The 57,671-nt window shown below is 39.5% G+C and carries 59 protein-coding genes and 1 pseudogene (1 of these 60 running past the window's edge); 19 read left to right on the top strand and 41 right to left on the bottom strand.

The features are described from left to right. Positions 1–26: 26 nt before the first annotated feature. The 3 genes from AC1Q6O_RS07080 to AC1Q6O_RS07070 form a co-directional block, all read right to left on the bottom strand. Positions 27–149: a YvrJ family protein gene (locus AC1Q6O_RS07080; protein ID WP_083796479.1), complete on the bottom strand. Its 123-nt coding sequence runs from the start codon at positions 147–149 to the stop codon at positions 27–29. Positions 150–216: 67 nt separating this feature from the next. Then, entirely contained in the window at positions 217–441 is a 225-nt protein-coding gene (locus AC1Q6O_RS07075; RefSeq protein WP_008175631.1) for a DUF2922 domain-containing protein, read from the bottom strand. Between the two features lie 14 nt (positions 442–455). Further along, complete coding sequence (locus tag AC1Q6O_RS07070; RefSeq protein ID WP_008175630.1) at positions 456–671, bottom strand: DUF1659 domain-containing protein; 216 nt, start codon at positions 669–671, stop codon at positions 456–458. Positions 672–792: 121 nt separating this feature from the next. On the opposite strand from AC1Q6O_RS07070, the gene AC1Q6O_RS07065 reads away from it, so the two are divergent. Beyond that, entirely contained in the window at positions 793–1,221 is a 429-nt protein-coding gene (locus AC1Q6O_RS07065; RefSeq protein ID WP_008175629.1) for a DUF2621 domain-containing protein, read from the top strand. Positions 1,222–1,297: 76 nt separating this feature from the next. Here the strand turns inward: AC1Q6O_RS07065 and AC1Q6O_RS07060 are convergent, their stop codons facing one another. From AC1Q6O_RS07060 to AC1Q6O_RS07045, 4 genes are all read right to left on the bottom strand, one after another. Then, on the bottom strand, positions 1,298–1,468 hold the full coding sequence (locus AC1Q6O_RS07060; RefSeq protein ID WP_427071645.1) for a hypothetical protein: 171 nt from the start codon (positions 1,466–1,468) through the stop codon (positions 1,298–1,300). A gap of 196 nt (positions 1,469–1,664) precedes the next feature. Further along, entirely contained in the window at positions 1,665–2,159 is a 495-nt protein-coding gene (locus AC1Q6O_RS07055; RefSeq protein WP_008175627.1) for a CcdC family protein, read from the bottom strand. A gap of 24 nt (positions 2,160–2,183) precedes the next feature. Beyond that, positions 2,184–2,552, bottom strand: a complete 369-nt coding sequence (locus AC1Q6O_RS07050; RefSeq protein WP_025114988.1) for a response regulator — start codon at positions 2,550–2,552, stop codon at positions 2,184–2,186. A 52-nt stretch (positions 2,553–2,604) separates the two neighbouring features. Next, positions 2,605–3,315, bottom strand: coding sequence for a cytochrome c biogenesis CcdA family protein (locus tag AC1Q6O_RS07045; protein ID WP_008175625.1), 711 nt, complete (start codon positions 3,313–3,315; stop codon positions 2,605–2,607). Between the two features lie 352 nt (positions 3,316–3,667). Between AC1Q6O_RS07045 and AC1Q6O_RS07040 the strand changes: the two genes are divergently transcribed. From AC1Q6O_RS07040 to AC1Q6O_RS07025, 4 genes are all read left to right on the top strand, one after another. Continuing rightward, complete coding sequence (locus tag AC1Q6O_RS07040) at positions 3,668–4,399, top strand: FadR/GntR family transcriptional regulator (protein ID WP_089984975.1); 732 nt, start codon at positions 3,668–3,670, stop codon at positions 4,397–4,399. A 142-nt stretch (positions 4,400–4,541) separates the two neighbouring features. Continuing rightward, positions 4,542–5,258: a (Fe-S)-binding protein gene (locus AC1Q6O_RS07035; RefSeq protein ID WP_089984977.1), complete on the top strand. Its 717-nt coding sequence runs from the start codon at positions 4,542–4,544 to the stop codon at positions 5,256–5,258. 15 nt (positions 5,259–5,273) lie between these two features. Then, on the top strand, positions 5,274–6,704 hold the full coding sequence (locus AC1Q6O_RS07030; RefSeq protein WP_089984979.1) for a LutB/LldF family L-lactate oxidation iron-sulfur protein: 1,431 nt from the start codon (positions 5,274–5,276) through the stop codon (positions 6,702–6,704). Continuing rightward, positions 6,701–7,417, top strand: coding sequence for a LutC/YkgG family protein (locus AC1Q6O_RS07025; protein ID WP_089984982.1), 717 nt, complete (start codon positions 6,701–6,703; stop codon positions 7,415–7,417). The genes AC1Q6O_RS07030 and AC1Q6O_RS07025 overlap by 4 nt, the downstream gene beginning before the upstream one ends. Before the next feature lie 126 nt (positions 7,418–7,543). Here the strand turns inward: AC1Q6O_RS07025 and AC1Q6O_RS07020 are convergent, their stop codons facing one another. Next, on the bottom strand, positions 7,544–8,839 hold the full coding sequence (locus AC1Q6O_RS07020; protein WP_008175620.1) for an MFS transporter: 1,296 nt from the start codon (positions 8,837–8,839) through the stop codon (positions 7,544–7,546). 123 nt (positions 8,840–8,962) lie between these two features. On the opposite strand from AC1Q6O_RS07020, the gene AC1Q6O_RS07015 reads away from it, so the two are divergent. After that, the gene (locus AC1Q6O_RS07015) at positions 8,963–10,213 is read left to right on the top strand and encodes a helix-turn-helix domain-containing protein (protein ID WP_089984984.1); all 1,251 of its coding nucleotides are present in this window, start codon (positions 8,963–8,965) and stop codon (positions 10,211–10,213) included. A 39-nt stretch (positions 10,214–10,252) separates the two neighbouring features. Here the strand turns inward: AC1Q6O_RS07015 and AC1Q6O_RS07010 are convergent, their stop codons facing one another. The 10 genes and pseudogenes from AC1Q6O_RS07010 to AC1Q6O_RS06965 all read right to left on the bottom strand — a co-directional run bounded on the left by AC1Q6O_RS07010 (position 10,253) and on the right by AC1Q6O_RS06965 (position 19,374). After that, complete coding sequence (locus tag AC1Q6O_RS07010; protein ID WP_089984986.1) at positions 10,253–12,157, bottom strand: endonuclease MutS2; 1,905 nt, start codon at positions 12,155–12,157, stop codon at positions 10,253–10,255. Positions 12,158–12,290: 133 nt separating this feature from the next. Then, entirely contained in the window at positions 12,291–12,416 is a 126-nt protein-coding gene (locus AC1Q6O_RS07005) for a hypothetical protein (RefSeq protein ID WP_258954905.1), read from the bottom strand. A gap of 198 nt (positions 12,417–12,614) precedes the next feature. Then, positions 12,615–13,526: an EamA family transporter RarD gene (gene rarD, locus AC1Q6O_RS07000; RefSeq protein ID WP_036125050.1), complete on the bottom strand. Its 912-nt coding sequence runs from the start codon at positions 13,524–13,526 to the stop codon at positions 12,615–12,617. 129 nt (positions 13,527–13,655) lie between these two features. Continuing rightward, complete coding sequence (locus AC1Q6O_RS06995) at positions 13,656–14,201, bottom strand: hypothetical protein (protein WP_008175615.1); 546 nt, start codon at positions 14,199–14,201, stop codon at positions 13,656–13,658. 190 nt (positions 14,202–14,391) lie between these two features. Continuing rightward, complete coding sequence (locus AC1Q6O_RS06990) at positions 14,392–15,561, bottom strand: toxic anion resistance protein (RefSeq protein WP_036125048.1); 1,170 nt, start codon at positions 15,559–15,561, stop codon at positions 14,392–14,394. Positions 15,562–15,783: 222 nt separating this feature from the next. Continuing rightward, positions 15,784–17,004 carry an ABC transporter permease gene (locus AC1Q6O_RS06985; protein WP_241652851.1) on the bottom strand — a complete coding sequence of 407 codons (1,221 nt, stop codon included), beginning with the start codon at positions 17,002–17,004 and terminating at the stop codon, positions 15,784–15,786. A 7-nt stretch (positions 17,005–17,011) separates the two neighbouring features. Next, the gene (locus AC1Q6O_RS06980) at positions 17,012–17,917 is read right to left on the bottom strand and encodes an ABC transporter ATP-binding protein (RefSeq protein ID WP_008175611.1); all 906 of its coding nucleotides are present in this window, start codon (positions 17,915–17,917) and stop codon (positions 17,012–17,014) included. A gap of 13 nt (positions 17,918–17,930) precedes the next feature. Further along, positions 17,931–18,397: pseudogene (locus AC1Q6O_RS06975) on the bottom strand (DUF2812 domain-containing protein). Between the two features lie 124 nt (positions 18,398–18,521). Then, complete coding sequence (locus tag AC1Q6O_RS06970) at positions 18,522–19,058, bottom strand: DUF2812 domain-containing protein (RefSeq protein ID WP_089984990.1); 537 nt, start codon at positions 19,056–19,058, stop codon at positions 18,522–18,524. A gap of 1 nt (position 19,059) precedes the next feature. After that, a complete protein-coding gene (locus AC1Q6O_RS06965) occupies positions 19,060–19,374 on the bottom strand; it encodes a PadR family transcriptional regulator (protein ID WP_008175604.1) in 315 nt (104 codons plus the stop codon). Between the two features lie 184 nt (positions 19,375–19,558). On the opposite strand from AC1Q6O_RS06965, the gene AC1Q6O_RS06960 reads away from it, so the two are divergent. Both AC1Q6O_RS06960 and AC1Q6O_RS06955 read left to right on the top strand, forming a co-directional pair. Then, positions 19,559–20,140, top strand: a complete 582-nt coding sequence (locus AC1Q6O_RS06960; RefSeq protein WP_089984992.1) for a TetR/AcrR family transcriptional regulator — start codon at positions 19,559–19,561, stop codon at positions 20,138–20,140. A gap of 56 nt (positions 20,141–20,196) precedes the next feature. Next, the gene (locus tag AC1Q6O_RS06955; protein WP_089984994.1) at positions 20,197–21,378 is read left to right on the top strand and encodes a YhgE/Pip domain-containing protein; all 1,182 of its coding nucleotides are present in this window, start codon (positions 20,197–20,199) and stop codon (positions 21,376–21,378) included. Positions 21,379–21,404: 26 nt separating this feature from the next. On the opposite strand, the gene AC1Q6O_RS06950 is transcribed toward AC1Q6O_RS06955, so the two are convergent. Beyond that, the gene (locus tag AC1Q6O_RS06950; protein WP_492401012.1) at positions 21,405–21,617 is read right to left on the bottom strand and encodes a hypothetical protein; all 213 of its coding nucleotides are present in this window, start codon (positions 21,615–21,617) and stop codon (positions 21,405–21,407) included. 40 nt (positions 21,618–21,657) lie between these two features. After that, positions 21,658–22,239 carry a TetR/AcrR family transcriptional regulator gene (locus tag AC1Q6O_RS06945; RefSeq protein ID WP_043989981.1) on the bottom strand — a complete coding sequence of 194 codons (582 nt, stop codon included), beginning with the start codon at positions 22,237–22,239 and terminating at the stop codon, positions 21,658–21,660. A gap of 156 nt (positions 22,240–22,395) precedes the next feature. Here AC1Q6O_RS06945 and AC1Q6O_RS06940 point away from each other — a divergent pair, with 156 nt between their 5' ends. Then, positions 22,396–23,154 (top strand): SDR family oxidoreductase, encoded by a 759-nt coding sequence (locus AC1Q6O_RS06940; protein ID WP_008175594.1) that lies wholly within the window; start codon positions 22,396–22,398, stop codon positions 23,152–23,154. Positions 23,155–23,205: 51 nt separating this feature from the next. On the opposite strand, the gene brnQ is transcribed toward AC1Q6O_RS06940, so the two are convergent. Further along, a complete protein-coding gene (brnQ, locus tag AC1Q6O_RS06935) occupies positions 23,206–24,549 on the bottom strand; it encodes a branched-chain amino acid transport system II carrier protein (RefSeq protein WP_089984998.1) in 1,344 nt (447 codons plus the stop codon). Between the two features lie 178 nt (positions 24,550–24,727). Beyond that, positions 24,728–25,480, bottom strand: coding sequence for an alpha/beta hydrolase (locus tag AC1Q6O_RS06930; RefSeq protein WP_031419567.1), 753 nt, complete (start codon positions 25,478–25,480; stop codon positions 24,728–24,730). Between the two features lie 284 nt (positions 25,481–25,764). Here AC1Q6O_RS06930 and AC1Q6O_RS06925 point away from each other — a divergent pair, with 284 nt between their 5' ends. Continuing rightward, positions 25,765–26,670 carry a LysR family transcriptional regulator gene (locus AC1Q6O_RS06925; protein ID WP_089985000.1) on the top strand — a complete coding sequence of 302 codons (906 nt, stop codon included), beginning with the start codon at positions 25,765–25,767 and terminating at the stop codon, positions 26,668–26,670. 36 nt (positions 26,671–26,706) lie between these two features. Here the strand turns inward: AC1Q6O_RS06925 and AC1Q6O_RS06920 are convergent, their stop codons facing one another. Both AC1Q6O_RS06920 and AC1Q6O_RS06915 read right to left on the bottom strand, forming a co-directional pair. Then, positions 26,707–27,504, bottom strand: a complete 798-nt coding sequence (locus tag AC1Q6O_RS06920) for a DUF1835 domain-containing protein (RefSeq protein WP_008175587.1) — start codon at positions 27,502–27,504, stop codon at positions 26,707–26,709. Positions 27,505–27,515: 11 nt separating this feature from the next. After that, positions 27,516–27,662 (bottom strand): hypothetical protein, encoded by a 147-nt coding sequence (locus AC1Q6O_RS06915; RefSeq protein ID WP_008175585.1) that lies wholly within the window; start codon positions 27,660–27,662, stop codon positions 27,516–27,518. A gap of 393 nt (positions 27,663–28,055) precedes the next feature. Here AC1Q6O_RS06915 and AC1Q6O_RS06910 point away from each other — a divergent pair, with 393 nt between their 5' ends. From AC1Q6O_RS06910 to AC1Q6O_RS06885, 6 genes are all read left to right on the top strand, one after another. Further along, complete coding sequence (locus tag AC1Q6O_RS06910) at positions 28,056–28,439, top strand: sodium:proton antiporter (RefSeq protein ID WP_089985002.1); 384 nt, start codon at positions 28,056–28,058, stop codon at positions 28,437–28,439. Between the two features lie 384 nt (positions 28,440–28,823). Then, positions 28,824–29,918: a glutamate 5-kinase gene (gene proB / locus AC1Q6O_RS06905; RefSeq protein ID WP_089985004.1), complete on the top strand. Its 1,095-nt coding sequence runs from the start codon at positions 28,824–28,826 to the stop codon at positions 29,916–29,918. A 12-nt stretch (positions 29,919–29,930) separates the two neighbouring features. After that, positions 29,931–31,181, top strand: coding sequence for a glutamate-5-semialdehyde dehydrogenase (locus AC1Q6O_RS06900; RefSeq protein ID WP_089985007.1), 1,251 nt, complete (start codon positions 29,931–29,933; stop codon positions 31,179–31,181). An 88-nt stretch (positions 31,182–31,269) separates the two neighbouring features. Beyond that, positions 31,270–32,154 (top strand): DMT family transporter, encoded by an 885-nt coding sequence (locus AC1Q6O_RS06895; protein ID WP_025115015.1) that lies wholly within the window; start codon positions 31,270–31,272, stop codon positions 32,152–32,154. Next, positions 32,154–33,104, top strand: coding sequence for a carbohydrate kinase family protein (locus tag AC1Q6O_RS06890; protein WP_089985009.1), 951 nt, complete (start codon positions 32,154–32,156; stop codon positions 33,102–33,104). Before AC1Q6O_RS06895 ends, AC1Q6O_RS06890 begins: the two co-directional genes overlap by 1 nt. A gap of 75 nt (positions 33,105–33,179) precedes the next feature. Further along, entirely contained in the window at positions 33,180–33,569 is a 390-nt protein-coding gene (locus AC1Q6O_RS06885; RefSeq protein WP_008180252.1) for an RDD family protein, read from the top strand. Positions 33,570–33,780: 211 nt separating this feature from the next. Here AC1Q6O_RS06885 and AC1Q6O_RS06880 read toward each other — a convergent pair whose 3' ends face one another. Continuing rightward, complete coding sequence (locus AC1Q6O_RS06880; RefSeq protein WP_043990712.1) at positions 33,781–34,212, bottom strand: GNAT family N-acetyltransferase; 432 nt, start codon at positions 34,210–34,212, stop codon at positions 33,781–33,783. 125 nt (positions 34,213–34,337) lie between these two features. On the opposite strand from AC1Q6O_RS06880, the gene AC1Q6O_RS06875 reads away from it, so the two are divergent. Continuing rightward, complete coding sequence (locus AC1Q6O_RS06875) at positions 34,338–34,790, top strand: MarR family winged helix-turn-helix transcriptional regulator (RefSeq protein ID WP_008180249.1); 453 nt, start codon at positions 34,338–34,340, stop codon at positions 34,788–34,790. Between the two features lie 40 nt (positions 34,791–34,830). Here AC1Q6O_RS06875 and AC1Q6O_RS06870 read toward each other — a convergent pair whose 3' ends face one another. Then, complete coding sequence (locus AC1Q6O_RS06870) at positions 34,831–36,186, bottom strand: aspartate aminotransferase family protein (protein WP_043990711.1); 1,356 nt, start codon at positions 36,184–36,186, stop codon at positions 34,831–34,833. 144 nt (positions 36,187–36,330) lie between these two features. Here AC1Q6O_RS06870 and AC1Q6O_RS06865 point away from each other — a divergent pair, with 144 nt between their 5' ends. After that, positions 36,331–37,968 carry a PucR family transcriptional regulator gene (locus tag AC1Q6O_RS06865; RefSeq protein ID WP_008180245.1) on the top strand — a complete coding sequence of 546 codons (1,638 nt, stop codon included), beginning with the start codon at positions 36,331–36,333 and terminating at the stop codon, positions 37,966–37,968. Here the strand turns inward: AC1Q6O_RS06865 and AC1Q6O_RS06860 are convergent. The 13 genes from AC1Q6O_RS06860 to pdxR all read right to left on the bottom strand — a co-directional run bounded on the left by AC1Q6O_RS06860 (position 37,957) and on the right by pdxR (position 53,779). Next, positions 37,957–38,784, bottom strand: a complete 828-nt coding sequence (locus tag AC1Q6O_RS06860; protein WP_008180243.1) for an ABC transporter permease — start codon at positions 38,782–38,784, stop codon at positions 37,957–37,959. The two genes, AC1Q6O_RS06865 and AC1Q6O_RS06860, sit on opposite strands and share 12 nt — an antisense overlap. A 12-nt stretch (positions 38,785–38,796) precedes the next feature. Then, positions 38,797–39,738, bottom strand: coding sequence for an ABC transporter permease (locus AC1Q6O_RS06855; protein ID WP_036125000.1), 942 nt, complete (start codon positions 39,736–39,738; stop codon positions 38,797–38,799). A gap of 16 nt (positions 39,739–39,754) precedes the next feature. Further along, positions 39,755–41,311 carry an ABC transporter substrate-binding protein gene (locus AC1Q6O_RS06850; RefSeq protein ID WP_096364098.1) on the bottom strand — a complete coding sequence of 519 codons (1,557 nt, stop codon included), beginning with the start codon at positions 41,309–41,311 and terminating at the stop codon, positions 39,755–39,757. A 17-nt stretch (positions 41,312–41,328) separates the two neighbouring features. Further along, positions 41,329–42,300, bottom strand: a complete 972-nt coding sequence (locus tag AC1Q6O_RS06845) for a P1 family peptidase (protein WP_089985015.1) — start codon at positions 42,298–42,300, stop codon at positions 41,329–41,331. A gap of 38 nt (positions 42,301–42,338) precedes the next feature. Then, a complete protein-coding gene (locus tag AC1Q6O_RS06840) occupies positions 42,339–43,316 on the bottom strand; it encodes an ABC transporter ATP-binding protein (protein WP_089985017.1) in 978 nt (325 codons plus the stop codon). Then, complete coding sequence (locus AC1Q6O_RS06835; protein WP_089985019.1) at positions 43,285–44,319, bottom strand: ABC transporter ATP-binding protein; 1,035 nt, start codon at positions 44,317–44,319, stop codon at positions 43,285–43,287. The genes AC1Q6O_RS06840 and AC1Q6O_RS06835 overlap by 32 nt, the downstream gene beginning before the upstream one ends. A gap of 15 nt (positions 44,320–44,334) precedes the next feature. Then, complete coding sequence (locus AC1Q6O_RS06830; protein ID WP_089985021.1) at positions 44,335–45,789, bottom strand: aldehyde dehydrogenase family protein; 1,455 nt, start codon at positions 45,787–45,789, stop codon at positions 44,335–44,337. A gap of 10 nt (positions 45,790–45,799) precedes the next feature. Next, positions 45,800–46,546: an SDR family NAD(P)-dependent oxidoreductase gene (locus tag AC1Q6O_RS06825; protein WP_008180228.1), complete on the bottom strand. Its 747-nt coding sequence runs from the start codon at positions 46,544–46,546 to the stop codon at positions 45,800–45,802. Between the two features lies 1 nt (position 46,547). Then, entirely contained in the window at positions 46,548–47,636 is a 1,089-nt protein-coding gene (locus AC1Q6O_RS06820; RefSeq protein ID WP_090001795.1) for a tartrate dehydrogenase, read from the bottom strand. Next, complete coding sequence (locus AC1Q6O_RS06815) at positions 47,633–48,865, bottom strand: M20 family metallopeptidase (protein WP_089985024.1); 1,233 nt, start codon at positions 48,863–48,865, stop codon at positions 47,633–47,635. Before AC1Q6O_RS06815 ends, AC1Q6O_RS06820 begins: the two co-directional genes overlap by 4 nt. Positions 48,866–49,152: 287 nt before the next feature. Further along, positions 49,153–50,280, bottom strand: coding sequence for a conserved virulence factor C family protein (locus AC1Q6O_RS06810; protein ID WP_008180221.1), 1,128 nt, complete (start codon positions 50,278–50,280; stop codon positions 49,153–49,155). Between the two features lie 12 nt (positions 50,281–50,292). Continuing rightward, entirely contained in the window at positions 50,293–52,179 is a 1,887-nt protein-coding gene (locus AC1Q6O_RS06805; RefSeq protein WP_089985026.1) for an ABC-F family ATP-binding cassette domain-containing protein, read from the bottom strand. Positions 52,180–52,303: 124 nt separating this feature from the next. Continuing rightward, positions 52,304–53,779, bottom strand: coding sequence for a MocR-like pyridoxine biosynthesis transcription factor PdxR (gene pdxR, locus AC1Q6O_RS06800; protein ID WP_043990709.1), 1,476 nt, complete (start codon positions 53,777–53,779; stop codon positions 52,304–52,306). Positions 53,780–53,890: 111 nt separating this feature from the next. On the opposite strand from pdxR, the gene AC1Q6O_RS06795 reads away from it, so the two are divergent. Further along, a complete protein-coding gene (locus tag AC1Q6O_RS06795) occupies positions 53,891–55,288 on the top strand; it encodes a pyridoxal phosphate-dependent decarboxylase family protein (RefSeq protein WP_492401011.1) in 1,398 nt (465 codons plus the stop codon). 209 nt (positions 55,289–55,497) lie between these two features. On the opposite strand, the gene AC1Q6O_RS06790 is transcribed toward AC1Q6O_RS06795, so the two are convergent. Both AC1Q6O_RS06790 and AC1Q6O_RS06785 read right to left on the bottom strand, forming a co-directional pair. Continuing rightward, positions 55,498–56,112 carry an HD domain-containing protein gene (locus tag AC1Q6O_RS06790; RefSeq protein ID WP_089985030.1) on the bottom strand — a complete coding sequence of 205 codons (615 nt, stop codon included), beginning with the start codon at positions 56,110–56,112 and terminating at the stop codon, positions 55,498–55,500. A gap of 689 nt (positions 56,113–56,801) precedes the next feature. Next, positions 56,802–57,671: the 3' portion of an S-methyl thiohydantoin desulfurase domain-containing protein gene (locus AC1Q6O_RS06785; RefSeq protein ID WP_089985031.1), read on the bottom strand. The gene runs 174 nt beyond the window's last position; only the last 870 of its 1,044 coding nucleotides appear in the window; the start codon falls outside the window, past its right edge; the stop codon is at positions 56,802–56,804.

Here is a 57,671-nt window from a genome sequence, read left to right as displayed (position 1 = left end):
TTTCGTACATATTTGTGAAATTAATTTCATTTTAAGGAAACAAGTGCCTCATGTATCGCATCTAGCTTTACCTCGACACGGTGTAATAAATAAAAGGACACTATTATCGGGAAACCGATATCTGAAATCATGCTTAACCACTGTTCCATCGTTATGCCCCCTTTCACTTAGGTAAAAATGGCCTTTGCATTTTTCTTAGCAAAGACCATTTTTGCATTATTCTGTTGCTACATCAAATTCTATTACTTTTCGTTCTACAATACGAGCGCCTTTAATAGCTGCTAAGGCGCCAGCTTGTCCTGAAAATACATTTTTAGTCACTATAGTTTGCATGACCTTTTGAATGTCTGTTGCGGTAATAGCAGGCTTCGGTGCATCAATCGTCAGCGTAGATGTTTTACCATCCGCTGTCACAAATTGTAACTCTAAAACTTGTGCCATCCTCTGATCCCCCCTTAAGATAATTCGCTGGTTTCTTGCTTTTCAATACTAACCACGGCTAGTGATGAAAGACTGGCCATCGCATGCGCGACAGCTACTAAATCGTCCTCATTATGTGTCTTAGCGAGATTTCGATACGATTTAGTAATGTATGTTGGCTCGTTTTGATCATTGTAGCCTTCCACATATTTAAGTCTTAGGGTAGCATGTAAAAAATTCACATTCGCCATCCATCCTCACCTCCCTTCAAACACTATATAAAGACGAATTGCTAAAAAAGGGACATTATAGGATGAATTTTCTTTCGGAAGCTTTTATAATAGAATCAGAGAAGGCAAAGAGGTGAACGATTTGTTACAAGGTTGGTTTTTATGGTTTATTTTATTTTGGGTAGTTGTCCTCATTTCATTGATGGCGATTGGCGGCTTTTTCATGTTCCGCAAGTTTTTAAAAGCACTCCCAAAGCAGGATGGAAAGTCTGATTTAGATTGGCAGGAATTTTATTTAGATAAAACAATCCATTTATGGGGACAAGCTGAAAAAGAGTTACTCTATGAGCTTGTAAGCCCTGTCCCAGAGCTCTTTAGACAAGTAGCAAAGGAGAAAATTGCAGGGAAAATTGGCGAGCTCGCTTTAGAGGAAAAAGCACCTGCTATTAATAATGACCTCATAATTCGCGGCTACATCCAAGCAACACCGAAACGCGATCACAAATTTTTACGCAAAAAATTAGAGCAAATGCAAATTGACATCGCCCCCTACGAACATTTATTTGAATAAAGAAAGCTACGCTGCACATACGCTTGTGCAGCGTTTTTTTTGGGGTTTAACGGGGTTGTTTACTTCGTTTTCTATGTTACTTTTTTAGCGGGGCATCCTTATTTGCGGTTTTATTCGGTATTTTTACGATTGTATCCGTCACTTTCGGCGCTCTATCCGTCACTTTTGCGATTCTATCCGTCACTTTTGCGATTCTATCCGTCACTTTCGCGGTTTTGTCCGTCACTTCGCTGGTTCTATCCGTCACTTTCGCGGTTCTATCCGGCACTTCTCTTGTTTTATCCGCCACTTTTGCCTATGCAGCCACCTTTGGAGCTCTATCCATCACTTTTCTTCGTTTTATCCACCACTTCTGCCGAAACAGCCTCCTTTCTCGTGCACCAACCACAAATCCACCCCACCTCCCAACTCTAGAGCATAAAAAAACTACACTAGTTTGAGTACTAGTGTAGTTGGGGAATCGTTTTTTTGATTTTTTTAAACTGGATTAGCATGGCGATTCGCCAAGGTACTAACATGGCGAAGGCTAGGATCCAGAACATGCCAGCTAATTCGCCGACATCGATGGAGTTGCTTAAAATCATTTTGGCCACTACTCGGAATATTAATAAACCAAATAATATAAAAACGAATGCTTTTGAACGTTTTAAATAAATATCTCGACCCTTCACTTCGAATTTGGAAGTGGCAATTAAAATGGTCGAGAACACCATTCCTACAGCGGCTGCTTCTAATATTTGCATGGGTGGCACTCGGAATTGTTCAAATAAAAACATGAGTGCACCAGAAGACATCGCGATTGGCGGAATAATAATTTTCTTCTCATTTGTTGGCATTTTGGAAGCTCTCATACGTATGACCATGACAAAGCTACCCATAAGAATGGCCATAATGGTTGACCCAATAACATAATAGTGAGAAGGGATATTGCTTAACATAAAAGATCCTCCTCTAATGTCAAATTAGCAATTTTGTCCAAGTAATTGGTCAGCGACGGCTCTTAATCTTTCTGGCTCAAAGGGCTTGGTAATAAAATCTTTTGCCCCACTTTCAATCGCTTCTACAATTAACTTTTGTTGGCCTAATGCTGTTACCATAATTATTTTTGCATTTGGAAACTCTGGGATAATTTTTTTTACTGCCGCAATACCAGTCATAACGGGCATCGTTACATCCATTGTTACTAAATCTGGTTGTAACTCTCGATACATAGCCACAGCTTCTTTACCATTTGCTGCCTTACCTACTACCTCGTAACCCCATTCTGAAAACATATTACTGATTGCAACACGCATAAATAGCGTATCATCCACTACTAAAACTGTAGGCACATGTTCATCTCCCTCCACGTTAAAGTACGGTATGCCTCTTTAGTGTATCAAATTAAAAGCCTGTAAATCCACCGAAAATTGGCTGTAATATACGAGTAATATACGTTAATCCATCAAAGAATAACAAAATACCCACGGCAATCATTATATAACCACCGATTTTCACGATTTTTTGGCTGTGTGTGCGAATCCATGTCATACGTGAAATAAAGAATGATAACACAAAGAACGGAATCGCGAACCCTAAATAATAGGCGAACATATAGCTAAAGCCCGCTCCTGGGTTTGTACTAGCCAACATTATAATAGAAGCTAAAATTGGTCCTGTACATGGTGTCCATCCTGCCGCAAAGGCAATACCAATTAAAACGGATCCCAAATAGCCAGATGGTCGATTTTTAAATTGAAACTTTCGATCCTTCATGAGGAAATCAATTTGTAGTAATCCTACAATCATTAAACCAAATACTACGATTAAAATGGCACCAACCTGACGTAGTAAAGTTTGATAGTTCAGGAAAAACTCTGCCGCATATGAGGCACTTAGTCCAATTATGATAAAAATAATTGAAAATCCTAGTAAAAAGAATAGTGTGTGGAAAATGGCACGCTTTTGTAGCATCCCTTTTTCTGATTTTAGCTCATCTAATGTCATACCAGTTATGTACGATAAAAATGCTGGATACAATGGGAGGGTACATGGTGAAATAAAACTTAAAAACCCTGCACCAAAAGCTAAAAATACGTTAATATCTGATCCCATATTTTCGATCGCTCCTTACAGTTACTGCATCCATCGTACCAAAAAACATGATAAATTGCGCCCTTCCTGATTGTGAACGTTTCATGGCAAAATGATGAGATTTCTGAAAAGTCCTTCCCATACATGTAGAACACCTAATAAGCTACTTCTGCATTATGCGCCCCTGTTGATTTTCTGTCAACAAAATTCGCCATTATTCTACAACATCAAATAGGTTGGCAAATCTCATTTAAATCAGCTCTACACCCATTTTTTATAGACCATATATGGTTAATTAGTGAGTGATTCACTAATCTTCATGTATACTATTCATAACAAACGTGCATTTGATTGAAAAAAGAGGTGTAGCTCCTTGGAATTAAGAAAAATTAAACCTAAAAAAATCTATGAAGAAGTGTCCGAAATTTTGCATGAGAAAATAAGAGCGGGTGTTTTAAAGCCTGGTGATCGACTAGACTCGGTGGAACAGCTTGCTGAACAATTACAAGTTAGCCGATCTGCTGTGCGAGAGGCGCTGTCTGCTTTAAAGGCAATGGGATTGATTGAAATCAAACAAGGCTCTGGGACTTTTGTCAAAAGTGTGCCTCCAAATAGACTGGATTTTCCATTATCTACAGCCATGTTATCGAATAAACTTGATATTGCCCGTTTATTAGAGGTCCGCAAGATCATTGAAGTAGGAGCAGCCGCAAGTGCAGCCATCAACCGTACGGAACAGGATATTCAAGCAATGGTTCAAATTTTAGAGGACATGGAGCAAGCCCATGGAGATGGTGAACTTGGTGAAAAGGTGGATTATCAATTTCATGTGGCGATTGCGACTGCCTCCCAAAATCCCCTACTTGCTACCATTCTAGATCAAATTTCTGGCCTGATGATTGATACGATGAAAGAAACACGCCGCATTTGGTTGTACTCTAAAAAAACAACAAGCGAGCAACTATATGAGGAACATATGAATATCTTCCTTGCTATTCAGCAGCAAAATGAAGAATCGGCTAAGCAGGCGATGACCTTTCATTTAAGCAATGTTGAAAAGGTTCTATTGCAGTATTTTGAAACAACCGACTCTCATCCACTTTAAAACAGCCTAGCTCTCGACTAGGTCGTTTTATTTTTTCTGAAAATTCTATCAAAATATCTTCTTTCTTAGAAAAATTTGTAGTATGATACATATAGCTATAAGTCATCTGATGACCTGTTGTTTATAAAAAGGAGCGATGCATATGAAAGTAACTCTCTTTGCTACTTGCCTAGTGGATTTGTTTCAGGGAGATGTAGGGAAAGCCGTAGTGGAAGTATTAGAAAGACTTGGCTGTGAAATTGATTTTCCTGAGGAACAAATATGCTGTGGACAGCCCGCTTATAACAGTGGCTATGTGAAAGAATCAAAAAATGCGATGAAAAGAATGATCGGTGCCTTCGAGCATGCCGAATACGTCGTCTCCCCCTCTGGTTCTTGTGCTTATATGTTTAAGGAATATCCAGAGGTTTTTAAGGGGGATCCTCTATGGGAATCAAAAGCAAAGGCATTGGCAGCCAAAACATATGAGTTTACTGAATTTATTGTCAACGTATTAAAGATAGAGGATGTTGGAGCACATTTAGAGGGCAAAGCTACTTACCATACTTCCTGCCATATGACTCGCCTCCTCGGTGTGACTGAGGCTCCATTGAAGTTATTACAAAACGTCGATGGTTTACAGTATGTGGAGCTTCACGGAAAAGATAGCTGCTGCGGGTTTGGTGGCACATTCTCTGTCAAAATGGGCAATATTTCTAGCGAAATGGTTCATGAAAAGGTCCACCATGTAGAGGAGACAGGGGCGGACTATTTAATTGGAGCAGATGCTGGCTGTTTAATCAATATTGGTGGTCGTATTCATCGCCAAGGTAAACCGATTAAAGTGATGCATATTGCAGAGGTTTTAAATTGTCGATAAGAGGAGGAAACATTAATGGCCATGAAAACTAGTAATGATCGCTTTTCGGACCGTGTCACAAAAGAGCTTGACAATCCATTTATGCGTAGTGCTGTTTCTAATGCTCAGGACCGCTTTCAAACTCGTCGTCTACAGCAAACGCTAGAACTTGGAGATTGGGAAGAATGGCGTTCACATGGAGAGGAAATACGTAAACATGTTTTAGAAAACCTAGATTATTATCTATACCAATTAAGTGAAAATATTGCCAAAAGAGGTGGCCATGTTTTCTTTGCTCAAACTGCTCAAGAAGCGACAGCCTATATTCAAGGTATTGCGAAAAAGAAAAATGCCGCTAAAATTGTTAAGTCAAAATCGATGGTAACCGAGGAAATTAACCTTAATGCTGCTTTAGAGGAACTAGGCTGTGAAGTGATAGAAACGGACTTAGGTGAATACATTTTGCAGGTTGCAGATCACGAGCCTCCATCCCATATTGTGGCTCCTGCTCTGCATAAAAACAAAGAGCAAATTCGAGATGTGTTTAAAGAAAAACAAGGTTACGCTCAATCGGAAAAGCCGGAGGAGCTTGCTCTTTATGTGCGTGATAAACTACGCGATGAATATTTAACTGCTGATATCGGTATAACAGGCTGTAATTTTGCCATTGCTGAAAGTGGATCGATTACTCTAGTCACCAATGAAGGTAATGCTGATTTAGTTACGGCTCTACCAAAAACTCAAGTCACTGTTATGGGAATGGAAAGAATTGTTCCTACCTTTGAAGAAATGGAAGTTCTTGTTAGCTTATTAACACGTAGTGCTGTAGGTCAAAAGCTAACAAGCTATATTACTACGCTTACAGGAATTAAAGAAGAGGGTGATTCAGATGGACCTGAGGAATTCCATTTAGTCATAGTGGATAATGGTCGCTCTGCCATACTTGGTGGCGAATTTCAGCCTATCTTACAATGCATTCGCTGTGCCGCCTGTGTCAACGCTTGCCCTGTTTATCGTCATGTCGGTGGGCATACGTATGGCTCTATCTATTCGGGCCCTGTTGGTGTGGTGCTCTCTCCGTTATTAGGAGGCTATGATGATTTTAAAGAGCTCCCCTATGCTTCAACGCTATGTGGTGCCTGTACGGATGCTTGCCCTGTAAAAATTCCTTTACATCAGCTTATTCATAGACATCGTCAGGTCATTGTTGAAAATGAAGGCAAAGCACCCGTTTCCGAAAAGCTATTAATGAAGGCATTTGGCTTAGGGGCTTCTTCCCCTACTTTGTATAAAATGGCTACAAAAATGGCCGCTCCTGCAATGTCTCCATTTACGAAAGACCATACGATTACTAAAGGGCCAGGTCCTTTAAAAGCATGGACTGAAGCACGGGATTTCCCTGCACCGAATAAAAACAGTTTCCGAGATTGGATGAAGCACCGAACAAAAGGAGATGAGGAATCATGACTGGTACCATTCAGCATCGAGAGAATTTTTTAGCAAACATTGCACAGCAGTTAGGGCGTTCACCTATTACAACGCTCCCCCGCCCCACTTGGCAGCATCAACCTCAAAACCGTACATTAAAAGATGCCACAAGAGACGAATTACTAGAGATTTTCACGAAACAATGCGCCAATATTCATACGAATATCGTGATTTCTAATTGTGCGAAGCTTTCTCAAGATCTACAATCTGTGGTGGACCATTATGGCGGACAATCCGTCATTACTTCTAAGGATGAACGATTTCAAGATTACGGACTATCTAAATTAATGACAGAAAAATGGCCACAGTCTAATATTCAATATTATGAATGGAATTCACAGCAACCAGAGGAAAATATTCAACAGGCTGAAAAAGCAAATATCGGTTTGACCATTAGCGAAATGACGCTAGCTGAGTCAGGGACGGCTATCCTTTTTAGCAGTAAAGATCAAGGAAGAAGTATTAGCTTCTTACCTAAACAATCAATTATTTTGATCCCGAAAAGTACAATGGTTCCACGTATGACACAAGCAGCACAGTGGATTCGTGAAAAAATCAAAAATGGAGAAAAAATTCCTTCTTGTATTAACTTTATTACAGGTCCTAGTAACTCGGCAGATATCGAAATGATCCTAATTGTTGGTGTACATGGCCCCGTTCAAGCCACCTATATCGTCATCGAGGATCGCTAAGCTCATAAAAACAGGAAAGCTGTTGAGATCTGCTACTTCTGGCGGTTGCAGTACTCTTATAAAAAGAAAACAGCAAAAGCTATCGTGACGTCACGATAGCTTTTGTCTACAGTCATAAGCATGCAATTATGTTGTTGAATGAGGCACACTTTTTGTGATGACTTCTTTTTCATAATACTCCGGATGTGCTTCTTTTAAGATAGAAGTACGTAGCATCACAAGTGAAATGATAATGATAATGACGCTTGTAACAGGCAATATGATCATGGCTGGTATAGCATCGTATAATACTCCATACACAACCATACCAATAGGCATCATGGACATTGCCATTGTTTCCATCAGTCCGAAAACGCGGCCACGGAATTCTTCCGAGATGTTTTTTTGCATATAGACCCCTATTGGCATATTAATACCCATTTCGAAAATGGCGAAAATAAAGTAAATGATTAGATAAAAACTAACAATTGCGATATAGGAAAAATTCGTGACTAATGGAATGACGGCTAAGGCAAGACTACCTGCCAACAGCAATAAGCTTATTTTTGAGAAACGTAATGGCGCTTTGACTTCTGGTCTTGTCGCAAAATAAAGGGAAGCGATAAGCATACCCGCTGCACCTGATGCCTGAATAAAACCAAAATGCGTTGATTCTACTTTTAGCAATTCAATGATAATAAATGTTCCGCCAACAGCGATAGCGGAAAAGAATAGATTAATCCATAATGCCACCCACATGATTGTTTTTATGACCTTACGCTGTTTTATATAATAGAAGCCGCCTTTAAGCCCTTCCCATACTTTTTCCTTCTTTACATCTTCTCCTCTTGTACTATAGAGTTTAAAATCCATTGTTGCCTCTAAGCAAAACGCTATGATATACGCTCCGATATTTACCATTAAAAATACGTCAATATTGAAAAATCCATACATCATACCACCAATGACGGGTCCCCCAATGGCAGCCACGGACATCGATAATTGATTAAATGACATCGCGCGCTGTAAACGTTCTGGATTAACAAGTGTAGCAATTGCAGATGAAAACGTAACCCCTGAAAATGCGGAACATATCGTATTAAAAACAGTAGCTATGTAAATAGCATAAACAGACATCCCTACCGTTTCTGTATAAATCAGTAATCCCCCTACGGTCAAAATGGTCCCTGCCTGCGCTAATAAAATTGTTCGTTTTTTTGAAAAATTATCCGCTACATAACCAGCCAATGGTGCTACGAGAGCACGAGGTAACACAGAACAAATCATATTGGTCGCAAAGCTCATGGCAGACCCTGTCATGGCTAATATATACAAGCTAAAACCAAACGCCATGACATTTGCCCCTAGCATGGCAATCATTTTACTCGCTGTAAATGTCCATAAATGATAGGTCGCTTTTTTTAATTTTTCCGCTTCATTCATCTTAAAACCCCTCCATTTTTTAACTAAATTAAAAAGTTTAATTTTATTAAACAAAATATACCACAGCTCCCCCTTTTCATGCAAGAAAAAGTTTAATATAATTAAACAAAAGGAGGCGAGGCAGTGAACTCTCTAGGTGCACGAATTCGTAAATTAAGGAAAGAAAAAAAATTAACATTAGAGGCGCTTGCCGGTGATCGTCTAACAAAAGGAATGCTGAGTCAAATAGAAAATGAAAAGGCCAAGCCCTCTATGGAAAGCCTTGACTATATTGCTGAACGGTTAGGTGTCAAGGCTAGTGAATTACTCGAAGAAGTAACACCTTCATCCATTCGTTCACTTTTAGAGCAGGTCGAAATTTTATTTGCAGAGGTAAAATGGGGAGATATAGTTCGTCATCAAGAAATTGTTGATTTGATAAAACCATCAGTAGAGGGCCTTCCTGACAGCTACGAAGCAGGCCGTTTATTGTATATATATGCTGTCACGCAGTATGAAGTAGGATTAGCTTCATGGGAAACATCCCTCCTGCAAGCCCGCACTATCTTTAAGGAAATTAATTTACTTAGCCATTGGTTCAAAACTTTCATCCTGCAAATGAACGTATTGGCGGAAAAACGTCAATATGACTTGGCCTATGCCTGTATTTTACAGGCGCAAGAAATGATTGAACAAGAGGATTATCAGTTTGATTCTCGTGATGCTTTATTAATGGCTTATTATACAAGCATTTTACAGCTTGCCATCGGAGAACATGAAGAAGGGAAAAAATTAATAAACGAAACCATTACGAATGCTCATAAAAACCAACTGTTTTATCAAATCGATGATATGTATCGTATCGGTGCTTATTGCGCGATGATTGACCATGACTTTGAACAAGCTGAGCATATGTTTATGAAGCTGGAGCAATATCGGGCATTTGCCGAACGTGCACTAGTAGATGCTTTCATCTATATTTTACGGGCACATTATTATAATAATTACATGTTTAATTATGAGCAGGCGTTAATAGAAATTGAGAGCTTTAATGAGCTCAAGCATGAGGATTTAGAAATTTTGGATTCAAACTATTATTATGCGGAAAAAGGAAAGTCCTTATATTTACTCGGTCGTTATGAGGAGGCAAGGACTGCGTTTGAGCATTTTCAAAAAGCACCTAATTTTATCAGCCATCCATATGATATTTTAGGTTTAAATGAATGCTTTTCCTATAAGGCCCTTTGCTATGCACATTTTGGGGAACTGACAACCGCCTATGACATCGCAAAAATGGCATACAACGATTCACTAGATTTAGTTGATTTACCTTATAAACGCAAAATCGAAGAAGTCTATATGACGATTAAGGCACAAATTGATTCTACTTCTTAATATGAAAGGGATTGCACCGCTTCGTGCAATCCCTTGTTTTTACTTTTGCTGATCTTCTTTTATTTGCTTATGAATTTTGCGTAATGCTTTTTTGGACCCCCGCTCCATATCATGCTGAAGCTTACGTTCTTGATAGTCGACAAATAAGGTCTCAAGATCATAGCCTTCAGGGTATAATTCGGTTGCCGGTAGCTCTAATGCAAGTCGTTTCACATGAACCTCTAGCATTTGACCCTTATAGTACACAGTGACATTATAGAACTGATTCATCTCTTGATAAACAAGCCCGACATCATCATGATCCAATAATTTCACACGGTCCCCTTTGGCAAATTTAACGATTGCTGCCCTGCCAGCTTTCTCTACTTTCGGCTTACGAATTTTACTATCCTGCACCCGAGTCAGCTGATAATCCTTATTATTCATATAATCCTGTGCTCGTTGCAAAACCTCTGCACGGACATTCATTTTTTTAGAAATCCAAAGAGCATTACTCTCTCCAGACGTGCCAATCATCAACTGATACAAAGGCTCTAATGTTTCACTATTAAATCGCATAGCCGCATTCATAAAGTCTGGATGCATCTCTGAAAATCGTTTAATTTCTCCGTAATGTGTTGTCGCTACTGTCATACAGCCCATTTGATAGAACTCTTCCAAAATCGCAATAGCCAGTGCCGCACCTTCATTCGGCTCAGTACCACTGCCGATCTCATCAAATAATAATAGTGTATGGTTATTGGATGCTCTCATAATGTCGGAGAGATTTTTCATATGTGATGAAAACGTACTTAGCGCATTTTCCATACTTTGATTGTCACCTATATCGACAAAGATATGATCGAATATAGCCAATTCAGTGCCCTCATCTGCCACGATATGAAAGCCGGACATTGTCGCCAATGTTAATAAGCCAATTGTTTTCAACACGACCGTTTTCCCGCCTGCGTTTGGTCCAGTAATAATTAGACTCCTATAATCTTTTCCAATCGTAAATTGAAGTGGCACAGCATTCCCTGATAATAAAGGATGTCTACCATTGATTACTTGGATGAAGCCATAATCATTGAGGCGTGGCTCCATACCGCCAATTTGTTTACTAAATTTTGCTTTAGCAAAAACCATATCATATTGGCTAATCAACTCCATATTAATATGGAGGGCGTGAAGATGATCCATTAAAAGCCCCGATAAAGATGCTAAAATCTGATACTCCTCCACCGCCTCTTCAGCCTTTAAAGTAGCTAATTCTCCATTTAATTTAGCGACCACACTTGGCTCCATAAAAACAGTTGCACCCTTTGAGGAGATTTCCACTATCGTACCTTGTACATGGTTTTTATAGGAAGCCTTAATTGGAATCGTATAGCGTTCATCCTTTTGACTAATAAAGAACTCTTGTATATACGTTTTATTGGCACTGTTGTTCAAGAATTTTGTTAAGCGGTCTTTTATTTTTTCCTCTGTCGTTTCGATATGATGACGAATCCGCTTCAATTCTCGACTAGCAGCTGAATCAACGCGATTAGCTTTTATAGCAAAATTAATTTCTTCTTCCACACTTTTAAATTCAGCCATCGAATTCGCGTAAGATGAAAGAACTGGCGCAAAAAATTCCTTATCCAACATGAATTTTTTAATGTTACGACAGCCTCGTAAAAAGTCTGACATGCTGATGAGCTCACTGGGGTCCAAGATCATCCCTTTTGCCAGTTTGGTCATGATATGCTCAATATTGGATACGCCTAGAAATGGGACATGACCCTCCGCATCTACGATTACCCGTGCCTCAGTTGTTTCATTCAAGCGAGTTTTTACAACTGCTAAGTTTGAGCTTGGCATTAATTTATCTAATAACTGTTTGCCCAATCCACTTACACAATAGGATTTAACGATATCTTTTAATTCTTGGTATTGTAACTTCTCTAGCGTAGTAAAATTCATTTGTATATGCTCCTCATTCTGATATTTATCATTCATGAAGATACCTACCCAATATTAGATAGCAATGAAGTGTTAAATAAACTAAAAAAAGCTGTGAGGAATCCCCACAGCTCTATCTTCAAAAGGCGAGTGTTCATAGCACTACAAATAAAACCTCATTTTCAGAAGTTTCATCCATATATGCACCGCTTGATAAAGTATTGTAGGCATCTACATAGGTTTTGAAATAAATCCATGAGCAAATAAGGGGTCTGTTCATGACATATATCCCCCTGTCGCCATATCATTTATTTCATTTAATTTTTACCTAGTTAGAACCTACCGCACTCACAAAAAGCACCTCTCAATTTTTATCATTGTTATCTAATTATTGACATCATCTTACTATATGTTGACTAAATTGTAAAGGTACGCTCTCCATGTAGTCCATTGAATAAAAAAAGACTTGTAGAATATTCTACAAGTCTACTGATTTATGATGAGCTTTTCTTGTTTCTATAATCTTGGAACCTGAGAATAGTAATAATGCTCCCCAAATGATGCTAAATGCTAAAAGCTCTATCTGACTAAATGGCTCTTTATACAGTACGATACCTAAAATCAATACAATAGTTGGTGAAACATATTGAATAAAGCCCAATAAATACAATGGAATATTTTGTGCACCTTTTGCAAATAGGATGAGTGGTACAGCTGTTACTAAACCACTGAAAATCATCAAAATATCTGTTTTTACATCAACATGTAAAAACGAAGCTTGATGGGTTGTAAATAGATACACATAATAGCCTAAAGCAAATGGTAGGATTAATAATGTTTCAATAGCTAATCCTCTCGTCGCATCCAGTGTAATTTTCTTTTTCAATACGCCGTATATCGCAAAAGATAGCGCAATCAATAGTGCTACCCATGGTACAGAGCCATAATTGATCGTTAAAATAATAACAGCCATAAAGGCAATTCCTGTCGCTACCCATTGTGCGCGACTCAACGATTCTTTAAAGAAAATTACTCCAAAAATAACAGATATGAGCGGATTAATATAATAGCCTAAGCTTGTCTCAATTAAATGGTTATGGGTTACTGCCCAAATATACAAGTACCAGTTCATTGAAATGACGAAGGAGGCACCCGCAAGCTGCCAGAAATGCTTTTGATGTGACCATAAATATTTTAAGTCCGCGATAAGGTCTTTACGCATTCGAAATACGATGACAGCCAGTACAGTAAAGACAAACGACCAAATCACTCGGGATAATAAAATCTCCATGCTTGGTACATGTTCAAGCAGTTTCCAATAGAGAGGAAAGGCACCCCAAAAGGCATAGGCAAAAAATGCCGCCAAAACCCCTTTTTTCTCATTTGACATTGCCACTAACGCTCCCTACTCATAGTGAAATCAATTGCGACCTCACATAATATTAAACTAGTTAAAGAATAGACTCATTATAGAGCTTTGTGTGGCAGCTGTAAATGCCAAATTTCTAGACTCCTTAGATCACCGTCCATCCTTCTGCTCTGATTCTAGCTCGGAGATATATTTACGCACTGTACTATAGCTAATATCTGGATTGATTTGGCGTTTGATGCGTATATGGATTTCCTTTATACCAACCCCTTGCTCTCGCATATTTCGAATCATCGACTTAAGAGGTCCCGTTAATGACTCTCTCGACAAGGACGTATATTTACTCAGTTCAATTAATAGCTCCGTATTTTGTTGTCGGAGCACCTGCATTTCCTCTACCACGCAATTATATTCCGTTACTTTTTTTTGCAGGACTATGTTTTGCTGCTTAGATTTTTGCAAGTCCTCTGTAAGTGCTGCATTTTGTTTTTTTAATGTCTTTCGTTCTTGTTCTATACCATTTTGCTTATGATCTAAATCTGTATGCCTCGCACTGTACACTTTTTCCTTATGCAATAACTCTAAATAACGGCTTTGTGGAATAAGCATTAAAGTTTCAGCTGCGTTAAGAGCAAGCGTTCCATCTTCAAAAGGCTCATACGACAATGTAGAGGATTTTATTTTATTGGTCATCATTTCACTCCTCCACGAATGATTTCATGTAATCGTATTGCTTTGTATAACATCTGTTCGCTTCCTTTTTCATTTGATAATCATTCTCATTTAATTTTATCATAATCAGTATTTTCCTTTTTGTCAAAGAACATTTAACGCAAACAAAATAAATAAAGCTTCTTGCAGAAATTTCTACAAGAAGCTTCGATTATTACATTTTTTTCAATTTTTCATATTCTAATTGCAAACGTTCAATACGTTTTCGACCTTCTTCACGACTTCTCGCTGTTTCAGCTTGAATTTGCTTCGTTTCTTGAATACCAGACATAATCGTTTGCCATGTTGTTTCAATTGTTTCAATTTTTATGCTCGGGCTACCTGCTGCTCGTGCTATATTAACGCTGTTTTTACTAATGTTTTCAGCATTGCGCACAAGCATTTCATTCGTACGGCGATCTAGCTCAATCATAGAATCGGAAATCAGCTTTTGGCGCTTTAAAGTAACGGCATGAATTAAACCTTGTTTGAAAATAGGGATTGTCGTCACAAAGGCTGAGTTAATCTTCGCAATTAAATGGTTATTACCTTGCTGCATTAAACGTATTTGAGGTGCAGATTGGAATGATACTTGCTGCGCCATTTCTAAATCATAGCGACGTTGCTCTAATAATTCCACTGCACGTAGCATTGTTTCATATTCCATTGCCGCTAATTGATCGCCCGTCTGAGCCTTTTGTTCAAGGGCCGGTAATGTTGAACGAACATCTTCTATCTTTACTTCAATCGCAGCGACAAACTTACTTAAAGATTGGAAGTAATTTAAATTTTGATCGTATAGATTTTCAAGGTCAATTGTATTTCGCTTCATTTCACCTTCATATTTTTGAATTTCGCGGTAAATGACATCTACTTCCTTATTCATGCTGTCATATTTAGATAGAAACTTTTCCAATTGCTCTTTTCCTTTATTAAAGAGCTTGGAAATAAAGCCACCTTTTTTCTCCTCCGAGAAATCTTGAGGATCAAATTTATCCATAATTTTATTGAGATTATTTAAAAGGACACTCGATTCTTCTAGTTTGCTGGACTTCATAGTAGCCAGCATTTTATCAGAAAAAGTAGAAATGCCACTTGCTGTTTCTTTCCCAAGCTCTAGCATGGCAATTTGATCTTTAACATCAATTCGTTTAGCAAGTGCATGAACCTCTGGATCTTTCTTTAACATAAGCTGGTTTTGCGCAATTTGTGAAAGCTCTTGCTCAGATACAAGTACTGGCTTTTGTTCAGGCTCTTGTTGCATAAGCGGATTAGGTTGTAATAAAGGATTTTCAGTAGCGAATGGGTCCTTGGATTTTAAAAGATCATTGTTGAATTCAGACATACGTTTTACCCCCTGCAATTTATCTCTACAATTTACTTACGATTACTTTGGAAAAAGGTTTCATTTCCGATAGAAAGACAAAACCAATTTCAAGCTCTTTATTAAATTATAGCTTCTTTCTAAACAAAATTCGACTGATTACGCAAATTCCTTTACATTGTTTTCTAACGTTGGCATGAAACAACCAAAAAGCAGCTACATCATCGTGTAGCTGCTTATCATTTAAGTGGTAACCTTTAAAACTGTTTTAATTTTTTGAATGACCCCGCCTGAGCTATATGTCAGTACACTACGTTTATAGAACGATAAGCTAAATAGGTACACGACTATAATCGTTGCGATTAAAATACCTAAAGATAGTAATGGAACTAACCCTCCGATATCTGTAGCACCTATCCTCATAGGCATGATCATTCCTGATGTTAATGGAATATACGAGAATATTTTAATGATGATTGTATCTGGATTACCCATCCCTGTTAGCATCACATAGAAGCCGATAATCGTAATAATCATGGCAGGCATTAATACCTGACCTGCTTCTTCTACTTTCGATACTAATGAGCCAAATAATGCGCCAATGATAAGATACAGGACAACCGTTAGCAATAGGAATACAATGGCATAGATAACATAGCCAACAGACAATTCTTTGACAATGCTAGCAGCCGCATCCCAAACGATACCGCCTTTTACGAGCTTAGCATAAATCAGGAATACTGCTGCAAGAATGCCCATCTGCGTTAAAGCAAGCAGTAATACACCTGCAATTTTTGCTTTAAAATGAGTAGTTGGTTTGACACTTACTAAAAGCATTTCCATTGCTCTTGAGCCCTTTTCAGAGGCAATTTCAGTCGTAATCATAGATAGGAATGTAGAAATAAAGAAATAAATTAAAATTCCAACTGCATAGGAAACAACTAAACCTGATTGCTTTTCTTCTTCACTTTTTCCACCCGTTGATTCCTCATTTAAGTTTTTAGTGGAAATCGTAGTTTGAGCGGCCATAATTTGTGCTGCCTGTTCAGGTGAAAGCGATAATTGCTGTACGGCATAGTGCTGACCAGCATATTGTAATAAGGATGACAATGACGATTGATCGTTTAATTTCAGGGGTGTAAACGTAGCAATTTCTGCTTGTAGCTGACCACCTTGATCGTTAATCGTCACAATGGCATCTAGTTTGCCGTCCTTCACTTTTTTTTCAAGTGTCGGTCTATCCTTTTCATCTTGGATAAAAGCCATATCCCCATTGGAAACAAAGATACCACTTAAATCAGCAGATGTCTCATTAATAATGGCAATTTGCTGTGCTTCATCATCACCTGTAAATAGCTCTTTAATTTCGGACCAGAAAACAGCTACAGACATTACAAGTACATATAAACATGTCATTAAAATAAAGGATTTTGATTTTATTTTTGATTTATATAATTGTTTCATCAATAAATTAAACTTCGACAACATTGCCACCTACCTTATCTTTAAAGATTTCATCTAATGATAAATAATCCAGGCTGAATTTTTCAATATACTTCCCATTGGAAAGCTGCTCAAAAATACTTTGGGCAAAGCTTTCATCCACTAATGTTAAAACTGTTTGTTCCTTCTCAACACGTACATCCTTGACGCCTTCTAACGCCAATAGCTGTGTTGTTGACCAATCTGTCCGTACTGCCAGTTTTGTTTTGCCATATTGTTTCTTTAAATCTAGTAGACTACCAGAAAATAATGAAACACCTCTTTTTAATAGGCATAAGTGATCACAAAGTTCCTCCACATTATCCATTTGGTGACTAGAGAACAAAATTGTTGTACCCTGTTCCTTTAAAAGTAGAATGGCATCCTTCAGTAAGTCCTTATTAACCGGATCCAATCCACTAAACGGTTCATCCAAAATTAAAAATTCAGGTTTATGGATAAAGCTGGCGATAAGCTGTACTTTTTGCTGGTTCCCCTTTGATAGTGTTTCAGCCTTATCTTTTCGTTTTTCTTCCAGCTCAAAACGTTGAATCCAAAAATCAATTTCCTTTTTCAGCTCGGCTTTTTTCATCCCACGTAGCTCACCAAAAAAGTACAACTGCTCCTCTACTTTCATCGTCGGGAAAATACCACGTTCCTCAGGTAAATATCCTAGGACGTCTCTGTTAATCGCATTAACTGGCTGACCATTCCATGTAATTGTACCTGCCGTTGTCTCCTGTAAATCTAAAATCATACGGAATGTAGTTGTTTTCCCCGCACCATTTTGGCCAATCAAACCAAAGATTTCACCTTTTTCAATTGTAAAATTCAATCCATCTACAGCCGTAAAATCCTTGTACTTCTTCGTGACATGCTGTAACTGTAAAGTCATGTTGTCACCCTCCTTATCCTTCGAATATATGTAAATTTTCTTTCAATCTTTTTTTACGGTTTTCATTTTTAAATATAGAGATACACACCATTATGGATACGATAAAATTTAAACATCCTACACTAGTGTTGACGATTGTTACAGAAGGTCCCCAAGCTCCCATCGAAAAATTATAAAGCCCAGCCACTATATTGAATAGCAACAGTACTATAAAAATACGATTCATCGACTTTATATAGCTAATTTTAGAGGTAGTATCTGAGAATAATTCAAATGGCCCTTCTGCCTTTGGTTTTCGATAATACGCCCAAACACCGAATTTGTGCACACATTCTATATTCATCTCTCTAGAAACTCAAAATAGTCCTTCGATTTGCTATTCACTAATTCATTCCGATAAATATATTGTTGTGGTGTTCCTTTTTCAAAAATAAAATAACCTACAACTGCTTTTTTTAAATTCCACCCCCGGTCTGCCATTTCATTGACCCACCGTTCTTCCTTTTCATAATCTATAAAAAAACGGTATATTCTTTTTTCCATCCTTTCACCCCTACTAGATTTATTGTTATTTTCTGATTTCCCAGAAAATAATAGACGTCCACTAATCTGAAAATATATTTAACTCCTTTTTCAATCGATTGCGGACTCGTCTAAGCCTATATAATGGGAAAGAGAATAAGATGACTATAATTAGATTTAAGCTATGTAAAATAAACCCTATCCAATTCGTCATTTCGTGAGAAAAATCGCCGATCAAGCCTGAAATACCAAAATATAAATTAAGTAGAATAAGAGGGAAAAAGAGTGCCATCTTTTTTGACAGACTTCCTATTTTAGTTTTTTTATCCGTATAAAGCTCAAACGGACCTCCCTGGGAAGCCTTTCTAAAAAACACAAAATTACCAGAGCGATCAACTTGTTCAATGCCTGAACTTTTTAAAAATGCTAGATAGTCCTCTTCGTAGTGAGTGCCAAATCGCTCTAATTCATCATGGCGATAAATATAGCTGCCTGCTTCTCCACGCTCAAACGTAAAACGAATCCATGTAAACTTTTTCAGATGCCAGCCCTGGCAAGCCATGTTATTGACCCACTTTTCAATTGCATATGGATTAATCATCAAACGATATTTATGCATATTATTCAACTCCTCTCGTTATACGGATACCATTGTCAAAAAGTTCCCTTAATCTCAAAATTTCATATTCAACTATCTTATCCCCAGTTTCTGTAATTACATATTCTTTCTTGCGACCATCCTCATCGAGCGCCTCAATCCAGCCTCGTTCAAGTAAAGTTTTAATGGCCCCATAAATGGTACCTGCGCCTAAGCGTACTCGCCCACTACTCATTTCCTCTACTAATTGCATGATGCCATAACCATGTCTAGGCTCATACAATGCTAATAAAATATAATATACGCCTTCAGTTAACGGCGGATGCTCCTGTGTCATACAATCCCCCTTTATATCGTCCACCAATATATCGTCAGCCGATACATCTAAACTATATCAGCCGTCGATATAGTTGTCAATGTTCTTATTGCTAATTATTTCCTTGAAACAAATAATTTTGTTGCAGAGAATTATGCACTATGCTAGCATGTAAGTGATTACTTGCATGAAAGGAAGTTTATGATTGACAACAAAGGGAACCGCGGAACGAATCATCGAAGCTGCTCTACAATTGATTAGTGAAAAGGGCTATACTGCCGCCACAACGAAAACGATTGCTGAATTAGCCGGCGTCAATGAAGTTACACTTTTCCGCCATTTTGGCAATAAGCGTGGCCTCTTGAAAGCCATAGTCGAACAATTTTCGTATTATCCCCTTTTACAACAGGAGATCCATCAAAACGTTACGTGGGATTTAGAAAAAGATTTATTAAACTTCTCATTAAAGCATTTTGATTTTTTAATGTCGATTAAAGATTTGGTGATGATTGGCTTTAAGGAGTCCATTCAGTTTCCTGAAATTAGTGAGGAAATTGCAAATATTCCTCTTCTAATCAAAAAGGAATTATGCCAATACTTCCAAGAAATGAAACAACGAGGGAAGATAAGAGAGGTTGATTTTGAAGCTGCAGCGTTATCACTAATTGCTCTTAACTTTGGTCATTTTATGTCACGTGCACGTCTTGGTACTATGGTGTCTGACATACCAACCGAAGAACTATTACAGACAAGTGTTGCTATTTTTTCTAGGGGACTCGTTTCCTAGAAAAAATTTTTCCTTTCAATGCAAGTAAGTACTTACTTTATTAAGGGGGATTAAAAATGAGAGGTTTACAAACTTTATTGAGAATTCGAGAAACATATATTGGCATTGTTGCTGCAATTGCCTTTCAATTAATTTTCTTTACAATTTGGATGACAGCCTATGACGGCGTCAATGAGCGAGCTGATCAATTATCGATAGGCTTGTTGACGGAAGATACAGAAATGGGGTCGCAAATAGTAAAGGACATGAAGGACAACATTCCATTTACGCTAAAAGAGTATTCCTCTAGGAAGGATGCCGAGCAAGCACTCAATGAACGCCAGATTAATATGATTATGCAAATTCCAGCTAATTTTACGAAGCAGCTTCGGACAGGAGAAAAAGCTGAAATCATTTATTCGATTAATCAGGCCAATGCTAGTGTTGCGAAAAACATGATGGATGGTGTAGCTAAGCAATTAACAGAAGAAATGAACCAAATGCTCTACCCATTACAACAAAATCAGGCGATCGAGGTTTTTTCCCAACAATTTGCCCAGCTTCCATTTGAGCAAAATACCTCACAGCAAATAAACGCATCTGTCCAAACAACCGTGATGACAGTTAAAGATCATGCCGTCAATGCGACCATCGTTAAAACGAATGATGTAGAGGGATTTGCAGCAAACTTTGTCCCACTAATGGTCATCATCTCCTCCTTTGTAGGGGCTATGGTGATGATTATGCAACATCAGCAAGCCGCACAAATGGTACAAAGTAGTGTTTCAAAATGGCAATTATTCCTTGCACGCCAGCTGCTCAATGTTGGAGTCGCTCTCACTTTACCATTCCTTACAATCGGCTTAATGCATCTATTTACTATTTCCAGTAATGAAAGCTTTCTATCCATCTATTTCTTCCAATCTGTGCTGTTTCTAGCTTTCCTTTGCCTAGCACAAGTTTTCGTCATTCTCTTTGGAAATATCGGCATGGTCTTCAATATTTGTGCTCTATCTCTCCAATTAGTAACCTCTGGAGTACTCGTTCCGAAAACCATGCTTTCTGAAGGCTACCAGCAATTAGCTGCCATGCTCCCCGCTACTTACGGTGCCGATGGCTATTACACTATTATTTTCGGAGGAAGTGCCGCTAATTTACTACAAAACAGTAGCTCCTTAGCCATCATCATCCTAGTCACTCTGGCAATCGCTACAGTAACCGTAGCAATCAAGCCCGCTCCTGCTCTTACCTCTAGTTAGTTGTATGCTATAGCCCCTTGCTCTGTTCATTTCTGGATGGACGGGGTGGGGCTATCCGTTAGTTTGAGTGAGCTATCCACTACTTTGAGCGTTTTTTCCATCCCTTTGAGCGTTCTATCCGCCACTTTCTCCGGTCTATCCGTCACTTTGAGCGTTCTATCCGCCACTTTCTCCGCTCTATCCGTCACTTTCAATGTTCTATCCGTCACTTCGGCCGTTCTATCCACCGATTTCTTCATTTCGCTTCATTTCAAGCGTCCCATCTCCTCTTTTTACGCTCTATCCTCCACTACGGACATTTTTCAAAATAGTGGCGAGTTGCTGATTTAAGACGCTTACGCTGTCGCTAAAGTCCCCACGGTACCATTGGATAATGAGTCCGATAATCGCGTTTGCTTGGTAGGCGCTATAATAATCAATCGAAATTGATTCTGTCATTTGATGCTCGTGATGTAAGGTAATGTCTCTCTTTAGCAATGAGTAAATTCCGTCAAACAGCATGTAATAATATGTCAATGGGACATTTTTGGAAAACACAATCCGATAAAACATTTTAAAGCGTTCAATATGATGAAAAATACGAATCGTGTTCGGATCTAGTTGATGTGTATCCAATGTTGTCACGGCACGATAAGGTTCTTCGTAGGATTGGTATAAATCCTCCATAATCTCTTGAAAGTATTCTTCAAAGAGTCCTTCCTTTTGCTCGTAATGCAAATAGAAGGTTCCTCTATTCACCTTGGCCTCTCTACATATTTCTGCAATGGATATTTGCTCCAAAGGCTTTTGACTAAGCAGTGTCAATAAAGCGGCGTGTAAAGCTTGCTTTGTTTTAATAATACGTAAATCTGTTGTAGACAATTTTTTCAGCTCCTTAGTAAACAGTTTTTCCAAAAGTGTTGATTACTCAACACATCCGGATATTTTGCATATTGAAATCGCTTTCATATTTATTATATGATTTTAATGAACAGATGTTCAATATCTATCGAAAAATAGTATGAGGAGGTCTTTGAGATGAGATTAGAAGGTAAAGTAGCAATTGTGACAGGTGCAGCTTCAGGGATGGGGAAAGCTATAGCAGAAGGTTATGCAAAAGAAGGTGCTAAGGTTGTCGTTTCAGATTTAAATTTAGATGGTGCCCAAGCGGTTGTGGAAGGCATTCAAGCGGCTGGGGGTACAGCGTTTGCCATTCAAACAAATGTCGCATCAACAGAAGACTTACAACGTTTATTTGATGAAACAAAAAGTAACTATGGACAATTAGATATTTTAGTCAATAATGCAGGTATCATGGATGGTATGGAGCCAGTTGGAGAAATCTCTGATGATCGTTGGGATAAAGTATTCGCGGTGAATACAACAGCTGTGATGCGCTCAATGCGTATGGCCACAGACATTTTCCTTGCTCAAGGACATGGTGTCTTTGTCAATAATATTTCTGCTGGTGGCTTATACGGTGCACGTGCAGGAGCTGCATACACTGCGTCTAAACATGCCGTTGTTGGATTAACTAAAAATACAGCCTTTATGTATGCTGATAAAAATATTCGCTGTAATGGTATTGCGCCAGGGGCAGTTATGACGAATATCGCCTCTTCCATGACAAATATGAGTCAAACAGGTGCAGCACGCCAATCACTTGGTTTATCGATTAATCCTCGTGCTGGTCAACCTGAGGAAATTGCTCAGTTAGCTATTTTCCTTGGCTCAGATGAAGCGAGCTTTGTGAACGGACAAGTCATTGCTGTCGATGGTGGATGGACAGCTTACTAATATCGTAAAAAAACAGCACGCACAGATTTCATTTTCTGTGCGTGCTTACTTTTAATTATAGTACTTTTTAGATGGAATTAGAGCTCCAAGTATTGCTCCAATAACCGCAGGCAATATCCACCCTAACCCTATATCATAAAACGGTAAGATGGAAGAATAAGCCTTCTCTACAACATCAAATACATGTAATTGCGCTTCAGGCACACTTACTACTAAGGCTTTATAGCCGTCTATTACGCTAATGAAAAATGTGAAAATCATCGCGATGGCATACACCGTTTGCTTATTGTGAAAGAACGATGAGCTAAGAGCCAGTAATATTAAAACAATCGCAAGTGGATATAGGAACATAAGAACTGGGATGGCGAACTGTATAATATTGTTTAATCCGAAGTTGGCAATGATGAAGGATACAACACACAATAAAAATACAAACCATTTATAGCTAATCTTCGGAAACACTTCGTGGAAAAATTCACTACATGAAGTGATTAAGCCGATACTTGTCTTTAAACAAGCGAGCACAATGATAACGGCTAATAAAATAGCACCGAATGAACCGAAATAATGGTCTGCCACTGAGGCAAAAATTAAACCCCCATTATCAAATGTACCTACAGCTGAAATACTAGAAGCACCCATATACGTAATCAGGCCATAAATAAGCATCATAAGGGCCATTGCAAATATACCTGACGTCCATGTCGCCTTCGCTATTTCCTTCCGATCTGAAATACCTGCACTTTTAATTGCATTAATGACCACAATCCCGAAGGCAAGGGAAGCTAAAGCATCCATCGTATTATAGCCCTCTTTAAAGCCTGTCATAAAGGCAGCATCTATATAATCGCCCATCGGTTGTTGAAAATCCCCCATCGGCTTGACGATACTCGTAATAATTAAAATGAATAACACAATTAAAAAGGCTGGTGTTAAATATTTACCAATGTAATCCATAATTTTTGCTGGATTTAACGAGAAGTAAAAAACGATGGCGAAAAAAATGAAGCTAAACACGGCAAGCAATAATGTAACATGCTGTGCTTGAATATATGGCTCAAAGCCCACTACAAAAGGTACGGTCGCTGTACGTGGAATGGCAAAAAACGGGCCAATTGTTAAGTAAAGGGCCAATGAAAAGACAATACCGAAGACGGGATGAACACGGCTCGCTAGATCGCGTAAGCCATTACTACCTGATAAACCAATCGCTAAAATTCCGAGGAATGGTAGACCGATAGCTGTGACTAAAAATCCGATTAATCCAAGCCAAAAATGGGTCCCTGCTAATTGACCTAATTGGATTGGAAAGATAAGATTCCCTGCTCCAAAATACAGCCCAAATAACATAGTACCGATGACTGCATAGGTTGAGAAAGGTATTTTTTGTTGCATAATTGATGTGCTCCTTAGAAGTTTTTAACTATAGCAAATTATTTTAATCGAATGATTTTTCATTACAATTCAATTATGTTATCAAGCATTTATTATAATTACAATAGTTTTTTCGAATAACATTATGAATATAGAATGTTATTGCATAAAAAAAGAGCTGTCCTCTGACAGCCCTTCCTTAATTTGCAACTGACCATTCAATATGATCTAAAAATTTATAAACATCTTCATATACTTTGTCACGTTCTTTATCTAACGTAATAATATGACCTGAATTTTCATACCAAATGATTTCTTTGTCATCTGTTTCTACAGTATTTAATATAAACGGTGCACTTTCCTGATAAAGCTCATCGTCTAATGACCCTTGTAGAACTAATGTCGGAGCTTTAATTGTTGATAAATCATCACGTGTTTCAGTCGTTAAACGTGTTACACCATCTAATGAATCTTTTGGTGAAATACGTAATTCATGTAATTCTGAAATAATTTGATCTTTTGATTTATTTTCAAAATGTTTATATAAACGAGCATAGTGGTACAAACGTGTAAATAAGCCTTTTGAATTATCACGTGTAATTGGTGCACACATCGCTACACATGCTTTTACTGGAAATGTCTCTGCTACTTTCAATGAGAAAACACCACCTAGTGAAATGCCAACAACTGCAATTTCTTCATAGCCTTTACTTTGAAGGAAGTTATAGCCTTCAACAACATCGTTCCACCAGTCTTCTGGTTTTGTTTCTAATAATGCTTCTGGTTCTACTCCGTGACCACTATAAATCGGTGCATGAACGGTATAACCTCGTTGAGATAAAAATTCTCCTAGCTTTTTCACATCTTTTGTGCTACCTGTGAATCCATGCAATAATAGTACGGCTTTTTTGCCTCCCTCAATTGTTAGAGGTTGCGGCTTTGTTAACTTCATTTTAGGATATCCCCTTCACGGAAATTATTAATTGTGTATTTTATGTGTCTATCTTAACACCCTTTATTCATAATGTACAATTTATAGTTTTTATCAAATCAATGTGTCTCATGCATGAATGATGTCAACTTAACACCTGTACAATCACACTTTCTGCTACTTAACTTTTCCATTCTTCTAATTAAAGGCAACGTCTTTTTAAAAAGTTTTTGCCACCTATACTTCCTCTCTGTTTCCCGTTATAATGCAGTTAACTTAAAAATTACGAGAATAGAGGTGAAAAAATGGAGTGGCAACAATTAGAATATTTTGTAACCGTTGCAAAGTTAGAACATATGACACGTGCTTCAGAAGCATTGGCAATCTCACAGCCAGCTCTAAGTCGATCAATATCAAAGCTGGAAGAAGAACTAGGTGTACCGCTTTTTGATAGGCAGGGACGTTCCATTATGCTCAATCGCTATGGTGAACTTTTTTTATATCGTGTGCAACGAATGCGGAAAGAATATGAGAAAGCTGTCTTAGAATTACAAGAGCTTAATAATCCGGAGCTTGGGGATGTGTCACTCGGTTTTTTACACACTCTTGGGACTAGTATTGTGCCGGACTTAATTCGTGCTTTTCGTCAGAAGCACCCCCATATCCGTTTTCATTTCACCCAAAATTACTCACATTCTCAATTAAAACAATTGCTTGCTGGAGAGTTAGACCTCTGCTTACTAGCTGCGATTGATACAGAGCCTCCCGTTAGCTGGAAGGAACTATGGCGAGATGAGTTATTTATTATGGTTCCAATTGATCATCCTCTTGCTCATCGCAAAAGCATAAAAATGAAAGAATTGGAGCATGAGAACTTCGTGCTGATGAAAAAAGGGTACGCCCTCCGCCGCTCAGCTGATCGCTTGTTACATGCTGCGGGCATTAAGCCTAAAATTTCTTATGAAGGTGATGAGGTTTCTACCATTGCAGGTTTTGTTGGTGCAGGTCTCGGTGTTTCATTGCTACCTGATGATGAGGATTTGAATCCGAAAAAAATCGTCAAAATCCATGTGGAGGATATGGTTTGTGAACGTATTATTGGCATGGCCTGGATAGACAATCGTTATTTGTCACCATCTGCTCGCCAATTTCAACAATTTGTCTTTGATTTTTATGATAAAAAAATATCTCCTCCCGCTCAGGAAAACTAAAGCGGTAGGTTGCCCCATGCAGCCTACCGCTTTTTATTATACGTCTATATACTTTACTCTACTGGAATGAAAATCTGATAAATCTCCTTCTATCTGAAACAAGCCTTGCTCAATCATAATCATTATGCGTTTCATAATGAATTCATCACTCATATAATCATCCAAGGCAATGTGAATAGTACTGATCATAGGCATAAGTAAAAGCCATTCTTCTTTCTGTTGTGCATGCATATTCTTCACAGCGGCAATAATGTGCGCATCCATAGCATCTTCCTCAACATGTACAATGCCCTCTTTCCACAATCTGAGGGGACTTGAATGTTCTTTAAGGTTTTCCCATTCCTTAGCAAGCTGTTGACATTCCTGAACTGAAAATCGTTTAGCATAGGGACGAAGCTTCATGAGCATGTCTGAGGAAAGCTCTCCTGTATGGCGAATATCGAGATGTGGTTGAATTTGCTTCAGGCCATCTGTGGCGTCAATCCCATAAACCATACTACATTTATGAATAAACTCACTCATGACATAGCGCAAACCAATCTGTTCATGTGTATTTTGACTATACCAAACCCAAACATCCACATCACATGGCAGCTCGGCAATTTTTTTCTTCCAGCTTTCATACATATCTACGTATAATTGCTGATCTTCATTATCTTTTATAATATGAGTGTTTAACCATACTATGCGCTCTTCTAAGCTGTGAAGAGGTCCAATAGAGAAATCATCATGGACACTTAAAACGGATTCATTACGTTGCAAAAGATGTTGGCGTATAGCAAGCTTCATGGAACCCTGGGTTGCTAAGCTAAAGGTTATATGTAAAATAGCCATGTGAATTCCTCCTAATGTTTGCTAATGGCAATCTGTATCCCGATCAATGTAAAGAGGATACCTTGAACCATATTTAATCGCTTAGCAAGAACAGGCTTTCCAATAATGACGAATCTATCTTTCCCTGCAACAATACTAAACAAAAAAATATTATTCATGCTTGTACTAAAAATACTATACCCAAAATAAGCATTTGAAACGCCATATGTTCAAGTGATGAATTGACAACTGTGATCACTACACAAGGGATTAAAGATTGTTCAATACTATCCCTTTTCTATATTATAAAAAAATAAGATTGGGAGGTAAATGACTCTATGCATCTTGGAACCTCCAATAATGCCCTTCCTTCACTACTTTTAACAAACTATTTTCATTATACTACATGCCTTACTTTACTTTAGATGTAAGTTTATGACTTTATTAAAATTTTTTCGTGAATGTCCGTTTCACAATTAATGCTCGTTTAAGCAATACTTTTCTCCTTTATTACATTATAATAGAAGAAACTCATCATAAAATAGACAACTTCAATAAGAGGTGATTATTAGATGGCAGTTAGTGATATTGTTTCACAGTACGAAGATGAGCACGGTCAGGTTTACTATAAAATGAAGTCCCATGACATTCAAGTAAAAGCTACACAAAATACAGGCTTAGCTCCTGTTATCACCTACTGGATGAATGACAAAGATATTACCGACTCTATTAGAAATTTACGTTTTAGTCCGCGTCCCCCATCAAGCTATATTCAGGATTATGAAGAATTTCAAGCAATGCTTTATTCGAAAGAGCAGCGTGCCATTAACATGCTTTATGAACAAATGAGCATAAAGCCAAAAAACATGTCCTCAGGAAAACAAGTACTATGGAGCTTCTTTGTGATTATGCTAGCAATGCTCCCCCTTTTCATCGCCATTTGGTGGTTTAAATAAAAATATCATGCCCTTTCTATCTTTTTTTCTTAATTTATCAAAACTTTCAAGTAATTTTCCCAATCATCTTGACAGGCATTTGGAAGTAGTGCATCCTTTACTCAATAGTTGAAAAAATTTATGATGAAAAAACGAACAAAGACCAGTAATTAGTAACTGCTTGAGCAGAGAGCGATGTCCATCGGCTGCAAGACATTGTGCAAGTAAGACTAATGAACCTACTTTGTCTATCGTCCTAGCTAAACTAGGCGCAGTCTCTAGCGTTATGAGGAAAGTGGAATGTCGCACGATATTCAATGTAGGTGGTACCACGGAAAGCAACCCTTTTCGTCCTAATTTTTTTAGGATGAAAGGGTTTTTATTTTGACAATTGGAGGTGGTTTGGTGGAAAAAAAGAGAATTGTCATCAAGATTGGGAGTAGCTCCTTAACAAATGCAAAAGGCGAAATCGATAAAGTTCGCTTAATGGATCATGTTCAGGCAATCGCGGAGTTGAAGAACCAGGGACATGACGTATTACTTGTATCATCAGGTGCAGTAGCAGCAGGCTTTAAACAGCTTGGCTACCCAGCTCGTCCTGTTACGGTAAAGGGCAAACAGGCGGCGGCGGCAGTTGGGCAAAGCTTGCTTATTCAAACGTACAGTGCCTTATTTAGTATTTATGATATAATGCCTGCTCAAATTTTACTGACGCGTACCGATTTTTCTAAAAAGGAATGCTATAAAAATGCCTATGCTACTTTCGAGGAATTGCTTGAACGCTCGATGCTACCTATTATTAATGAAAATGATACCGTTTCTATAAGTGAGTTAACCTTTGGCGACAATGATATGCTGTCTGCGCTTGTTAGTGGACTTGTACATGCAGATCAACTCATCATTTTAACAGATGTTAATGGCTTATATAACGCCAACCCTAGCAAAAACCCTCAGGCGGAACGCATCGATTACTTAACATCCATTACAGATGACCTGTTAAACTTTGCAGACGGTACAGGTTCCAAGGTGGGTACAGGTGGCATGGCATCTAAGCTATTGGCTGCCCGCACAGCTTTACAGGCAGGAGTTAAAGTTTTTATTGGAACAGGAAGTGGCGCTCAAAAGCTTGTTGATATTTTAGCAGGGCGTGGTGATGGCACGTATGTTGGACATGATGACCTAGCCGTGTTAAAGAATCATAAACAGTGGATTGCACTTACGGAAGTTTCTGGTAAAATTTTTATAGATAGTGGTGCTGAACAAGCACTTATGGTCAATGGTAAAAGCTTGTTACCTGCTGGTGTTTATCAGGTTGAAGGTGATTTTAACAATGGGGATGTAGTTGAAGTGTATAGTGAACAAGGTCTACTTGGACGTGGTGAAGTGCTGTATTCCTCACAAGAATTGATGTCCGCTATGGGCAAACGGTCAAATGCATTTTCGAAATGCCCGATCGAGGTTATTCATAGAGATAAATGGCTGAAAATTCAAACTAAATAAGGAGGTCTAAACATGATAAGTGAAATTCAAAAAAAAGGCCAACGTGCCAAAGCCGCTAGCTATATATTAAATATTAAAACGACTTGTGAGAAAAATGAAGCTCTAACTAAAATTGCCGAACAGCTATTGATGGACCAACATGACATCATTGCAGAAAATGCAAAAGACCTTGTCAATGGAGAACAACAAGGGATGTCTGCTTCTACATTGGACCGTATCATGCTCAATGAGGAACGCATTATGGCGATGGTCGATGCCATTCATTTACTTGTCTCTCTCAAAGACCCAGTTGGCACAGTCATCGAACGTATAGATAAAGATAATGGTCTCCACATCGAAAAGCGCATGGTACCACTTGGGGTCATAGGAATGATCTATGAAGCAAGACCGAATGTTACGGTGGATGCCGCGACACTGTCCCTAAAAACAGGCAATGCCGTGATTTTACGAGGGAGCTCATCTGCTACGTTTTCAAATAGTGCCCTTGTAGCAAGTATTCGTTGTGCATTGGCAAAAACGTCTCTACCGACAGATGCTGTCCAACTAATCGAGGATACGAGCCGAGAAACAGCTAAAGAATTATTTCATTTAAACGAGTTCTTGGATGTATTAATACCTCGAGGCGGCAAGGCTCTTATAGACTTAGTCGTCCGAGAAGCTTCTGTCCCTGTATTAGAAACAGGTGCAGGAAACTGTCATATTTATGTGGACGAAATGGCGGATTACATAAAGGCAGAAAAAATTTGTTTGAATGCAAAAACACAGCGTCCCTCTGTTTGTAATGCTGCAGAAAGCTTATTAATTCACCCAGTATGGCTTAAAACATATGGCACGCAGCTTCTATCATCGCTCCATAAAGCAGGTGTTACTATTATTGGTGACGAGCGAGTATGCGAGGCATTTTCAGGAGCCCTTCTAGCGACTGAGGATGACTATGCGACTGAGTTCCTTGATTTAAAAATAAGTGTTAAATTAGTTGAAAATGTTTACGAGGCCATTGAGCATATTCATCATTTTGGGACCAATCATTCTGAAGCGATTATTACGGAAGATCCATTAGTGGCGGAAACGTTTTTAAACAGCGTTGATGCAGCGGCAGTTTATCATAACGCTTCTACCCGCTTCACGGATGGTTTTGAATTTGGCTATGGAGCAGAAATTGGTATTAGTACGCAAAAGCTACACGCGCGTGGCCCAATGGGATTACCTGCCCTCACCTCTACAAAATATTTTATATATGGTAGTGGGCAAATTCGTGAATAATGCTATAGCAAGATAAATGCTGGTAGGGATTTACCCTACTAGCTTTCATTTTCACATTTACAAATAAAAAATAGAAAGAAGGTTTTGTATGAACATCTCAGCCATTATTAAACTAACCGTATCGATGGCACTTTTTGGCTCCATCGGTTTTTTCACCGTTCATACGGGAGTTCCTGCAACAGAGCTTGTCTTTGTTAGATGTATTTGCGCAACCCTCTTTCTAGGAGTATTGTGGCTCATCACAGGTGGACATAAAACGGAGAAATGGGAAAAGAAAGAAATTATTCAAACGATTATTTGTGGCGTTTTCCTAGTGCTAAATTGGGTATTTTTATTTAAAGCCTTTGAGGAAATGTCCATTTCAATTGCGATTTCTATCTATAATTTAGCCCCTATCTTTGTTTTAATTTTAGGCGCTATCTTTTTAAAAGAAAAAATGACCATTCGAGCACTCGTAGCAACCATTACTTGCTTTATCGGTAGTATTTTTATTATGGGTCTTCAAAATTTTGTATCTTTCTCTGAATTTATGCAATCAGGATTTGTTTGGGCCTTACTGTCAGCGGTGTTTTATGCCCTTACTATGCTAACAAGCAAGACCATTACAAACCTTAGCTCCTACGCCTTAACATATATACAAACAACGGTTGGCATTGTGATGCTACTGCCTTTCATCGATTTCTCACTCTTTGAAGGTTTAACCACAACCAATTGGTTCTATATTTTAGGCACAGGATTTATTCATACTGGATTTGTTTATTATTTATTTTTTGATAGTATCCGCAGTCTTTCTACCATTCTAGTTTCCGTACTAGTATTCGTCGACCCAGTTGTCGCGATTTTACTCGATATGCTGCTGCTTGATTTTATGCCGAACTTTATGCAAACTTTGGGCATTCTATTCATCTTCGGCGGGATTTTCTATACGATCTATACACCGAAGAAAAAACGGCTACCACAGGAGGTATCCTAATGGGCAAACTCTTTACAATTGGCGAATTATTAATAGATTTTACGCCAACCCAGCAGCATGGTGACCTAGCCCTTATTGAGCATTTTACGAAGCATGCTGGTGGAGCCCCTGCAAATGTAGCAGCAGTGTGTGCCAAGCTTGGTCAACAGGCTGCCCTCCTAACACAAGTAGGGCAGGATGCGTTTGGTGATTTTCTGAAGAAGACCTTGCAGCTAGCAGGTGTGGATACACAATATATTCGTCAAACGACTGAGGGAGAAACAAGCCTTGCTTTTGTAGCACTCTCTGAAACTGGGGAGCGTGATTTTCAATTTTACCGACGTCATGCTGCAGATCTATTGTATAAACAAGAGTATCTCCCCTCACAACTATTAACAGACAAAGATATCATTCATTTTTGTTCTGTTAATCTTGTGGAAAGTCCGATGAAGTCTGCCCATTTAGCTTTTATTGAGCAGGCACATCAAGCAGGCAGCATCGTTTCCTTTGATCCGAATGTCCGCTTGCCTTTATGGCAGGATGAGACGGTATGTCGAGAAACGATTCTAGCTTTTCTACCAAAAGCCCATATTGTAAAGCTCTCCAATGAAGAACTGTTATTTCTCACAGCCGTTGAAGATGAAATGTCGGCTGTGCACACATTATTTCAGGGACATCTAGAGACGATTATCATTACACATGGAGCAGAAGGCGCAACATTATATACAAAGAAATATCATAGTAAGGTCAATGCTGAGAACGTACAAGCAGTTGATACGACTGGTGCTGGGGACGCTTTTATTGGGGCGATATTAAGTCAATTCCTGCAACATCAACTATCTGTGGATCATTTGGTGGCCTATTGTGAACAGCATGCGATATCCCTGCTTTCGTTTGCAAACCGCTATGCAGGAATCACAACAATGAAGCACGGGGCAATCCCCTCTTATCCTGAACAATTATTGGAATGAATCTAGCATCATTCGAAACTTTTTATCCTTATTTTCCGTATGTACTGGTGAGAAATCAATGGAAGGAGGACCTGCATGGAATCAATAACAAAAAAACGAGCCCTTGCTTTTTTAATGGATACTGCTATTTCAACAGCTGTCACATTAGGCGTAGAGTATTTTCTACGAAAGAAAGTGAAAAGTGAGGTGGTTCATGCACTCGTTACACCGACCGCCATGTTATGGGCATTAGAGTATGCACAGCTTCGTAAAAATGGACAAACCATTGGCTACAAGGCTATGGGACTAGTACTCGAACATGAAGAGGGTCATACATTATCAGACCGTCAAATTATTAAACGCATGGCTTATCGTGACACAATCAGTTCATTTCACTATTTAAAAAATCGCCAAGCTTTCGAGCAACAGCAAGGTCAATGCCTTCCCCATGACAGCTTTGCGGGTACGGTTGTGAAAGAAAAATAAACGAATAGCTGAAATTAGTGGTAGATAAGCAACACAATGACGTATGGAGCATGATGGATCATCGAACACATATCCAACTTTCATAGGTTAACAATAAAATACCTCCTCCCAAGGTCAAGAGGAGGAGGTATTATTTAATGACAATTAACTTCATGCTTTCTTCAATAAAGAGTACGTGGACATTTTACCAACTTTTCAATCCCTAGCACATTTACCAATATTTCTTCATTAAAATATGGGGAATGCCGCAATCCATAAACTCTTCCCCTTCACGCTTATAGCCTAATTTTTCATAAAAACCTTCTGCATACGATTGAGCATTTAATTTAGCTTTTGTCAGACCATTATCGCGGGCAATTTGCTCTAACCCAATAATGATTTCTTTGCCAAGACCAAATTTACGGAACTCTTCTACTATACAAATACGCTCCAATTTACCATAGCCCTCGACTACACGGAGTCTACCCGTTCCTACTGGCTGCTCCTTATAGTACACAAGAATATGATCACATGGTGCTTGCAGTGAATCAAATTCATCATACTCTTCTACCTCAGGTACTTGTTGCTCTTCAATAAAAACTTTTCGTCTAAAATCAAATGCTAATTGTAAGTCTGCTTCAGTTGTTACTTTTTTTATGCTCATGAATACTCCTCCTAGTTTCACTTCAATCATCCTCTTCTCCAGATGCATTTTTCGCCTGAAGATGATACTATTAGTATAGAACTATTTTTATTGCAAATACAATAAAAATCTCAGGAGGATAGAAAATGAAAGAAATCTTACGTGAAATTGGTGCGATCGCACGGGCATTAGACTCGATTAGTAATATAGAATTTAAGGAATTGGATTTAACGAAGGGTCAATATTTATATGTAATCCGAATTTGCGAAAATCCTGGGATCATTCAAGAAAAAGTCGCAGAGCTATTGAAGGTGGATCGCACAACCGCTTCTCGGGCCATTCAAAAATTAGAAACAAAAGGCTTTATTGAAAAAAGAAGTGATCAAGGAAATAAGAAAAATAAATTACTTTTCCCAACTAATAAGAGCTTAGACATCTATCCATATTTAAAACGGGAGGGCGAGTACTCCAACGAACGAGCACTTGATGGTTTTTCTAGCGAAGAAGTCGTTAGCATTCACCATTTACTCACGCGCGTCCTACAAAATATTGAAATTGATTGGGAAGCTGTAAAAAAAGGACAGAAGCGACACTATTAAAGGCGATTCCTGATTTATCCTGATCTGGAATCGCCTTGTACTAGACATGGGTCGCAAATACTCTTTTTAAAACAGCTACCATAAAATCAAGATCTTCATCGGTACAGCAAAGTGGTGGACTTAACGTAATGATATTATTATAGCCCTCCACTGTATCGCCATTTTTCCCAATAATTAAGCCATTCGCTTTACAAGCAGCTATGATGCTTGCCACACGTTCTTCTTTAGCAGGTTTTTGTGAGACTTTATCTTCAACAAGCTCGATACCAACGAGCAACCCAAGTCCCCGAATATCACCAACATAGGGCAGTTCTAATAAGTCTTGTAAGTCATGGAGTAGTTGAATTCCCAAATCTTTTGCTCGTTGTACAAGTCCCTCTTCCTCAATGATCTTAATATTTTCTAATGCTACTGCACAGGCTGCTGGGTTACCACCAAACGTATTAATATGTCGAAAATGACTATAGCCATCTGATGCTTTAAATTTTTCATAAATATCTTTTCTTACTGCTGTAATTGATAATGGTAAATAGGCGCTAGTGAGTCCCTTTGCCATCGTAATAACATCTGGGCGAATACCAAAATGCTGATGGCCAAATAGCTTGCCTGTTCGCCCAAAACCACAAATAACTTCATCGATAATGAGTAATACCCCATATTTTCTACAAATGCGCTCTACTTCTTGAACATATGTTGGTTGTGGAATTAAAACACCACCACCTGTTATGAATGGCTCCATAATAACTGCCGCAATTGTTTCTTTTTGCTCCCAAATAATTTTTTCCTCGATGTCACGTGCTCTTGCTAAATTATATGCTTCAATAGATTGTCCTTTTGGACGGCGATATGGATCGGGTGGGGCAACATGCAGGAAGCCTGGTGTTAAGGGTTCATATTTATATTTACGTAATGCCTGGCCTGTAGCAGCTAAAGCTCCAAGCGAGCTACCATGGTAGGCACGATAACGAGCAATCATTTTATAGCGGGTCCCTTCCCCGTTTTGTTGATGGTATTGTCGTATAACCTTGAACGCTACTTCATTTGCATCAGAACCACTATTCGAATAAAACATCATATAGTCATCCTCTAATAAGCTGTTGATTTTTTCAGCTAATCTAATAGCAGGTTCATGACTTTGTGTTAAAGGAGCATAGCATAGTTTTTTTAATTGCTCATAAGCGACCTTAGCAAGTCGCTCACGTCCATAGCCTACATTGACCGCCCATAAGCCCGACATGCCATCTAAAAATCGGTTGCCTAAACTGTCTGTTATCCAGGCACCTTCTCCCTGTTCAATAATGACGGGTGTATGGTCGTTATAAATGGACATATGGTGCCAAACGTTTTCACGATCTTTTTGCTGTAAGGTATGGGTGAACAGATCACTTCGTTCCATATCATGACCTCCAATCGTGTATCCTAGATGTCTTTTTTGTCTTTCGTCAATTTCTACTATTACGCTCATTCGTGTTGAAATTTTCTGACTTCTCAAACATAATAAAAAATAGACATTGTACATTCGAAGGGCAGGTGCTAATTTATGTCGAAACATCCTCTACTCGTACGTGATGTCCTGAAGCGCAAATATTTTGAATCGGCGAAGCTTATAGCAGGACACCATGGCCTTGAACGCCAAGTTCAGTGGACACATATTTTAGAAATTAAAGATTTTGATACATTAATTAATGGTGGTGAGCTCATTTTAACTACCGGTGTCGGATTACAGTTAGAGCGCGAAACACAAATTGCCTACTTACAAAACCTTATTCGGAATGAAGCAGCAGGGCTTTGTATTGAAATTGGAGACTATTTTGATCATGTACCCGTCGAGCTGATTGCCATGGCGAATGCGCATCATTTCCCAATCATTGTCTTTGAAGAAATAGTACGCTTTATCGATATTACACAAGATTTACATACGTACATAATTAACCAACATCAACAGGCACTTACACAGCTCGATACCCTTTCCAAAACATTTATGGAATTATCGTTAATGCCAAATGGTATTTTAAAAATTTTACAAGTCCTTCATCAAGATACCGAGGCACCATTTTTATTTGTCTCTGAAGATACCAAAAGCTTTTATTATCCAGTCGAAGCCAAAAAGTACTTACGTATGATGGAAGAACATTGTCAGCAGTTAGAACTACAGGAGCCCTTGCATCTTTTATCAATTGACAAGGATCATTTTGTCATTATCCCCGTAAATGGCCTTGGGCAAGTTTGGGGCTATTTATGTATGCATTCTGGACTGCCAAAACCGAGTGATTATACCTTATTAAACTTGGAACGTGCTACGATGTCGATTGCCCATATTTTAATGCGAAATCGCATGCTACAGGAACGTCAGCAAAGCCGTGAGGATGAATTTATTCTTGCGTTAATTCAAGGCCAGCCTGTCGATATCCAATACTATCAAAGCTATTTACCGATTGAAAGTCGTAATTTATTTTACCGTGTCGTCGTGTTCAATCTACATGACGAAGCCAAAGTGGTACCAGAGGAAGAGTGGCAGGAAATTCAATTACAAAATGCCATGTATGTCCGCTCCATCTTAAAGAAGCTAGGATTCTTCCCTACCGTTTCAGTACGACAGCATGAAATTATTATTTTAGCTTTCTATATTGCTGCAGATTATATGAAGGATAATCGAGATTCCTTCGATCAAGCGATAGCACAAATTGTTGCTAGAAAAGCATCGCAATTTTTTGAACAGCTCACCCTTACTTGCGGGATTAGCAATGTTTATCAAACGATAGAAAGTGTCCATCTTGGCTATAAGGAGGCTAAATCGGTTATCCAAATGCAGCATCATCAATTGACTAGCTCCATTTATTATAAGGATTTAGGTGTCTTCCGGTTATTACTACAGCAGGAGCAGACCGCCCTCTTACAATTTGTGAAAGATTATTTACAAGAACTATTATTGCTGGATCAAAAAAATGGTCATGATTTATTCCAAACATTAGCTGTTTACTTAGCTTGCAATGGAGCTAAAAATGATACGGCTGAGCAATTGTTTATCGTCCGTCAAACGCTCTATAAACGAATTGAACGACTAGAAAGTATATTCGGTGCTGATTTTTTACAAGCGCCACATCGACTAAACATTGAAATCGCAGTCAAGGCCTATGAGCTTTTGCAAAAAACAGCACCTGATTTATTACGATTTTGAACGCGGGTCCATAAAATCACGTAAGGCATTACTAAGCATATATAAACCAAGAACAAGAATCGTAATGGCTCCTCCAGGCGCATACGTATACCAAGGGGCACCGATTAAATAAGCCTGTGAATCTTTTAACATTCTGCCCCAGCTAGGGTTTGGTGGCTGAACACCAAGCCCTAAATAGCTTAGTGCTGCCTCTGCTAGCATGGCAGTTGCGAATGTGACCGTCGCCGCGACAATAATTTGCGATGATATATTAGGTAAAATATGACGAAACATGATGCTATGAGGCTTGACGCCAATTAATTTCGCTGCCAATACATACTCCGAGTCACGTTGTTGGACAAAGCCGCTTCGCGCAATTCGGGCAATAGCAGGAATGGCGATAATGCCCAATGCTACGGCCGTATTGACAATCCCTGGGCCAAATACAGCTACTAGCATTAACGCTAAAATAATGCCCGGAAATGCCATTAAAGCGTCCATTGTTCGCATAAATATTTCATCAATCCAGCCACCAACATAGCCTGCAATTCCACCTATGGTAATCCCAAAAAACGTCCCAATTCCTACAGTTAATAATCCAACAGCGAAAGCAGTTTGTGTCCCCTTCATAATTCGGCTAAAAATATCACGCCCGAATTCATCTGTCCCAAAAAGATAAGCACCACCTGGCCCACGCAATTTCTCAGGTATGTTCATGGCGTTGACATCATGAGGTGTATAAAAAAAGCTGACCAACATGACGAGCAAAAAGCCGACAATGACGAGGAGACCAATGGATAAATTCAGTTTTTTAGTATAACGTTGTAGCTGTTTCATTGTATCCACCTCTTAACGTAATCGGATTCTAGGATCTAATACAGAATATAAAATATCGACAATAAAATTTATCATAACTACAGCAACCGTAATATACATGACAATCCCCTGTACAAGTGGAAAATCACGGTTACTAATAGCCGTTATGAGAAGCTGTCCAATACCCGGCAAAGAAAATACTTGCTCCACAATAATTGTCCCCGCTACAACTTCCGCCATAATTAGGCCAAATACGGTTAAAATCGGAATCATGGAATTTTTCAATACATGCTTATACATGACATTGTGTTCAGACATTCCTTTACTGCGAATTGTGCGTACATAGTCGAGCTGAACCTGCTCTAAAATAGCTGTACGCACATATCGGAAGTTCACAGCAATTTGTGGTATCGCAATGGTTAGGGCTGGGAGAAGGAGCGTACTGAGCGCCCCTGCAACACTTTGTGTCCATGGAATATAACCACTAATTTTAAAGAAGCTAAACTGTAAGCCAACGTAAAGAATAAGCATCATCCCTAGCCAAAAGGATGGTACAGCCATCCCAATTTGTGTCACAGTCGATAATGACACATCACTTATTTTATTTTGTCTTCTTGCCGCAAACATCCCTAAAGGTAAGGAAATGAATAAAACAATGAGCAAGGTTATCCCCGCCAACGACATAGTGACAGGAAGTCGATCAAATAATAAATCTTTTACAGGCATTGAAAAACGAATGGAATCGCCTAGCTGACCTGTCAATAAGCCCTTCATCCAATCCACATATTGTTCATAAAGAGGACGATCTAAGCCGAGTTCAGATCGTAAATTTTCAATTTGTGTGGGATCCGCTTCTGTCCCTAACATCGTTCGCACCGGATCTCCAGGTAATATTTGAAAAACACCAAATGTGATGATGGATACTAGCAGGATGGTTGTTATTAACAGGATGATTCGACGTAAAATATACATCATGAGCACTCATCCCTTCCTAGTTTGAAAATTGAACCTCTGACATATCATGGAACCAGAATGGATAGCTCTTAAGCCCCGTCACTTGTTTGTCAGCACCCCAAACAATTTGGTAATCAGCAATATAAACCGCAGTAGCCTGCTCAGCTAAAATTTCCTGTGCTCGATGATAGTACTCAATTTGTTTGGCTTGGTCTGTTTCCTTTAGCACATCCGTCATAATTTTGTCATACTCGTCATTTTTAAATAGGAAGAAGTTTTCACTATCATTTGTAGAAATATAATCATTTAACACCTCGTAGGCTGATGCACGACCTGTTAAATCAATCGTTGTCATTTCATAGTCACGGCCAAAATAAACACGGTCTAGCCAAATCCCCCACTCCACAACCTCAATCTCTACATCAATGCCAATCTCTTGCAAATTAGCAACTGCAATTTGCGCAATATTCGAATACATATCATTGTGGGAAGATACCGTAATTTTTGTTTTGAACCCATCCGGATAACCGGCCTCTGCCAATAATGCCTTCGCTTTTTCTATATCGCGTTTATACATACTTTCTAAGCCCTTCTTTTGGAAATCGCCCATCGCTGGACTCATATTAGAACCAAGTGGGACAGCATAGCCCGCAAATACCGAATCAATAATATCGGATTTACTAATCGCGTAGTTAATAGCTTGTCTAACTTTTACGTTATCGAATGGAGCCTTTGTTTCATTAAATGTGATGATTAAAGAAGAGTTATTATTTTGATGCGTTAAATTGTAGCCCCCTTCAACCTCACTCACACGATGCCATGGTACACTTGTTAGATCAACCTCATTTGCCATCAAGCTCATAATCGCTGCTTGATCATCTGATTGGAAGGTAAACGTAACTTTATTCAAATAAGGTAAGCCTTCCTGCCAGTAGTTATCATTTTTCTTAAGTTCTAAATTTGTCCCTGGCGCGTATTTCACAAAGGCAAAAGGACCTGTTCCGATTGGATTCTCATTATGCTTCCCATCATTACTTTTAGGAATAATAGCTGATTGTCTTGCCGTTAATGAATACAGGAAGTTAGAATTAGGCTCCTTTAATTTAATCACAAATGTGCTGGCATCTGGTGCCTCAGTTGATGCCACGTTATCGAAGTTATTGGACATTTTTTCCCCACCGTTTTTCCCCATTAAACGGTCAAAGGAATATTGAATATCGTCCATCGTTAAGTCATCACCATTATGGAATTTCACTCCTTGGCGAATTTTGAAAGTATACGTTAAACCATCCTCTGAAACTTCATAGCTCTCTGCAAGTCCTTCTTTTAAAGAACCATTTGTTTCTGGCGCCATTAGCCCTTCAAATAAATTCATAATCATTTGATACGAAATGGATGCCGTTGCCTTATGTGGATCTAAAAAATCGGGATCATCATTTACACGCACAACAATTTCCTGCGGCACATCTGCTGTAGTTTGTCCATTAGGACTATTAGAGCTCGTTGAAACTTTCTCTCCATCACTAGAACATGCACTTATGATGAAAACCATCATGAACATTAAGAGTATTACCCCACTGTTTTTCAAATTCATTGTCGTTCCCCCTTCTCCTAAGTGCTTATCTTTTGAATGCTTGTATAGCTTTCCACCCCTGCCAATTTATCTGCCGCTTGAATACCAGCAAGAATAGCTTCCTCCATCACCTTAGTCGCTAAATGTCCCAAGTAATCTAGCGCAAATGTCCGCTCTCCAGTACCTAGCACAAAAATAGTATCGCCATCAAGCATCGTATGGACAGGATAAATCGTTCGGGCAAGAGCGTTTTGCGTAAGCTGGGCAATCTTTTTTGCTTCTGCCTTCGTTAATTTTGCATTCAACGCTACTACGCCAATGGTTGTATTCGTGCCAGCAAGTGCCTCTGATTGTGCATGCTGTTCGAGATAGGCACAGCAATCCAACCACTGTCCTGTTTGAGGATTTCTCGCTCCCGCTAAAATTTGCCGTGTATTAGGATTCTTGACATCACCTACTGCGTTAACAGCCACAATAGCCCCAGCAATGAGCCCATCCTTGCCCGCAATTGATGCACTACCAAGTCCACCCTTCATGGCAAAGTCTGGTCCTGCCAGTTTACCTACCGTTGCCCCATAGCCCGCGCCAATATTGCCATTTTGAAATGAACCTACTTGGGCCGCTTGGGCCGCTTCATAGCCCATTTGTGCTGTAGGTCGAGCTTGAGGATCGCCAATAAATAAGTCAAAGAGGACGGCACTTGGCACAATCGGAATTCTGGCAACACCTGCATCAACCCCAATCCCTTGCTCCTCTAAAAATTGCATGACTCCTGTGGCAGCATCTAATCCAAAGGCACTGCCCCCTGACAGACAAATACCATGCACACGATCAATTTCATTGATGGGATCTAATGCATCCGTTTCACGAGTACCTGGTGCAGACCCTCGAACATCTACCCCACACACTGCCCCGCCTTCCATTAATAGAGCCGTACAGCCTGTAATCCCCTCTTCATTTTCACGATGCCCCACCTTGATACCAGGAACATCGGTAATATTGCCAAACATATCAACCCCTCCACTCCCCAATAAATTAAATATTCAGATTATTTATCATATAAAAAGCAAGCGACTCGCTGATTTGCATTTTCCTCTTGAAGCTTAGGCCTCTCCTGCCGACATCTTTCCATGACATGTGAACAACGCGTATGAAAAACACAGCCAACAGGTGGATTGATCGGGCTAGGTAGTTCACCTTGTAAAAGTACTTCTTGCTTTGACTCATCAAAATTGACGACTGGAATAGCAGATAGCAATGCTTGTGTATAAGGATGCAATGGATGAGCGTATAGCTCCTTTTTCGTTCCTATTTCCACAACCCGTCCTAAGTACAACACCGCCACACGGTCACTTATATGCTTCACAACGCTTAAATCGTGGGAAATGAATAAATAAGTTAACTGAAATTCATCCTGTAAATCCATCATTAAGTTAAGGACTTGTGATTGCACAGACACATCCAATGCCGATACTGGCTCATCCGCAATAATGAATTCTGGATGAATGGCAAGAGCTCTTGCAATCCCAATCCTTTGTCGCTGACCTCCTGAAAATTCATGAGGAAATTTTTGCATGGCATCCTCAGGAAGTCCAACCTTTTGTAGCAATTCCTTCACGCGTTCTTTTCGCTGTTCCTTCGTCAATGTTAATTGTAATTTCATCGGTTCCTCAATAATCGCTCCAATGCGCATTCTAGGATTTAGTGAGGCAAAGGGGTCTTGAAAAATCATTTGCATTTGATTGCGATACGATTGAAGCTTATTGCCTTTTAAATGCTGGATCGGTTGTCCTTTATATAATACTTCTCCGGCTGTTGGTTCAACGAGCTTCAAAATCGTTCGTCCAAATGTAGATTTTCCTGAGCCAGATTCGCCTACAATGCCTAGCGTCTCTCCCCGATAAATTTCAATGGAAATATCATCAACCGCTTTGACCATCTTTTTCTCTTCTTTCATAGACTTGCGCTTCACAGGAAAGTAAGCTTTTAAATGATTAATTTCCAGCAAAACTTCTTTCTTCGTCATGTGCCAGCTCCCCCTTCTCTGTGAATAAATGACAGCGCACTTTATGTGTCTCTTGAATATAGTGTATGGTCGGACTATCCTGATGGCATTGCGCCATAGCATGCGGGCATCGGGGTGCAAAGCGACAACCCTTTGGTAATGCATATGCGGGTGGCACAGTACCAGGAATAGATGGCAGTCTTTTCACCTCTGTTTCAAGACTCGGCATTGTTTTTAGCAGCGCTGCTGTATAAGGGTGCTGAGGATTTAAAAAAAGCTCTCTTACAGGGGCCTCCTCCACTATTTGCCCGGCATACATAACCATGACACGGTCCGCTGTTTCTGCGACAACACTCATATCATGGGTAATGAATAAAATCGCTGATTGATGTTCTTCCTTCATTTTCATCATCAGCTTTAAAATTTGCGCCTGTACGGTTACATCTAATGCTGTAGTCGGCTCATCCGCAATTAATAGCTGGGGATTATTTGACATCGCAATGGCAATCATGACACGTTGCCTCATTCCCCCTGATAATTGGTGAGGATATTCGGCGATTACCTTCTCCGCGTTGGCAATCCCCACCTCCTTTAATAATTGTAATGCTTTTTGCCAAGCATCTTTTTTTGAAACCTTTTGATGTCTACGAATGCCTTCGATCATTTGATTGCCGATCGTAAATACCGGGTCTAATGAAGTCATAGGCTCTTGAAAAATCATACTAATTTCATTGCCACGAATATGGCTCATCTCTTTATTTTTATAGGCTAATAGATTTTTGCCGTTAAAGTTGATAGTTCCTGCTGTAATTTCCCCAGGAGGGATTGGCAGTAAACGCATAATTGCTAAGGAGGTAATACTTTTGCCACTGCCCGATTCTCCCACTAATGCAACCGTTTCTCCCTTATGAATGGTAAAGCTCACATCGTCTACCACTTTTGCCTCTTTGCCATTCTTCAAATGGAATCGAATCGATAATTGATTGACCTCTAAGAGCACTTGTTTATCTTTTGCATGTTCCATAGGCGTCCCTCCCTGTCAGCGTTGAATAGGTGGTGCATAGCGTATGGCAATATTTTTCATTTGCGTATAGTTCCGCAGAGCAACAAAGCCCTTCTCTCGACCAATCCCACTTTTTTTATAGCCTCCGAACGGCATTTGAATACCACCGGCTGCCCCATAATTATTAATAAATACTTGTCCTGCTTGTACACGACTCGCCACATAATGAGCTGTATCGATATTCTGTGACCAAACACCCGCTACTAAGCCATAATCTGTGCTATTGGCAAGAGTAATGGCTTCCTCCACGCTCGTAAATGTTAAAACCGTCAGCACGGGTCCAAAAATTTCCTCCTGCGCTAAAGGATCATTCGGCTGTACACCATCTAGTATAGTTGGCTGCACATAGAAGCCATTTTCATACCCTTCCATCATCAACGGCTCTCCACCAGTGATGACATAGCCATCTTTCTTTGCTTGCTGTAATAATGTAGTAATTTTTGTATACTGACGTTCATTGAGTAACGGCCCCATATCCATGTCCGCCTCACCTGGCCCCACCTGTATCGCTTGAAATTTTTGTACTAATTGTGGGAGAAATGTATCTTTTATACTTTCTTCAATGAGTAGTCGAGCCCCAGCAGAACATGTTTGCCCTGAATTTTGAATAATAGCCCGCACTACCCCATCCAATGCTTGCTCTATATTGGCATCTGCAAAAACAATATTGGGTGATTTTCCACCAAGCTCTAATGTTACAGGGACAACATTTTCCGCTGCTGCCTTCATCACTGCAACCCCAGTAGGGACCGACCCCGTAAAGGTAATATGATTAATATCAGGATGTGATGTTAAATACGGACCCACATCTCTTCCTAAGCCAGTAATATGTTGAAAGATCCCTTTTGGCAGTTTTTCTGCAAGCCACTCCGTGATGGCATGTGTTGTTAGTGGCGTATCTTCCGCACTTTTCACAATAACTGCATTGCCTGTAGCAATGGCCGCAGCGACACTTCGTGCTGTTATTTGAATCGGATAGTTCCATGGCACGATATGTACAGTAATACCAACGGGTTCGAGCACTACTGCATTCAATAGGCCATCCTCAATTGGAATCGTATCCCCCATCACCTTATCAGCCGCTCCACCGTAAAATTCAAAATACCGAGCCGCCGCTTCAATATCTGCCCTTGCTTGCGTTAAAGGTTTACCTACGTCCCGGCATTCTAGTAGACTCCATTCCTCGGCATGCTGACGAATATAATGAGCGAAGTCGATTAATAACTGGCCTCGTTCAAAAGCCTTCCATTGACGCCATTCATCACTTTCAAAGGCTCTCCTTGCTGATCGCACCGCTTCTTCTACATGCGCTTGACTCGCATTACTAATTTGCGCAATGATTTCTCCCGTTGATGGATTGCCCACATCTAGCAATGCTTCTGCATCACCATAAATCCATTCCCCATTAATTAACATAGGAATAATTCTCATCGTATCCCTCCTATAATCCACGACCACCATCTACATGTAAGGTCGTCCCCGTGACCATGCTAGCTGCATCAGACAATAAATAACTAACGGCTCCTGCTATATCAGAAGGCTTCACCAATCGTCCTAATGGGACAGATTGCACAAACACACTTTGCTTTGTTTGCTCAACATCGGCGCCCTGTGCGGCAAATTGCCCAAGCATTTGTGTATCGGCAGGCCCAGGATGAATCGTATTAACTCGAATTTGGTTTGGTGCCAGCTCAATCGCTAGCCCTCTCGTAAAGCTTTCCGCTGCACCCTTCGATGCAATATAGGCTTGTAAGCCAGGTCTAGGGCGAACTGCTGATATGGAAGCAATCGTAACAATAGACCCCTTTTGCTGTTTTTTCATAAAGGGGACAACAGCTTTTGCTGTAATAAATAAACTTTTTACATTGACATCCATTAAGCGATTCCACTCGTCCATCGTTACTTGTTCAATTGGCGTTGCTGCCTGTGCAATCCCAAGTGCATTGACAAGCCCATCAATTCTCCCGTACTTATCAACAATTTGCTGGAAGATGTCATTCACTCGCTCCTCCTGCAATACATTGACTTCAAAGCATTGCAGGGAATCATGTGTTAAATTGGACAGCGCCTTTACAGATACATCAAGCCCTATAACCAGATTACCTTGCTTAAGCTGTTCTTCCATAATGGCTTTTCCCATTCCGCCACCTGCACCTGTCACAACAATCACCTTAGGCTCAGTTGTCATACTATACACCCCCTGCTGTTAAAGTCATATGAATGATTTCCTGACAAATCGCATCGCCCATTTGTGCTGTTGTTGCTTGTCCACCAATATCAGCTGTTTTCACGACGCCTTCTTCTAGCACTTTACTAATAGCTTGGACAATCAAATGTTCTAAATCCTTTCTGCCTTGATGTCCTAGCAGTAAGGCGAGCGACCATATTTGAGCGATTGGATTGGCAATTCCCTTGCCTGCTATATCTGGCGCTGAACCATGCACAGGCTCAAACATTGATGGAAATGTCTTCTCTGGATTTAAGTTGGCTGAAGGAGATAAGCCCAGCCCCCCAACAATGGCAGAGCCTAAATCAGATAAAATATCGCCAAATAAATTGGAAGCCACAACGACTTCAAATTCCTGTGGTCGTTCGACAAAATAAGCAACTAATGCATCGATATAAATGGCTTCAAGCTGTAGTTCTGGTGCAATTTGTGTCACTGTTTTTCTTGTATGCTCATCCCAAAATTTCATGGAATGAATAATCGCATTAGATTTTGTCGCACTTGTCAGCTTGGTTTTCCCATGCTGCTGAGCATATTCACAGGCTGCTCGAACAATTTTTTCAATCCCAATACGCGTCATAATCGTATTTTGAATCGTCATTTCTTGTGGCTGCTGTTGATATAGTCGACCCCCACTATCCGAATATTCCCCCTCAGCATTTTCACGGAAAATGACAAAATCAATATCGTTCCCGCCAACCAGAGGTGAGGAAATCCCTGGCAATGACTTAATAGGACGGAAATTCACATACTGCTGGAAATTTTTCCGAATCGGCATAATGAGTTCCCATACCGTGACATCATCTGGTACGCGAGCATCACCAATAGCTCCAAATAATATCGCATCATATTTTTGTAGTGTCTCCAGTGCATCCTCTGGCATCATGCGACCGTGTGCTAAATAATAATCAGAGCTCCACGGAAAAACCATCGTTGTAATTTGTAAGGATGAATCCCGTTCTTGCACACATTTTACAACCTTTAATGCTTCCTGCATCACTTCTTTTCCAATGCCATCCCCTGGTATGACCGCCATTTTTATTGTTGTCATTGTGCATCACCAGCCAAAAATTTTAATGCCGCTAAACGATAAATAGCTGTTGTTTCCGCCAATTCTTCAATATCTACATATTCATTGATTTGATGAGGAATTTCACGATCTCCTGCACCAACCGTCACTATTGGAATACCATGGACGTGAAGAAACGTACCATCTGTTGCACCAGGAACACCGTTATACTTAGGTTCCTTTTCTGTCACCTCTGCCACTGCCTCGTATATGGCCTGTACAACAGCTTCCTCCTTAGCCGTTGCTGTAGCAGGTCGATTATCAAGGATCGTTAGTTCCACATTAAAATCTGGATCATCTGCCTGTAAGCGTTTAATAATTGCGTCGATTTTTCCTAGTAATTCATCATGATCTTGGGCAGGAACTGTACGAATATCAAGCGTCGTCATACAGTGATCAGGAATGACATTGATTTGTGCATCTCCTTTAACAGGCGCACGTAATATCGTTGGCGTAATAGATGGCCAATTCAGCATCGGGTCACGGCCTAACCGAGCCTGCTCCTCTTTTTCTAGTTTCTCCAGCTCTACAATCAATCGTGCCATTCGCCAGTTTGGATTAATGCCACTCCACGAGATCGCGCCATGTGCCATCTTACCGAAAATATCAACCTGTAAACGAATGGCCCCACGCTGTGCAATACATACATTGTTTTCCTGTGGCTCGCAAATAATAGCCCCATCTACTCCGTCTGCCCAGCCGTTTTTAATAAAATGCTTAATGCCTAGCATGAGCCCCTCTTCATCACAAGGGATACATAAAATAATCTTGCCTGTAAATTCTTCCTGATCTAGTAATAATGATTGACAGGCAGTAATCATACAAGCGAGATTGCCCTTCGTATCATTTGTTCCCCTACCATACATACGTCCTTCAACAATCTCTGCTCCAAATGGATCGTATGCCCATGCATCACGATTACCCTCCGTCACAACATCTGTATGACCCTCAAAAAGTAATGTTTTCCCAGGCTTGCCCGAATCAATAATACCAATAACATTCGGTCGTCCTGGCACAACCTCCTCAACATGTGTCTCTATGCCAATATCCCGTAAATACGCCGCAACAACGTGTGCCACCTCTTCTTCATTACCCTTTGGATCATTCTCACGGTAAACGCTTTCAATTCGTACTAGCTTTTGTGTTAACGCGATGACCGCCTCCCGATCTCGCACGTACGATTTGGTTGTTTTTAAACTAGTTATTGTCATGCAAAGGACCTCCTATTTTAGGGAATATTCTGAATTTATGTTATTTTAACATTGACCCTTCTCTATGAAACTAGACAATATGTTAATGATTCATAGAATGACCTTAACTTTTTGTTTAGCAATAAATCGCTAAAAAACAACTTTTTTTTCTACTTTACACCTATTTTTGATAATCCAAAGAAGATGCATCTATGATAATCAGGATATTGAGTATCTTCATTTCCTTGGAATAAAACTCTCCCCACAAAATAAAAAAACCAGCGGCTGCTGGTTTATTTCTTACATAACTATTGTTGGCGAGATTCGGTCATTTGCTTCCAAACGGAGCCTTTTGCCTCTTCACCTTGCTCGATACGGGCAATCGCCATTTTCACTTGTAGCTTCACTTCGAATTCTTTATCATCTGCGGCCGCTTTTAATACTGGTAATGATTGTTCTGTACCAGCCTCATATAAATACATCGCTGCACGCCAGCGTACCAATTTGTTCTTATCTTGTAGGGCTTGCTGCATGGCGCTTTCAAATTCTACAAAGCCAAGGTCACTCATGCAGTCGCCTGCTGTACGTCGCACGGCAGCACTTTTATCCTGAAGGGCTCTTTCTAAATACGGAACTACCGTAACATCTTCAACCATCCCTAAATATACAGTTGCTAGACGACGAATCGACATTTGCTCATCCTGTAAAGCTACATCTAAAAGTGGTAAATCATCCAGCTCCGGATCAGCCATTTGGTCTAATAACTGGAAGCGTTTCTCCCATTCCGGTTGTTGGAACTGCTCCACCGTTATTTTCAGCTTATTTGATTGAACGATAGCTTTTTCATCGTCATTATTAAGCGCAGCAACAATTTCTGCTAATCGTTCTACAGAATATGTGACATCAATTTCCTGTTTGACCGCTTCTGCGATTTCTTCTAATTCGCCATAGCGCACACCATAATCAATCCATTTACGCTGGAAAATATAGTTTTCATCTACTGCTGATTCAATAATTTGATTAAAAGCATCGACAAAACGATCACCACAGCTCACACGATGTTCACGTTGGTTATCAAACACTTTTACTTGTAGTGGTACTTGCTTATAGAACTGAACATGGACATAAACTTCCCCGTAAAACTCATTAGCTACTATTGTTTCATCTTGCGTTTCAACGTCTTCACCTAATACTTGACGGATACTTGCTAAAATACCTTCCCATGCATATTTGGCATTACGCTCCACCGCAAAGAAATCAGCTACATGATAAACGCCCTTTATCCCCTCAATGGCTAAAATAGCTGCTGCTTCGCCAGTTGCTTCATCTTTATTATCCTTTGTAAAATTATAGCTTTTCCCGAACGGTAGCTCTGTATCAACAACAATCTTCATAGAATTGGGACTTGGTGTCGGTTCAATTGTAATAATCTTCATGTCTATCGCTCCTTATCCATTAACAATTTCATCTAAATAAGACCATCTTTCAATCAGATGTTCATACTGTGCATTGAGCTCATCAAGCTGAGCTGTTAATTCCTGTAGTTTTGTAAAATCTGAACCAGTATTAGCGATTCCCTCTTCAGTCTCCATAATAGCTGTTTCTGTTTTTTCAATATCATCTGCAATCGTTTCCCATTCTTTTTGCTCTTTAAACGATAGCTTTTTCTTATCAGATTTTGGTTTTTCGGACTTCGGCTTTTCAGCCTTCGGTGCCTCAACTTTCGCAGTAGCCGTATGCTCACGCTTCTCCAAATACTCACTATACAGATCCAGCGTTTCCTCTACCTGCCCTTTTCCATCCAAGATCCATAGCTTTTTCGCAATACGATCTAGGAAAAAACGGTCATGGGAAATCGTGATGACTACGCCTGGGAAATGCTCAATGAAATCCTCTAGCACGCCCAAAGTTTCAATATCTAAATCATTGGTTGGCTCGTCTAATAATAAAACATTAGGCTGCTCCATTAATAAACGTAATAAATGAAGGCGCTTGCGCTCACCGCCTGATAATTTACCAATCGGTGTACCGTGAGCATGTAATGGGAATAAAAAGCGCTCTAGCATCTGAGCCGCTGAATAGCGGACACCCTCTGCATCTGTAATGTCATTCGAAGCCTCACGTATATATTCAATCATACGCTCATTTTCATTCATTTTCGGTAAAGTTTGCTTGAAATGAGCTAGCTTTACTGTTGATCCAACAAGAATTTCACCTTGGTCTGGTGAAAGCTCTCCTGCTAGCATGTTCAATAAAGTAGATTTTCCTACACCATTCGCGCCGATTATGCCAATACGGTCCCCTTGCTGGAGTAAAAATGAAAAGTTATCTAAAATCTTTTGCTGGCCAAATGCTTTCGAAATACTTTCAGCCTCTAGCACTTTACGCCCTAAACGTGTTGTAGCAAGTCCTATTTCCAATGAAACGTCCTCAGATCTACGCTCTAAATTATCCTCCAACTTTTCAAAGCGTTGGATACGCGCTTTTTGTTTAGTGGAGCGTGCCTTCGCACCGCGACGAATCCATTTCAACTCTGAACGATAACGGTTGCGATCCTTCTGAGCAGAAGCCGCCTTCATTTCCTCACGGATGGCTCGGGCCTCTAAAAAATCACCATAATTTCCTGTATGACGATACAGGGTTTGATCGGCTAGTTCGTAAATATGTGTCGATAATTCATCCAAGAAATAACGATCATGGGTAATAAAAATAACTGCGCCCTTTAGTCGTAGCACCATCTCTTGAAGCCACTCTGTTGCTTGCACATCCAAATGGTTGGTCGGCTCATCTAATAGGTAGAGGTCTGCTGGTTCAATTAATACTTTAGCCAATGCTACTCGTTTTTGCTGACCGCCTGAGAGCGTTAGCACTTCTTTATCAAATGTTTCAATGCCAAGCTTTGTTAAGGCTGTTTTTGCAAGCGCGTTGACATCCCATGCCTGCTCTTCATCCATACGCTGCTGCAAGCCAAATAAAGTCTTTTGCAAACTTTCAGATGTAGGATTTACTGCTAGTTCAGCCACTGTTTCCTCATATTGACGATTCAGTTGTAAAACCGGTGAGTCACCAGCAAAGACTGCTTGTAAAACCGTTTCTCCTGATTGGAATGTCGGTTCCTGTGGTAAATATGCGACACGGTATTTATTGGGGCGATCCATTGTGAGGGTATCCGCTTCGATATCCTCTGCTAAGATCGATAACAGGGTTGATTTCCCCGTACCATTAATACCGATTAGGCCTGCTCGCTCACCCTCATAAATGGTAAATTCAATATTTTCAAAAAGCGTTTTATCGCCAACAGTTTTTGTTAAATTTTGTACAATTAAATGACTCATTCCACTATTCCATCTCTTTCATGTTAGGTATTGTTCATGCCCTCACTACTTTTATGTAGACGATTATTGATATCCAATATTCATCATAACATCAATTGACATGTAAACAAAGAACAACAAACTATCAATGGTTTGTCCTATCAATGTTCCTATTCTCCTGTAAATACGTGTGCATTATCTGACAAAGTTTCATGACTCCTTGCTCTAGTTCATGTGGTTCTGGATAGGAATAACTAATTCTCATATGGTGATATTGAGGCTCTCCCGGATAACAAGCAGAGCTGGGTAAAAAAGTAATATGGGCTTGCTGCGCTTTAAACAACAGTTCATCTGTATTGCCATTACTAGGCAGAGACACCCAAATATTTAACCCTCCTTTTGGTTCCATCCACGTAACGCCTTGTGGTGCATATTTGTTCAATATTGCAATCGTCTGATCTCTTCTTACTTCAAGCGCAATGCGTAATTTTTCTAAATGGACATGCATGCGTTCTGATCGTAAAAAAGGAATCAATGCCTTTTGTGTTAATAGTGGATTGCCCGAATCGGCAAAGGATTTGGCTGATAGGAGCCTTTGATGGACAGTGCCATTCGAGATGATGGCTCCAATTCTACAACTAGGTGCTAACGATTTGCTAAATCCTTTTAAATAAATAACATGACCACTTTCATCTAACGCTTTAAGAGTAGGTGGCGGTGGATTATCGTCAAAATAAATTTCATTCCATGAATCATCCTCTACAATAAGAAAGCCGTATTGTTGGGCAAGGTCTAGTAACTCTCTTCGTCTAGTTTCGCTTAAAACAGTTCCTGTAGGATTCTGAAATGTTGGGTTTGTATAGATCAGTTTTGGTTGTTTGCTTAAACATAATGTCGCTAGAATAGTTGTCTGCATACCTTCTGCATCTACTGGAATCGGAATAATATGGGCTCCACGATTTCTAAAGACATCGATTGCTGCTGTATAGGTAGGAGCTTCGGTAATGACAATGTCTCCTGGTCCAATAAATGTTCTAGCCACTACATCAATTCCTTGTTGAACACCATTTGTCACAATAATTTCTTGAGGTGTTGTTTCAATGTCACCATACTTTTGGACATAGTCCCGAATTGCCTTTCGTACATCTTCATCACCTTGTACAGCCCCATAGCGCGTAACAATCTGAGGATCCGCGAGTAAAATTGCCACGATTTCATTCGTCAAATAAACTGAGGGTAATAACCCCGGATGGATGGTTGCACTTGAAAATTTCAGCGCATACTCTGTTCCTTTATTTAACATGGATTGTGAACGTTGAATGTAGTCGGGGATCGCTAATTGCCAATTGTAATTACGTTGGCTCACATGGATGCTCCCCAGTTCATTTTTACGCACGAATGCCCCCTTGCCATGTACCACTTGAATATACCCATTTCTTTCTAACAATGCATAAGCCTTGCTAATCGTTACAGGGCTCACTTGATTTTCTTTAGAAAAGCTCCGAATAGAAGGTAATTGACTCCCCTCCTGTAGAAAACCTGATCGTATTTTTTCTGTCATAATATTTGAAATCTGATGGATTAAGGTTTGATCTGATTGACGGTTTAGCTTTATTTTCATTGACCCTCCAACTGTTATAGTCATAATTTGACTGTTATATATATCACTATATAGTGTAGAGGCAGAAATAGCTAAATTTAAAATGAAGGGAAATGATGATCCATGACGAACATGAAGCAAGATCAGGAAAATATTGAAACGATTTTAACGGATGTTGTGCACCATGCTGCCAAGTTTTTTACCAGTCTTGAAGAAAGAGCCGTAACAAGTCAAGCTTATAACGTACCAGCTTCAACACTTCCTGAAGTAGGACATGGCGCTCAGTCGATACTTCAATACTTTTCACAGCATTATGCTGAAGGCTTAAGCGCCAGTGCAGGTTCAAGATATTTAGGGTTTGTTACAGGTGGGGCTACGCCTGCTTCGATTGTTGGAGATTGGTTAGTCAGTATTTACGATCAAAATCTATCCAATACCCAAGATTCTGTAGCAGGCTCAATGGAATTAGCGACGATTGATATGTTAAAGGATTTATTGCTAGTGAGTGAGGATTTTCAGGGAACATTTGTCAGCGGGGCTACGATGGCTAATTTCGTAGGACTTGCACAAGCAAGAGAGTGGGTGGCGCAATACTATGGGAAAAGCACTGCGATGGATGGGTTATATGATATCCCACCTATAAAGATTGTCAGTGGTACGCCACATTCAAGTATTGTCAAAGCAACTTCTATGCTTGGCATTGGGAGAAAGTCTATTCATCTTATTCCATGTCAGGAACAGCGTGAAGCGATCGATATCACAAAATTACAACAATTCCTTGAGGACAATCAACAAGAACCCTGTGTTGTCGTAGCAAATGCGGGAACCGTCAATACGGTTGATTTTGACGATTTACTAGCAATTGGCAAGCTCAAAAAGCGCTATAATTTCTGGCTTCATGTAGATGCGGCTTTTGGAGGCTTTGCTGCTTGTTCACAAAAGTATCATCACTTAGTCGAGGGCATTAACCATGCTGATTCTATTACGATTGACGCACATAAATGGCTGAATGTCCCTTATGATGCGGCTATGCAATTCACCCGACATCAATCGTTACAAGTAGCTGTATTTCAAAATAATGCTGCCTACCTTGGTAGCTCGCTTGAGAATCCGAATTTTAGTGATCTTACCCCTGAAAATTCACGACGATTCCGGGCGTTGCCTGCTTGGTTCTCCCTACAAGCTTATGGTAAAAAAGGCTATCAACAGTTAATCGAACAAAATATACTGCTAGCTCAGCAGCTTGGTCAAAAAATAGAGCAAAGTGACCAATTTACTTTGCTAGCCCCTGTTCGTTTAAATGTTGTGTGCTTTGCCATAAATCATGAGGCATTAACAGCCGAAATGAGCAAACAATTTTTGACGACATTAAATCAACAAGGCAAAGTGTTCATGACACCAACTGTTTACCAAGGTGTGCCAGCTATACGTGCGGCTTTCAGCAATTGGCGTACAACCACAGAAGATCTAACTATTATTTGGGAAGCACTAACGACAGCCATACAATCCTTTTTCCGCGAGTCCCTCTAATCGATGATATCCAAATGAATAACAAGGGCGAATGCACAAATATATTTGTAAAAATTTATTACGATTTACCAGCTATGAAATCGCACAATATGGGAGTACTGCATATTTCATTTTAAAAAACTTCAAATTACAATAAAATGATTATGTCAAACAAATATGCAAATAAAACAACACAAACCGCCTTCAATTGAAAGGCGGTTCGTGTTGTTTTATTGACCTATTTCATGTTGTAATTGCTGTAAAAAGCTTTCCATAAATTGATGACGTTCAAGTGCCATTTGCTTGCCCTTTTCCGTTACCATTAAATCCTTTAGGAGCAATAGCTTTTCGTAAAAGTGAGTGACAGATGACGTATTTTTTTGACGATATTCTGATTCCGACATATTTGTGCGTGCTTCTTCATCCTTATCATAAAGCTTGCGGTCTTTCGCACCACCATATGCAAATGTTCGAGCGATGCCAATGGCTCCAATTGCATCTAAACGGTCTGCATCGCGAACGATTTTCGCTTCCATGGATGTAGCCTCTAGCTCATTTCCACCATTAAACGATACTTGTGCAATACAATCTCGAATATGTTGCTTTTTTTCCTCGCTAACAGGGAGCTCTGCAATAAGCTGTTCCTCCTGTTCCTTACTATCGGTATACTTTTTGTCGCTTACATCATGCAGCAGCACTGCAATTTTAACAACTTCTGCATCTGCTGCTGGCTCTGTATGTAAGATCGCTAGTGCATTTTGATAGACACGCTCAATATGTTGGAAATCATGGCTAGCGTCAAACTGTTCATAAATTTCTCGTACTTTACTCATTAAATAATCCATAGTTCAAACTCATTCCCTTCCTACACGATTATACTGTATTTATAGCCCTCACGAAAAATAAAAAATCAATACCTTTTCAATTGACTAATTTTTCAGAATATTATAAGATAAACTTGCAGAACAAACAATTTGTTCTGTACCTCATATTTTTCAGCTATGTACAAACAGCTATGTGTTTGACAGAATGAATATCAACTTCAGCGGGCTTACAATTGAATAGTATGTTTGCAAGATGACATAAGTAAAGAAAACCAATCATCAAACAAATAAAAGTGAACACTTTCCCTTAGAAATTCTTTGTTTAACCCGCATAGCATGATGTACAGCCGAAAATTGTGAACAACAAGTTAGTTGTTTTTACGACCAAAAGGTTATTATTAAATGGAAGCCATGTGTAATTGTTTTTCGTTATTGGTTGTTACCTTCTTCAAGTTGTATGAACGTAGCTCCTCCCTTTAATGAAAATCGTACACGATGATGACTGCCAGTTTATGAAACCACGTGAATGAGTCGTACAAACACAATGAAGATTCATGTAAGCCAAAATTGTTAGAAGTTATAAAGGAAGTAGGAACGATCGTGATAAAATGTAATACCTTCCCGCTGAAGGACGAATAAAAGCTGCCCATCTTACAGTCATGTAGATGATGGCAGCTTTTATTAGTTTATTTGCTAGTTAACAGTAGATCCTACAACACGCCCTTGATGACCTCATCAATTTCTTTTAATAGCTCTTGATTTTGCATCGTTGAACTTAATTTTAAATGAGATTGATCAACATGGATGACCGCCACATGCATTCCTTCTTTTATGCTCGCACTTGGAACTGGCAGCATCTTTTCCGTATCAAATGTCATGATAAGATCTGGAAATTTCGATTGTAGCTGTCCTTCTTTCGATAACGTCATATATTCATTCCAGAACGTCAAATCGTAATCGCCAACGGATAATTTCCCTACGTCAAAGCCATTTTCCTTCGTTAATGAATAATGTTGGACCTTACCGGTTACGATATGCACCCCATTCAATTGCTGCAAAATATGGGTCAATTTATCGTCAAAGGTTTGTCCATTGAGGAAACGATAGCCAAGCTCAATAGCCATTGTAATGGCATTCGGTGCCCCATGTTTCTGTAAATAATCTATCGTCACAGGATTCCTCGTCACACCTACTAACCCTCCTGCTAAAATAGACGCTTGTCGTGCCGTTTTAGCCGTGTTTTGTAGTGGGCCTTCCACAAATCCTTGGACCGCAAAGTCATCTTTGCCACCTGCGTAAAATTGTACTGATTGATAGTCTTCCTGTTCATGAAGATTTAAGGAACCCATAATACCCGTTGGATGTGCCCGCCCATTACAAGGAGCATCCACGACAGGCACTTTTAATAAAACTGACTGCAACCAGCCATTAATCGTTGTGATGGCACCATTTTCATTGGTAATGATGCCTTTTAAACGGTGATTGGTATGTGTGTTCATATTGCGATAGCTCCAGCAAAGCTGCTCGTTCGAAATATATTGATCGGCTGCTGAAGGTGCGCCTACCATTGCGACGCACGC

It is taken from the genome of Lysinibacillus sp. GW823-FHT06C08 (assembly GCF_058795135.1).
Note: the sequence above shows the minus strand (reverse complement) of the source record. Positions and strands in the feature narration are given on the sequence as shown.

Excerpts from the sequence above, each read along its gene's own strand:
- brnQ (WP_089984998.1), bottom strand. The coding sequence starts at position 24,549 with ATGCAACAAAAAATACCTTTCTCAACCTATGCAGTCATCGGTACTATG.
- AC1Q6O_RS06910 (WP_089985002.1), top strand. The coding sequence starts at position 28,056 with ATGGCAGTTAGTGATATTGTTTCACAGTACGAAGATGAGCACGGTCAG.
- AC1Q6O_RS06885 (WP_008180252.1), top strand. The coding sequence starts at position 33,180 with ATGGAATCAATAACAAAAAAACGAGCCCTTGCTTTTTTAATGGATACT.
- AC1Q6O_RS06920 (WP_008175587.1), bottom strand. The coding sequence starts at position 27,504 with ATGGCTATTTTACATATAACCTTTAGCTTAGCAACCCAGGGTTCCATG.
- AC1Q6O_RS06790 (WP_089985030.1), bottom strand. The coding sequence starts at position 56,112 with ATGGATTATTTAATGAGTAAAGTACGAGAAATTTATGAACAGTTTGAC.
- AC1Q6O_RS06850 (WP_096364098.1), bottom strand. The coding sequence starts at position 41,311 with ATGAATTTGAAAAACAGTGGGGTAATACTCTTAATGTTCATGATGGTT.
- AC1Q6O_RS06855 (WP_036125000.1), bottom strand. The coding sequence starts at position 39,738 with ATGATGTATATTTTACGTCGAATCATCCTGTTAATAACAACCATCCTG.
- AC1Q6O_RS06970 (WP_089984990.1), bottom strand. The coding sequence starts at position 19,058 with ATGCATAAATATCGTTTGATGATTAATCCATATGCAATTGAAAAGTGG.
- AC1Q6O_RS06875 (WP_008180249.1), top strand. The coding sequence starts at position 34,338 with ATGAAAGAAATCTTACGTGAAATTGGTGCGATCGCACGGGCATTAGAC.
- AC1Q6O_RS06995 (WP_008175615.1), bottom strand. The coding sequence starts at position 14,201 with ATGATGACCAATAAAATAAAATCCTCTACATTGTCGTATGAGCCTTTT.
- AC1Q6O_RS06820 (WP_090001795.1), bottom strand. The coding sequence starts at position 47,636 with ATGACAACAATAAAAATGGCGGTCATACCAGGGGATGGCATTGGAAAA.
- AC1Q6O_RS06805 (WP_089985026.1), bottom strand. The coding sequence starts at position 52,179 with ATGAGTCATTTAATTGTACAAAATTTAACAAAAACTGTTGGCGATAAA.
- AC1Q6O_RS07010 (WP_089984986.1), bottom strand. The coding sequence starts at position 12,157 with ATGAATTTTACTACGCTAGAGAAGTTACAATACCAAGAATTAAAAGAT.
- AC1Q6O_RS06835 (WP_089985019.1), bottom strand. The coding sequence starts at position 44,319 with ATGGAACATGCAAAAGATAAACAAGTGCTCTTAGAGGTCAATCAATTA.
- AC1Q6O_RS07020 (WP_008175620.1), bottom strand. The coding sequence starts at position 8,839 with ATGAATGAAGCGGAAAAATTAAAAAAAGCGACCTATCATTTATGGACA.
- AC1Q6O_RS07055 (WP_008175627.1), bottom strand. The coding sequence starts at position 2,159 with ATGTTAAGCAATATCCCTTCTCACTATTATGTTATTGGGTCAACCATT.
- AC1Q6O_RS06895 (WP_025115015.1), top strand. The coding sequence starts at position 31,270 with ATGAACATCTCAGCCATTATTAAACTAACCGTATCGATGGCACTTTTT.
- AC1Q6O_RS07030 (WP_089984979.1), top strand. The coding sequence starts at position 5,274 with ATGGCCATGAAAACTAGTAATGATCGCTTTTCGGACCGTGTCACAAAA.
- rarD (WP_036125050.1), bottom strand. The coding sequence starts at position 13,526 with ATGTCAAATGAGAAAAAAGGGGTTTTGGCGGCATTTTTTGCCTATGCC.
- AC1Q6O_RS06940 (WP_008175594.1), top strand. The coding sequence starts at position 22,396 with ATGAGATTAGAAGGTAAAGTAGCAATTGTGACAGGTGCAGCTTCAGGG.
- AC1Q6O_RS06990 (WP_036125048.1), bottom strand. The coding sequence starts at position 15,561 with ATGTCTGAATTCAACAATGATCTTTTAAAATCCAAGGACCCATTCGCT.
- AC1Q6O_RS06830 (WP_089985021.1), bottom strand. The coding sequence starts at position 45,789 with ATGAGAATTATTCCTATGTTAATTAATGGGGAATGGATTTATGGTGAT.
- AC1Q6O_RS07080 (WP_083796479.1), bottom strand. The coding sequence starts at position 149 with ATGGAACAGTGGTTAAGCATGATTTCAGATATCGGTTTCCCGATAATA.
- AC1Q6O_RS06860 (WP_008180243.1), bottom strand. The coding sequence starts at position 38,784 with ATGAAACAGCTACAACGTTATACTAAAAAACTGAATTTATCCATTGGT.
- AC1Q6O_RS07070 (WP_008175630.1), bottom strand. The coding sequence starts at position 671 with ATGGCGAATGTGAATTTTTTACATGCTACCCTAAGACTTAAATATGTG.
- AC1Q6O_RS07075 (WP_008175631.1), bottom strand. The coding sequence starts at position 441 with ATGGCACAAGTTTTAGAGTTACAATTTGTGACAGCGGATGGTAAAACA.
- pdxR (WP_043990709.1), bottom strand. The coding sequence starts at position 53,779 with ATGAAAATAAAGCTAAACCGTCAATCAGATCAAACCTTAATCCATCAG.
- AC1Q6O_RS06795 (WP_492401011.1), top strand. The coding sequence starts at position 53,891 with ATGAAGCAAGATCAGGAAAATATTGAAACGATTTTAACGGATGTTGTG.
- AC1Q6O_RS06845 (WP_089985015.1), bottom strand. The coding sequence starts at position 42,300 with ATGTTTGGCAATATTACCGATGTTCCTGGTATCAAGGTGGGGCATCGT.
- AC1Q6O_RS06840 (WP_089985017.1), bottom strand. The coding sequence starts at position 43,316 with ATGACGAAGAAAGAAGTTTTGCTGGAAATTAATCATTTAAAAGCTTAC.
- AC1Q6O_RS07025 (WP_089984982.1), top strand. The coding sequence starts at position 6,701 with ATGACTGGTACCATTCAGCATCGAGAGAATTTTTTAGCAAACATTGCA.
- AC1Q6O_RS06985 (WP_241652851.1), bottom strand. The coding sequence starts at position 17,004 with ATGAAACAATTATATAAATCAAAAATAAAATCAAAATCCTTTATTTTA.
- AC1Q6O_RS06915 (WP_008175585.1), bottom strand. The coding sequence starts at position 27,662 with ATGAATAATATTTTTTTGTTTAGTATTGTTGCAGGGAAAGATAGATTC.
- AC1Q6O_RS07035 (WP_089984977.1), top strand. The coding sequence starts at position 4,542 with ATGAAAGTAACTCTCTTTGCTACTTGCCTAGTGGATTTGTTTCAGGGA.
- AC1Q6O_RS07045 (WP_008175625.1), bottom strand. The coding sequence starts at position 3,315 with ATGGGATCAGATATTAACGTATTTTTAGCTTTTGGTGCAGGGTTTTTA.
- AC1Q6O_RS06880 (WP_043990712.1), bottom strand. The coding sequence starts at position 34,212 with ATGAGCATAAAAAAAGTAACAACTGAAGCAGACTTACAATTAGCATTT.
- AC1Q6O_RS06865 (WP_008180245.1), top strand. The coding sequence starts at position 36,331 with ATGTCGAAACATCCTCTACTCGTACGTGATGTCCTGAAGCGCAAATAT.
- AC1Q6O_RS06810 (WP_008180221.1), bottom strand. The coding sequence starts at position 50,280 with ATGAAGATTATTACAATTGAACCGACACCAAGTCCCAATTCTATGAAG.
- AC1Q6O_RS06980 (WP_008175611.1), bottom strand. The coding sequence starts at position 17,917 with ATGACTTTACAGTTACAGCATGTCACGAAGAAGTACAAGGATTTTACG.
- AC1Q6O_RS06950 (WP_492401012.1), bottom strand. The coding sequence starts at position 21,617 with ATGAAGAAATCGGTGGATAGAACGGCCGAAGTGACGGATAGAACATTG.
- AC1Q6O_RS06955 (WP_089984994.1), top strand. The coding sequence starts at position 20,197 with ATGAGAGGTTTACAAACTTTATTGAGAATTCGAGAAACATATATTGGC.
- AC1Q6O_RS06965 (WP_008175604.1), bottom strand. The coding sequence starts at position 19,374 with ATGACACAGGAGCATCCGCCGTTAACTGAAGGCGTATATTATATTTTA.
- AC1Q6O_RS06900 (WP_089985007.1), top strand. The coding sequence starts at position 29,931 with ATGATAAGTGAAATTCAAAAAAAAGGCCAACGTGCCAAAGCCGCTAGC.
- AC1Q6O_RS06890 (WP_089985009.1), top strand. The coding sequence starts at position 32,154 with ATGGGCAAACTCTTTACAATTGGCGAATTATTAATAGATTTTACGCCA.
- AC1Q6O_RS06930 (WP_031419567.1), bottom strand. The coding sequence starts at position 25,480 with ATGAAGTTAACAAAGCCGCAACCTCTAACAATTGAGGGAGGCAAAAAA.
- AC1Q6O_RS06815 (WP_089985024.1), bottom strand. The coding sequence starts at position 48,865 with ATGACAATAACTAGTTTAAAAACAACCAAATCGTACGTGCGAGATCGG.
- AC1Q6O_RS06870 (WP_043990711.1), bottom strand. The coding sequence starts at position 36,186 with ATGGAACGAAGTGATCTGTTCACCCATACCTTACAGCAAAAAGATCGT.
- AC1Q6O_RS06925 (WP_089985000.1), top strand. The coding sequence starts at position 25,765 with ATGGAGTGGCAACAATTAGAATATTTTGTAACCGTTGCAAAGTTAGAA.
- AC1Q6O_RS06825 (WP_008180228.1), bottom strand. The coding sequence starts at position 46,546 with ATGACAACTGAGCCTAAGGTGATTGTTGTGACAGGTGCAGGTGGCGGA.
- AC1Q6O_RS07005 (WP_258954905.1), bottom strand. The coding sequence starts at position 12,416 with ATGAACAGACCCCTTATTTGCTCATGGATTTATTTCAAAACCTATGTA.